The 55976-nt window shown below is 69.5% G+C and carries 52 protein-coding genes, 1 pseudogene and 1 riboswitch (2 of these 54 cut by a window edge); of the genes and pseudogenes, 32 read left to right on the forward strand and 21 right to left on the reverse strand.

Translation table 11 applies throughout. The annotated features are described in order from the left end of the window. On the forward strand, positions 1 to 435 hold the end of the coding sequence (locus tag V5F63_RS16850; protein WP_394100825.1) for a YncE family protein. 498 nt of this gene lie to the left of the window's left edge; the window shows 435 of its 933 coding nt (coding positions 499-933); its start codon lies beyond the left edge, outside the window; the stop codon is at positions 433 to 435. Between the two features lie 61 nt (positions 436 to 496). Beyond that, positions 497 to 1402, forward strand: a complete 906-nt coding sequence (locus V5F63_RS16855) for an AEC family transporter (protein WP_209484176.1) — start codon at positions 497 to 499, stop codon at positions 1400 to 1402. Here the strand turns inward: V5F63_RS16855 and V5F63_RS16860 are convergent. Together V5F63_RS16860 and V5F63_RS16865 are read right to left on the reverse strand one after the other, a co-directional pair. Beyond that, positions 1392 to 2801: an enolase-like domain-containing protein gene (locus tag V5F63_RS16860; protein ID WP_394100824.1), complete on the reverse strand. Its 1410-nt coding sequence runs from the start codon at positions 2799 to 2801 to the stop codon at positions 1392 to 1394. The two genes, V5F63_RS16855 and V5F63_RS16860, sit on opposite strands and share 11 nt — an antisense overlap. A gap of 25 nt (positions 2802 to 2826) precedes the next feature. After that, positions 2827 to 3681 carry an IclR family transcriptional regulator gene (locus tag V5F63_RS16865; RefSeq protein ID WP_209484180.1) on the reverse strand — a complete coding sequence of 285 codons (855 nt, stop codon included), beginning with the start codon at positions 3679 to 3681 and terminating at the stop codon, positions 2827 to 2829. Positions 3682 to 3973: 292 nt separating this feature from the next. Here V5F63_RS16865 and V5F63_RS16870 point away from each other — a divergent pair, with 292 nt between their 5' ends. The 6 genes from V5F63_RS16870 to V5F63_RS16895 all read left to right on the forward strand — a co-directional run bounded on the left by V5F63_RS16870 (position 3974) and on the right by V5F63_RS16895 (position 9461). Then, positions 3974 to 5017, forward strand: coding sequence for an NAD-dependent epimerase/dehydratase family protein (locus V5F63_RS16870; RefSeq protein WP_394100823.1), 1044 nt, complete (start codon positions 3974 to 3976; stop codon positions 5015 to 5017). Positions 5018 to 5028: 11 nt separating this feature from the next. Beyond that, positions 5029 to 5793 carry a hypothetical protein gene (locus V5F63_RS16875; protein ID WP_394100822.1) on the forward strand — a complete coding sequence of 255 codons (765 nt, stop codon included), beginning with the start codon at positions 5029 to 5031 and terminating at the stop codon, positions 5791 to 5793. Beyond that, positions 5790 to 6629: a fumarylacetoacetate hydrolase family protein gene (locus V5F63_RS16880; RefSeq protein WP_394100821.1), complete on the forward strand. Its 840-nt coding sequence runs from the start codon at positions 5790 to 5792 to the stop codon at positions 6627 to 6629. The genes V5F63_RS16875 and V5F63_RS16880 overlap by 4 nt, the downstream gene beginning before the upstream one ends. 11 nt (positions 6630 to 6640) lie before the next feature. Beyond that, positions 6641 to 7465, forward strand: coding sequence for an ABC transporter permease (locus V5F63_RS16885; RefSeq protein ID WP_209484189.1), 825 nt, complete (start codon positions 6641 to 6643; stop codon positions 7463 to 7465). A gap of 152 nt (positions 7466 to 7617) precedes the next feature. Then, a complete protein-coding gene (locus V5F63_RS16890; protein ID WP_394100820.1) occupies positions 7618 to 8634 on the forward strand; it encodes an ABC transporter substrate-binding protein in 1017 nt (338 codons plus the stop codon). Beyond that, entirely contained in the window at positions 8631 to 9461 is an 831-nt protein-coding gene (locus V5F63_RS16895) for an ABC transporter ATP-binding protein (RefSeq protein ID WP_394100819.1), read from the forward strand. Before V5F63_RS16890 ends, V5F63_RS16895 begins: the two co-directional genes overlap by 4 nt. A 167-nt stretch (positions 9462 to 9628) precedes the next feature. Here V5F63_RS16895 and V5F63_RS16900 read toward each other — a convergent pair whose 3' ends face one another. Continuing rightward, positions 9629 to 9928, reverse strand: a complete 300-nt coding sequence (locus V5F63_RS16900; RefSeq protein ID WP_394028075.1) for a putative quinol monooxygenase — start codon at positions 9926 to 9928, stop codon at positions 9629 to 9631. A gap of 129 nt (positions 9929 to 10057) precedes the next feature. Between V5F63_RS16900 and trxC the strand changes: the two genes are divergently transcribed. The 3 genes from trxC to V5F63_RS16915 all read left to right on the forward strand — a co-directional run bounded on the left by trxC (position 10058) and on the right by V5F63_RS16915 (position 12251). After that, entirely contained in the window at positions 10058 to 10540 is a 483-nt protein-coding gene (gene trxC, locus V5F63_RS16905; protein ID WP_394100818.1) for a thioredoxin TrxC, read from the forward strand. A gap of 93 nt (positions 10541 to 10633) precedes the next feature. Then, positions 10634 to 10972, forward strand: coding sequence for a Rieske 2Fe-2S domain-containing protein (locus V5F63_RS16910; protein ID WP_209484197.1), 339 nt, complete (start codon positions 10634 to 10636; stop codon positions 10970 to 10972). A 55-nt stretch (positions 10973 to 11027) separates the two neighbouring features. Next, a complete protein-coding gene (locus V5F63_RS16915; RefSeq protein ID WP_394100817.1) occupies positions 11028 to 12251 on the forward strand; it encodes an NAD(P)/FAD-dependent oxidoreductase in 1224 nt (407 codons plus the stop codon). 373 nt (positions 12252 to 12624) lie between these two features. Here the strand turns inward: V5F63_RS16915 and aroB are convergent, their stop codons facing one another. After that, positions 12625 to 14427, reverse strand: coding sequence for a 3-dehydroquinate synthase (gene aroB / locus V5F63_RS16920; RefSeq protein ID WP_394028072.1), 1803 nt, complete (start codon positions 14425 to 14427; stop codon positions 12625 to 12627). Between the two features lie 555 nt (positions 14428 to 14982). On the opposite strand from aroB, the gene V5F63_RS16925 reads away from it, so the two are divergent. The 4 genes from V5F63_RS16925 to V5F63_RS16940 all read left to right on the forward strand — a co-directional run bounded on the left by V5F63_RS16925 (position 14983) and on the right by V5F63_RS16940 (position 21084). Continuing rightward, positions 14983 to 17304, forward strand: coding sequence for a sensor histidine kinase (locus V5F63_RS16925; protein WP_394100816.1), 2322 nt, complete (start codon positions 14983 to 14985; stop codon positions 17302 to 17304). Positions 17305 to 17553: 249 nt separating this feature from the next. Beyond that, positions 17554 to 19152, forward strand: coding sequence for a serine hydrolase (locus V5F63_RS16930; protein ID WP_394100815.1), 1599 nt, complete (start codon positions 17554 to 17556; stop codon positions 19150 to 19152). Positions 19153 to 19205: 53 nt separating this feature from the next. Further along, complete coding sequence (locus V5F63_RS16935; RefSeq protein ID WP_394100814.1) at positions 19206 to 19703, forward strand: DUF6790 family protein; 498 nt, start codon at positions 19206 to 19208, stop codon at positions 19701 to 19703. Positions 19704 to 19734: 31 nt separating this feature from the next. Beyond that, a complete protein-coding gene (locus tag V5F63_RS16940; protein WP_394100813.1) occupies positions 19735 to 21084 on the forward strand; it encodes an ABC1 kinase family protein in 1350 nt (449 codons plus the stop codon). 135 nt (positions 21085 to 21219) lie between these two features. Here V5F63_RS16940 and V5F63_RS16945 read toward each other — a convergent pair whose 3' ends face one another. After that, the gene (locus tag V5F63_RS16945; protein WP_394100812.1) at positions 21220 to 22248 is read right to left on the reverse strand and encodes an AI-2E family transporter; all 1029 of its coding nucleotides are present in this window, start codon (positions 22246 to 22248) and stop codon (positions 21220 to 21222) included. Between the two features lie 275 nt (positions 22249 to 22523). Continuing rightward, positions 22524 to 22632: riboswitch (guanidine-I (ykkC/yxkD leader) on the forward strand. Between the two features lie 70 nt (positions 22633 to 22702). Here V5F63_RS16945 and V5F63_RS16950 point away from each other — a divergent pair. From V5F63_RS16950 to sciP, 8 genes and pseudogenes are all read left to right on the forward strand, one after another. Next, positions 22703 to 23806, forward strand: coding sequence for a putative urea ABC transporter substrate-binding protein (locus tag V5F63_RS16950; RefSeq protein WP_394100811.1), 1104 nt, complete (start codon positions 22703 to 22705; stop codon positions 23804 to 23806). Positions 23807 to 24053: 247 nt separating this feature from the next. After that, complete coding sequence (locus tag V5F63_RS16955; protein WP_394100810.1) at positions 24054 to 24866, forward strand: ABC transporter permease; 813 nt, start codon at positions 24054 to 24056, stop codon at positions 24864 to 24866. Next, complete coding sequence (locus V5F63_RS16960; protein WP_394100809.1) at positions 24863 to 25687, forward strand: ABC transporter ATP-binding protein; 825 nt, start codon at positions 24863 to 24865, stop codon at positions 25685 to 25687. The genes V5F63_RS16955 and V5F63_RS16960 overlap by 4 nt, the downstream gene beginning before the upstream one ends. Before the next feature lie 10 nt (positions 25688 to 25697). Beyond that, positions 25698 to 26510: an urea amidolyase associated protein UAAP1 gene (locus V5F63_RS16965; RefSeq protein WP_394100808.1), complete on the forward strand. Its 813-nt coding sequence runs from the start codon at positions 25698 to 25700 to the stop codon at positions 26508 to 26510. Positions 26511 to 26521: 11 nt separating this feature from the next. After that, on the forward strand, positions 26522 to 27169 hold the full coding sequence (locus V5F63_RS16970) for an urea amidolyase associated protein UAAP2 (protein WP_394100807.1): 648 nt from the start codon (positions 26522 to 26524) through the stop codon (positions 27167 to 27169). Positions 27170 to 27174: 5 nt separating this feature from the next. Beyond that, positions 27175 to 30717, forward strand: coding sequence for an urea carboxylase (gene uca, locus V5F63_RS16975; RefSeq protein ID WP_394100806.1), 3543 nt, complete (start codon positions 27175 to 27177; stop codon positions 30715 to 30717). Positions 30718 to 30779: 62 nt separating this feature from the next. Beyond that, positions 30780 to 31181: pseudogene (locus tag V5F63_RS16980) on the forward strand (allophanate hydrolase-related protein); the annotation flags it as partial. Positions 31182 to 31741: 560 nt separating this feature from the next. Continuing rightward, on the forward strand, positions 31742 to 32017 hold the full coding sequence (sciP, locus tag V5F63_RS16985; protein WP_012113328.1) for a CtrA inhibitor SciP: 276 nt from the start codon (positions 31742 to 31744) through the stop codon (positions 32015 to 32017). 139 nt (positions 32018 to 32156) lie between these two features. Here sciP and V5F63_RS16990 read toward each other — a convergent pair whose 3' ends face one another. The 3 genes from V5F63_RS16990 to V5F63_RS17000 form a co-directional block, all read right to left on the reverse strand. Then, complete coding sequence (locus tag V5F63_RS16990; RefSeq protein WP_394100805.1) at positions 32157 to 33086, reverse strand: histone deacetylase family protein; 930 nt, start codon at positions 33084 to 33086, stop codon at positions 32157 to 32159. Positions 33087 to 33247: 161 nt separating this feature from the next. Next, positions 33248 to 33715 carry a GNAT family acetyltransferase gene (locus V5F63_RS16995; protein WP_394100804.1) on the reverse strand — a complete coding sequence of 156 codons (468 nt, stop codon included), beginning with the start codon at positions 33713 to 33715 and terminating at the stop codon, positions 33248 to 33250. Next, on the reverse strand, positions 33712 to 34731 hold the full coding sequence (locus tag V5F63_RS17000; RefSeq protein ID WP_394100803.1) for an L-threonylcarbamoyladenylate synthase: 1020 nt from the start codon (positions 34729 to 34731) through the stop codon (positions 33712 to 33714). Before V5F63_RS17000 ends, V5F63_RS16995 begins: the two co-directional genes overlap by 4 nt. Before the next feature lie 152 nt (positions 34732 to 34883). Between V5F63_RS17000 and V5F63_RS17005 the strand changes: the two genes are divergently transcribed. Then, positions 34884 to 36674 (forward strand): acyl-CoA dehydrogenase family protein, encoded by a 1791-nt coding sequence (locus tag V5F63_RS17005; protein WP_394100802.1) that lies wholly within the window; start codon positions 34884 to 34886, stop codon positions 36672 to 36674. Positions 36675 to 36698: 24 nt separating this feature from the next. Here V5F63_RS17005 and V5F63_RS17010 read toward each other — a convergent pair whose 3' ends face one another. After that, positions 36699 to 38633, reverse strand: a complete 1935-nt coding sequence (locus tag V5F63_RS17010; RefSeq protein WP_209484233.1) for a diguanylate cyclase domain-containing protein — start codon at positions 38631 to 38633, stop codon at positions 36699 to 36701. Between the two features lie 400 nt (positions 38634 to 39033). Next, positions 39034 to 40086: a hypothetical protein gene (locus tag V5F63_RS17015; protein WP_394100801.1), complete on the reverse strand. Its 1053-nt coding sequence runs from the start codon at positions 40084 to 40086 to the stop codon at positions 39034 to 39036. A 288-nt stretch (positions 40087 to 40374) separates the two neighbouring features. On the opposite strand from V5F63_RS17015, the gene V5F63_RS17020 reads away from it, so the two are divergent. The 4 genes from V5F63_RS17020 (at position 40375) to V5F63_RS17035 (ending at position 43729) form a co-directional block, all read left to right on the forward strand. Continuing rightward, the gene (locus tag V5F63_RS17020; RefSeq protein WP_394100800.1) at positions 40375 to 41457 is read left to right on the forward strand and encodes a Tim44 domain-containing protein; all 1083 of its coding nucleotides are present in this window, start codon (positions 40375 to 40377) and stop codon (positions 41455 to 41457) included. A gap of 84 nt (positions 41458 to 41541) precedes the next feature. Then, positions 41542 to 42498: an ABC transporter ATP-binding protein gene (locus V5F63_RS17025; protein ID WP_394028054.1), complete on the forward strand. Its 957-nt coding sequence runs from the start codon at positions 41542 to 41544 to the stop codon at positions 42496 to 42498. After that, a complete protein-coding gene (locus tag V5F63_RS17030; protein ID WP_209484241.1) occupies positions 42495 to 43256 on the forward strand; it encodes an ABC transporter permease in 762 nt (253 codons plus the stop codon). The genes V5F63_RS17025 and V5F63_RS17030 overlap by 4 nt, the downstream gene beginning before the upstream one ends. A 20-nt stretch (positions 43257 to 43276) precedes the next feature. Then, positions 43277 to 43729 (forward strand): carboxymuconolactone decarboxylase family protein, encoded by a 453-nt coding sequence (locus V5F63_RS17035; protein ID WP_209484243.1) that lies wholly within the window; start codon positions 43277 to 43279, stop codon positions 43727 to 43729. Between the two features lie 149 nt (positions 43730 to 43878). On the opposite strand, the gene V5F63_RS17040 is transcribed toward V5F63_RS17035, so the two are convergent. Next, the gene (locus V5F63_RS17040) at positions 43879 to 45357 is read right to left on the reverse strand and encodes an NAD-dependent succinate-semialdehyde dehydrogenase (protein ID WP_394100799.1); all 1479 of its coding nucleotides are present in this window, start codon (positions 45355 to 45357) and stop codon (positions 43879 to 43881) included. Positions 45358 to 45478: 121 nt separating this feature from the next. Beyond that, entirely contained in the window at positions 45479 to 45700 is a 222-nt protein-coding gene (locus V5F63_RS17045) for a hypothetical protein (protein ID WP_209484245.1), read from the reverse strand. Between the two features lie 200 nt (positions 45701 to 45900). Here V5F63_RS17045 and V5F63_RS17050 point away from each other — a divergent pair, with 200 nt between their 5' ends. Both V5F63_RS17050 and V5F63_RS17055 read left to right on the forward strand, forming a co-directional pair. Further along, the gene (locus V5F63_RS17050) at positions 45901 to 46107 is read left to right on the forward strand and encodes a hypothetical protein (RefSeq protein WP_209484247.1); all 207 of its coding nucleotides are present in this window, start codon (positions 45901 to 45903) and stop codon (positions 46105 to 46107) included. A 96-nt stretch (positions 46108 to 46203) separates the two neighbouring features. Beyond that, positions 46204 to 46830 (forward strand): LysE family translocator, encoded by a 627-nt coding sequence (locus tag V5F63_RS17055; protein WP_394100965.1) that lies wholly within the window; start codon positions 46204 to 46206, stop codon positions 46828 to 46830. Positions 46831 to 46833: 3 nt separating this feature from the next. Here V5F63_RS17055 and V5F63_RS17060 read toward each other — a convergent pair whose 3' ends face one another. After that, positions 46834 to 48168 carry a cobyrinic acid a,c-diamide synthase CobB gene (locus V5F63_RS17060; protein WP_394100798.1) on the reverse strand — a complete coding sequence of 445 codons (1335 nt, stop codon included), beginning with the start codon at positions 48166 to 48168 and terminating at the stop codon, positions 46834 to 46836. A 47-nt stretch (positions 48169 to 48215) separates the two neighbouring features. Here V5F63_RS17060 and V5F63_RS17065 point away from each other — a divergent pair, with 47 nt between their 5' ends. Continuing rightward, entirely contained in the window at positions 48216 to 49337 is a 1122-nt protein-coding gene (locus tag V5F63_RS17065) for a cobalt-precorrin-5B (C(1))-methyltransferase (RefSeq protein ID WP_394100797.1), read from the forward strand. 8 nt (positions 49338 to 49345) lie between these two features. On the opposite strand, the gene cobM is transcribed toward V5F63_RS17065, so the two are convergent. Genes cobM through cbiE form a run of 3 tightly spaced genes read right to left on the reverse strand, consistent with a single transcriptional unit; the run spans position 49346 to position 51752 of the window. Then, complete coding sequence (gene cobM, locus V5F63_RS17070) at positions 49346 to 50107, reverse strand: precorrin-4 C(11)-methyltransferase (RefSeq protein WP_209484253.1); 762 nt, start codon at positions 50105 to 50107, stop codon at positions 49346 to 49348. Continuing rightward, complete coding sequence (locus V5F63_RS17075) at positions 50104 to 50490, reverse strand: cobalamin biosynthesis protein (protein WP_209484255.1); 387 nt, start codon at positions 50488 to 50490, stop codon at positions 50104 to 50106. The genes cobM and V5F63_RS17075 overlap by 4 nt, the downstream gene beginning before the upstream one ends. Continuing rightward, positions 50487 to 51752, reverse strand: coding sequence for a precorrin-6y C5,15-methyltransferase (decarboxylating) subunit CbiE (gene cbiE, locus V5F63_RS17080; RefSeq protein WP_394100796.1), 1266 nt, complete (start codon positions 51750 to 51752; stop codon positions 50487 to 50489). The genes V5F63_RS17075 and cbiE overlap by 4 nt, the downstream gene beginning before the upstream one ends. Between cbiE and V5F63_RS17085 the strand changes: the two genes are divergently transcribed. Next, positions 51751 to 52524, forward strand: a complete 774-nt coding sequence (locus V5F63_RS17085) for a cobalt-precorrin-6A reductase (RefSeq protein ID WP_394100795.1) — start codon at positions 51751 to 51753, stop codon at positions 52522 to 52524. The two genes, cbiE and V5F63_RS17085, sit on opposite strands and share 2 nt — an antisense overlap. Here V5F63_RS17085 and V5F63_RS17090 read toward each other — a convergent pair. The 5 genes in view from V5F63_RS17090 to cobN are tightly spaced (at most 14 nt apart) and all read right to left on the reverse strand, a layout consistent with a single transcriptional unit that may run on beyond the window. Continuing rightward, entirely contained in the window at positions 52494 to 53252 is a 759-nt protein-coding gene (locus V5F63_RS17090) for a precorrin-3B C(17)-methyltransferase (protein ID WP_394100964.1), read from the reverse strand. The two genes, V5F63_RS17085 and V5F63_RS17090, sit on opposite strands and share 31 nt — an antisense overlap. Positions 53253 to 53266: 14 nt before the next feature. Further along, entirely contained in the window at positions 53267 to 53992 is a 726-nt protein-coding gene (locus V5F63_RS17095; RefSeq protein ID WP_394100794.1) for a precorrin-2 C(20)-methyltransferase, read from the reverse strand. Further along, positions 53989 to 54624: a precorrin-8X methylmutase gene (locus V5F63_RS17100; protein ID WP_394100793.1), complete on the reverse strand. Its 636-nt coding sequence runs from the start codon at positions 54622 to 54624 to the stop codon at positions 53989 to 53991. Before V5F63_RS17100 ends, V5F63_RS17095 begins: the two co-directional genes overlap by 4 nt. Then, positions 54621 to 55919, reverse strand: coding sequence for a precorrin-3B synthase (gene cobG / locus V5F63_RS17105; protein ID WP_394100792.1), 1299 nt, complete (start codon positions 55917 to 55919; stop codon positions 54621 to 54623). Before cobG ends, V5F63_RS17100 begins: the two co-directional genes overlap by 4 nt. Further along, a protein-coding gene (gene cobN, locus V5F63_RS17110; RefSeq protein ID WP_394100791.1) for a cobaltochelatase subunit CobN crosses the window boundary here: on the reverse strand, positions 55916 to 55976 show its 3' portion. It continues 3275 nt past the right edge of the window; only the last 61 of its 3336 coding nucleotides appear in the window; the start codon falls outside the window, past its right edge; its stop codon occupies positions 55916 to 55918. The genes cobG and cobN overlap by 4 nt, the downstream gene beginning before the upstream one ends.

Raw genomic sequence — 55976 nt, forward strand, 5'->3', positions numbered from 1 at the left:
TTCACCCGAATGACCTCAATCCCCGTCGGCCGCGCTCCCTACGCCCTCGACGCCACCTCACCCACGCGGGTGGCGGCGGCGGATGTGCGCGGCGGGGATGTGGCGCTGATCACCAAGTCCAATCATGAGGTTACGCGTATCGGCGGCATGAAAATGCCCTATGGTGTCGCCTTCGTGCCCGGCCGCGATCTGCTGCTCGTCACGGACCAGCAGGGCGGAACGCTCGACTTGATCGATCTCTCGGCGGGCACCATCACCAAGCGCCTGCGCCTCGGCGGATCGCCGGAAAGCGTACTTGTGGATGGGACGACCGGCCGTGCCTATGTGGCCGAGTGGTTCGCCAACCGCGTCACCGTCGTGACCCTCGATGATTTCACCATCGCCGCCCGCATCCCGGTCTGCGACGGTCCACGGGTGATGGCATTGATTCCCTGAAATTCCGCTTGCGCCCAAGCTCCCGCCGCGTTCCGGTTGGACCGGAATGCGGAATGGGGCCATGCACGAGATTTCACTGATCTTCACCTGCCTCTTGATCGGCGTCGTATTGCGCTGGTCTGGCCGGCTGCCCGACACCGCCACCAAGGCTTTCGGCGGATGGGTGATCAATGTGGCGTTGCCGGCGACCGCGCTGCACAGCGTCCATGGCCTGAAGATGGATGACGGGTGGTGGCTCGCGGCGGCGACGCCGTGGATCGGCGCCATCCTTGCAATCCTTGTCATCGTGCCGCTGTGCAGGGCCTTCGGCTGGTCGCACCGGCGAGCCGGCGCGCTGCTGCTGGTGGGCGGCTGGGGCAACACATCCTTCGTGGGCCTGCCCATGATCGCGGCCTTTGCCGGCAGCCAGTGGCTGGGGCTCGGCATCGTCATCGACCTGTTCGGCTCCTACCTTGCTTTGTCCACACTGGGCCTGGCCATTGCGGCTGTTGCAAGCGCGGGGCATTTCGACTGGCGGGCCGTGGCGAAGCGGATCGCCACCTTCCCCCCCTTCTGGGCCATCCTGATCGCCTTCGCCACCAACGATCTGCCGCGCCCGGATTGGCTCGACCAACTGGTCGAAGCGCTGGCCCGGACGCTCACCCCCATCGCCCTCGCGGCCGTGGGCTATGCCCTTCGTTTTGATCGCATTTCCGGCCGCCTGGGGGCGCTGGCGGTGGGGCTCGGCTATCGCCTGCTGCTGGCGCCGCTGGCCATCTTCCTGATGTATGCGGCGCTTGGACGAACCAGTGATCCGGTGGCGCAGGTGGCGATGCTGGAGATGGCCATGCCGCCCATGCTCGGGGCCAGCATCATCGCGCTCGACCACGATCTGGAGCCGGACCTCGTGGCCCTCGTCATCGGCATCGGCGTGCCGCTTTCCATGCTCACCGCCTGGATGTGGTGGGGGCTCGTCATCAGTCCATGACGGGGGTGACACCGACCGCAAATCCCTGGCATTGAAGCGATTTCAGCCTCACCTCCCCATCCGCGACGGCGAGGCGAACCGGCCCTCCCGGGGGCCGGTGATAGAGGTCCGGATGGGCGGCGAGGAAGGCCGCCTGCTCCGCCTCAGGGGCAAACGACATGCCGTCGAGGTAATGGTGACCGTTGCGCTCGACATGGGTCAGGCCCAGGAGGGAGACGAGGGCGAGGTCCTGCTGGGTGCTGATGCCGGACCAGGTGCAAAGGTCTTCTGCGGAAAGGAAAAATCGGCTTTCGCCCAGCTCCGAATTGGCCTTGGCGATGCGGGCGGCGTTGAGGGTGGATTTGTAGAAGCCCTTGCAGGTCTTGCTGGAAACACCCTTATATCCCAAAGAGATAGCCTTGGGGAAGGCATCCAGGGTGGCGTCCGATTCGTCGATCATCACGGGCTTCAGGGATGCCAATGCCCCCACCTCCCGCTCCAGGGCGACGGCGCGGCGGATGGGCTGTTCGATGTAGAGGGTGGAGGCGCAAAGCCTTGAAAGCGCAGGCATTTCCGACATGCGCCGCCACAGTTCGACGATGACCTCCACGTCCGAATACTGCTCGTTGCCATCCAGAGTGACGTGATACTGGGCAGTCCCGGCATCCAGCACCGCGGCAATGCGGGTGAGGCGGTCCAGATCGGCGGCCATGTCGCCGCCAGCCTTCAGCTTGTAGAAGCGGCAGCCGTAAGTTTTGACAACATCCTCAAGGGTTTGTGGAAGGCCGTCCGGGGGGCCTTCGAGGGGATCGGCGGCGGTGAGAGCGTCCACCATGCCCACGGTGTGGCGCACGCCGATGGTATCCTGGGGCTGCAAATTGCCCAGGAATTGGGCGATGTCGAAGCCATCAAGGTCCCCGGTCAGGCCGGAGCTAACGGTGATACCTGCCAAATTGCCCCGCATCATCGCCGCGAAGGACAGCCCCAGCATCCGCCCGGTGGCATCCAGAATGGCCCGGTCCACCAGCGCCGGCCCGTAGGAAGCGACCAGCGGGTTGAGACCCAGCGCGGCGCAGCGGGCCTGCTGCTCCTTGTAAACGCTTGCGGAAAGGCCGAACGGCGTGTCCGCCGGGAGGGCGGCGTACAGCTCCAGCGCGATCGCCAGGGACGTGCGCAGTTGCTCCACATTGTCGTCGTCGGAGAGCGCGGGATTCTTATCGAACCATTTGGGCAGAAGGCATTCCGCGGCGATGCCCACTGCGCCCCCGCCGTCCGCCGCTTCGATCCGCACGGTCAATTCCGCCTGCCGCACCTCCCGCAGCGTCGCGACGCCGAAGCGGAAGGGCATGCGCAGCTTCGCCGCGCGCTCGCGCAGGTTCGCCTCGGCCAGCCGCACGCGCGGCGCCGCGTCCTCTCCCATGATTATATCCTTGTATTTGCGCTGGTTATTCGACCATGCGCGGGAAGGCGCCGCTGCGGGCGCGGGCCTCCAGCGGCCAGGTCTCGCCCAGCCGGCGGGTGGTCGCCATCACGAAGGAGCCGCAGCTTTCGAGGTCCGCCCGGCTCATGCGGTTGGTGGGGGCGGCAAGGCTCACCACGCCCACGCATTCCGGTGCGCCGCCCAGCGTCGAGGCGAGGATGGGGGCGGCGACGGCGCCCACGCCCAGCTCATTCTCCTCATAGCTCAGCGCGAAGCCGCGCCGCGCCACCTCCTCCAGCTCCGCGCGAATGTCGGAAATGGAGGTCTTGGAATGCGCGGTGGACGCCTCGATGCCCTGATGCATCAACAGCTTGAGGGCATCGGCGAACGGCAGCGTCGAGAGCCACGCCTTGCCGGTGGCGTGGGTGTGAAGACCGATCTCCAGCGTATAGTTGGGATCGATGCGCAGCGACCTCTTGCTGCCCGCAAAGGATTGCACCCACACGATTCTCTGCCCGCCGGGCTCGACGATGGCGAGGCGCACCAGCTCGCCCGTCTCTTCCGCCAGCTGCCGCAGCGCCGCCGAGCACTGGTCCAGCAGCCGACTGGTCTGCAGGTGGCGCAGGCCGAGGTTGCTGATGCGGTAGGTGAGGTAATAGCGCTGGGCCCGCTCGTCGCGCCACACCAGCATCTGGGACTCCAGCGTATTCAACAGCTTGGAGACGATGGCCTTGTTCAGGTCGAGGCGACGGGCAATCTCGGCCAGAGGGAAGCCGTCCACGGAATCGGCCAGCATCCCGATGATGTCGAAGGCGCGCTCCACCGAGACGATTGTCTCGTCGATCTTCTCGGGACGGACCCCGGCCGCAACTTTCGCCATCTCATCAACCCTTCGACGCACGCGCATCACTGATAACGATGTTATCTATCATTTCGAGCGTGACAAGGCCAGATCGGCGCACAAACTGCGAAGCTGAACCGAAAATACCCGCTTGACTCCGACTTTGGACGAATCTAGCCCTATAGATATGGGTAACGGCGTTACCCAATAAATGAGCAGGCCGGCACCCGAACCCACCAGGGTTCGAGACGGTTCAGGCCCCGGTTCGGGGCGGTTGAACCACCCGTTCGGGTGCCATTCGAGGCCTGTCAGGAAAAATGGGAGTGGATTCGTGAGTGAACGCCTGACCTTCGACACCGTGCCGGACCTGATCGAGACCGAGGAGCAGCTCGAGGAGCTGGTCTCCCGGCCTACCCAGGGGCTGGTGGACGACTTCGCCACTTTGGACGGGGACATCATCGTTCTGGGTGTCGCGGGCAAGGTCGGCCCCTCCCTCGCCCGCATGGCCAAGAGGGCTGCGCCGGAGAAGCGGGTGATCGGGGTGGCGCGCTTCTCTGAAGCCGGGTCCAAGGAGGAGCTGGAGGGTTTCGGCATCGAGACCATCCGCTGCGACCTCCTGGATGCGGACGCCGTCGCGCAGCTGCCCAAGGTGAAAAACGTCGTCTACATGGCCGGCAAGAAGTTCGGCACCAATGACGACCCCTCCTTCGCCTGGGCCATGAACACCATGGTGCCCGCGACTGTCGCCTCCCACTTCCGCGACAGCCGCATCGTCGCCTTCTCCACCCTGTGCGTCTATCCGTTCGGCGTCTTCGCCCATAACGGCTGGGACGAGCGGGTGCAGCCGCGCCCGGTGGGGGACTATGCGAACTCCTGCGTCGGCCGCGAGCGGGCGTTCGAATATGGCTCCCACGTGCATGGCACGCCGGGCCGCCTCGCCCGGCTGAACTATGCCATCGACCTGCGCTACGGCGTGCTGCACGACATCGCCAGCTGGGTGCATCGCGGCGAGCCGATCCCCATCCGCACCGGCCATGCCAGCGTGATCTGGCAAGGGGATTCCAACGCGCAGATCCTGCGCTGCCTGAAGCACTGCACGGTGCCCACAACCCCCATCAACATCGGCGGACCGGAGCAGGCGAGCGTGCGGGCCATCGCCCATGCGTTCGGCGAGAAGTTCGGCAAGGCGCCCATCTTCGAGGGCGAGGAAGAGCCCACCGGCTGGGCCAACAGCACGTTCCAGGCCCAGCGCCTGTTCGGCTATCCCAACGTGCCGCTCGCCCGGATGATCGACTGGGTGGCCCATTGGGTGGAGAAGGGCGGCGCCATCTATGGCAAGCCCACGCGGTACGAAGTCCGCGACGGCCTCTTCTGAGCGCCGCCGCCATGACCCGCGAAGAGCCCCATCCCGGCCCCGCCCTCGGCTTTATGGGCTTCTGGGCCGACATCGATGCGGAGTACGAACTCAGCTATCAGGAATGGCACAATTGCGAGCATATGCCGGAGCGGGTGGGGATTCCCGGCTTCATCGAGGGGCGGCGCTATCGCGCCGTCCACGGCAGCCCGCGCTTCTTCATGTGCTATGTCACGGAAGGCCCCGAGGTGCTGGGCAGCGCGGCCTATCTCGCCGCGCTGAACCGGCCAACGCCCTGGACCAGCGAGGCGCTCACCCACTTCCGCAATCCGGTGCGCTCGCTCTACCGCAACCATTGCCGGGTCGGCTTCGCGGGGGGCTATGCCCCCTACATCCTCCAGCGCCGGTTCGACCATAAGGCCGATGCCGCAACCCTGGCGGAGATGGTCCGCGCGGCGGTGGCGCAGGACACCTCAGGCGTTCTTTCGGGCGGCCTCTATGAGGTGGACGAGGCCATCTCCGGCATCATGACGGCCGAGCGCCGCATCTATTCCGGCGGGCCCGGGCGTCAGCAATATCTGTTCACCATCGAGGCCCTCGACCGCGACCAGGCGGAGGCGGCCGGGCGCCGGCTCGATGCCCTGGTGGGGGATGGCGCCTCCGAGATCAATCCCGGCCTCTACTGGCTGGAAAACCGCATCCAGTCCGCCCAGCTGCGCCGGCCCGCCGCCGCGCAGCAGGACGCGCAAGCCGCCACCCCGGCGGACACCCGCATTCCCGAAAGGCTCACCCCATGAAGCTCCTGCGCCATGGCGCGGCCGGTGCCGAGCGGCCCGGCCTCCTCGCCGCCGACGGCACGGTTCGCGACCTGTCCGACATCGTGCCGGACATCGACGCCGCCTTCATCGCCGATCCCGCCCGCCTTGCTGCGCTGAAGGCGGTGGACCCGCTCTCCCTGCCGGTGGTGGAGGGGGAGGTGCGCCTCGCCCCGCCCTTCACCGGCATCGGCAAGATCGTGGGGGTGGGCCTCAATTATCACGACCACGCCCGCGAATGCGGCCTGCCCATTCCCGAAGAGCCCATCCTCTTCATGAAGGCCACCACTTCTCTGTGCGGCCCCTATGACGCCATCCGCCTGCCGGAAGGCTCGGAAAAGACCGACTGGGAGGTGGAGCTGGGCGTCGTCATCGGCACCACCGCTCGCAAGGTGTCCGAGGCGGACGCCCTCGACCATGTGTTCGGCTACTGCATCGCCCACGACGTGTCCGAGCGCGCCCACCAATTGGAGCACGGCGGGCAGTGGACCAAGGGCAAGAGCCACGACACCTTCTGCCCCCTCGGCCCCTGGCTGGTGACGGCGGACGAGGTGGGCGACCCGCAGGCCCTCGATCTGTGGTGCTCGGTGGATGGCGAGATGCGCCAGAACAGTTCCACCGGCGACATGATCTTCAAGGTGGCGGAGATCGTCTCCTATGTCAGCCGCTTCATGACGCTGGAGCCCGGCGACCTCATCATCACCGGCACGCCGGCGGGGGTGGGGCTGGGGCTGAAGCCGCAGGTCTATCTCGCCCGCGGGCAGGAGGTGCGCCTCGGCATCGCCCGCCTCGGCGAGCAGCGCCAATCCGTGGTCTGAGGAGGCATGCCATGACCGACACCCTTCTCGTCCAGTCCACGCGCGCCAACGTGCTCTCCAAGCTCATGAGCATGGATGCCATCCGCCCGCTCATCCTCGTCGCGGTGATCCTGGTGGGGTGGGACCTCGCGGTGCGCCTGCTGCGCATCCCGCCCTATCTCATCCCGGCGCCGACGCTGGTGATCGAGCAGGTCATCGCCCAGTGGCCCATGCTGCTGCGGGAGACGATGCCCACCCTCTACGCCACGCTCGGCGGCTTCGCCCTGAGTGCGCTGGTGGGCATTCCGCTGGCGATGCTGATCGCCTCCTCGAAGACGGTGGAGAGCTATCTCTATCCCCTCCTCGTCTTCTCCCAGTCGGTGCCGAAGATCGCGGTGGCGCCGCTGTTCGTGGTGTGGTTCGGCTTCGGCGTATTGCCGAAGATCATCTCCGCCTTCCTGCTCGGGGTGTTCCCGGTGGTGGTCTCCACCGTGCTCGCCTTCAAGAGCGTGGACAAGGAGATGATCGACCTCGCCCGCTCCATGCGCGCCGGGGGCCTGCGCACCTTCATCCGCATCCGCCTGCCCCACGCCCTGCCCGGCATCTTCTCGGGGCTGAAGGTGGCCATCACGCTCGCCGTGGTGGGCGCGGTGGTGGGCGAGTTCGTCGGCTCCAACTCAGGCATCGGCTACGTGCTGCAGGTGGCGAACGGCAATTTCGATTTGCCGCTCATGTTCGCCGCGCTGTTCGTGCTCTCCATGATGGGGGTGATCCTGTTCATGGCGCTGGACGCCATCGAGCACTTCCTCATCCCCTGGCACGCCTCGCGCCGGCCGGACCCCAACAGCGGGGCGTGAGGGCTCCCGCCGTCATGCCCCGGCGCGTCCGTCGCCCCCCGCACAAGGCGGGGGGATGACGCGGCAGAGAAGGAAGTTCCGAACCAGGACGTCCCGATCAGAGCAGAGCAACAAGAACCAAAGCAAAACCAGAAAAACCGGTGGAGGAAACCATGATCTCTCGAAGGACACTCGCCACGCACCTGTTATCCGGCGCCATCGCCCTCGGCCTTGCGGCCGCATCCGCGCTGCCGGCGGCCGCGCAGGCGGCAAAGACGCCGGACAAGGCGGTGCTGATGCTCAACTGGTACGTCTATGGCGAGCACGCGCCCTTCATCCTCGGCCTCAAGAAGGGCTATTACGCGGAAGAAGGCATCGACCTCGAAATCCAGGAAGGCCGCGGCTCGGCGGTGACCATCCAGGCGGTGGGCGCCGGCACGGCCACCTTCGGCCTCGCCGACATCGGCGTGATGATCAAGGCGGTGGCCAAGGGCGCACCGGTGAAGACCATCGGCGTCCTGCTCCAGCGCACCCCCGGCGCGGTGGTCGCTCCCGAGGGCAAGATCAACGGCCCCAAGGACCTGCCCGGCAAGACCATCATGTTCACGCCCGGCGATGCCGTGACGCCCATCTGGCCGCTGTATCTCAAGAAGCTCGGCATCCCCGAAGGTGCGGTGAAGATGGTGGCGGCGGATGCGCAGGCCAAGCTGAACGCCGTGGTGAACAACCAGGCCGACGGCCTCATCGGCTTCACCACCGAGCAGGGCGCGCGCCTGCCGGACATCATGAACAAGCCGGTGACCATGCTGCGCTACACCGATGCGGGGGTGAACCTCGTGTCGCTGGGCATCGTCGCCAACACCGACACCCTCGCCAAGCGCGCCGACATGGTGAAGCGCTTCATGCGCGCCACCACCCGCGCGGTGGAAGAGGCGGAGAAGAACCCCAAGGCCGCCATCGACATCCTGATGGAGGCCTATCCCAAGATCGGCCTGCCGGACGCGCAGCTGCGCAGCCTGCAATACTCGCAGGCGCTCTACCGCGCCTCCGACGACAAGAGCACGCGCCCCTTCCGCATGAACCCGGCGCTGATGGACGAGAGCCTCGAGATCCTCACCCAGTACGGCGGCCTCGACCCCTCCGCGCGCAGCAAGGCGCAGGATTACTTCACGCTGGAGTTCCTTCCGTGAGCGCTGTTCTGCACAGGATCGAAACGCACCCTCCCGCCCCCCGCGCCGAGGCCGCCGGCACGCATATCGCCATCGCCGGCCTCACCAAGACCTACAAGACGCGCGGCGGCGCGGTGCCCTCGCTCAAGCCCATCGATCTCGACATCTCGAAGGGCGAGTTCGTGGCCATCGTCGGCCCCTCGGGCTGCGGGAAGAGCACACTCTTGAAGCTGGTCGCCGGGCTGTTGCCGGCCACCAGCGGCAGCATCACCATCGGCGGCGTGAAGGTGACGCAGCCGCCAGATGGCGTGGGCATGGTGTTCCAGAGCCCCGTCCTGCTGCCCTGGCGCACGGTGCGCGACAACGTGCTGCTGCAGGTGGAGATGCGGGGGCGACCCGTCAGCGCCTATCGCGAGGCGGCCGCGCGCCTCCTCCATACCGCCGGCCTCGACGGCTTCGAGGAGCGCTTCCCGTGGGAGCTGTCCGGCGGCATGCAGCAGCGCGCCGCCATCTGCCGGGCGCTGGTGCATGACCCCGACGTGCTTCTCATGGACGAGCCCTTCGGTGCGCTCGACGCCATGACGCGGGAGAAGATGAACGCCGAGTTGCAGCGCATCTGGTACGAGACGCGCAAGACCGTGCTGCTCATCACCCACTCCATCCCGGAGGCGGTGTTCCTGGCCGACCGGGTGGTGGTCATGTCCAGCCGGCCGGGCAGCATCGAGGCCATCTACGACATCGATTTGCCCCGCCCGCGCGACCTCACCGTGATGGGCGAGCCCCGGTTCGTCCGCTACACGCAGGAGATCCGCAAGCACTTCTTCGCGCAGGGCGATCTCGACCACTGAGCCGTCCGCGCAACACCAGACGGCGCCCGCCCAGAGCGCGATCCGATCAAGTTGAATCAACTTGATCGGTGAATCGCCCTCTGACTCCAGGAAAGAGAACGCGTTATCCGATCTGATTGCGATGCAATCAGATCGGCGCGTGCTCTCGCCCCGGCGGGCGCTTTTTGTTACGCGACCAGAGCCATGCGGTGGATCACCCGCTCCGCGATCAGCTCCCGCCCGCCGGCGGCGGCGAAATTGGCAAGGGCGCCGCCGTCGATGTGCGCACGCCACTTCTCCTCCGTCTCCCAGCTCTCGACAAAGATCAGGATGCGCCCGTCGTCCAGCGACTGGTTCAGCTCGTAGCGCAGGCAGCCGTCCTCCGCGCGCGTCTCGACCACCAGCTTTTCCTGAAGCGCGCGCAGGGCCGCCTCCTGCCCTTCCTTCGCGGTGATGATGGCGATGACGGTGAGGGGCGCTGCGCTCATTCTTCTGCTCCCGGAACGGCCGCCCGGCGCGGCCGGGGCCACCATAGCGCAAGGGCGGCGCGACGCATCCCCACTCCGGCCCCGTTCTTGCTCCGCTCGTCCCGCACGCCCGCGCCCCGAGGAGCCGTGATGACAAAAGCCGACACCACTGCGACCGCCGCCCGTGCGCGCACCATTGCCTGCCCCGCCTGCCATGCCGTGACCTCCGTTCCGGATGGCGCGGACGCCCGCGCGCTTTCCTGCCCGGCCTGCGGCGGGGCACTCTTCACCGGCAAGCCCATGACGCTCACCGCCGAGAGCTTCACCGCCCACACGTCGCAGAGCGACCTGCCCCTCGTCATCGACTTCTGGGCGGACTGGTGCGGCCCCTGCAAGAGCATGGCGCCGGTGTTCGAGGCCCTTGCGGCGGAGTTCGAGCCCCATGTCCGCTTCGCCAAGGTGGACACGGACAAGGAGCGCGAACTCGCCGACTATTTCCGCATCAGCTCCATTCCCACCCTGAGCTTCATCGCCAACCGCAATGAGGTGGCGCGGGTGGCGGGCGCCATGTTCGCGGGCGACCTCCGTCGCTGGCTCTATGATGCCCTCTCCCGCGCCGACGAGGCGAAATAGAGCGTCGGATTTCCGACAATTGGGAGGGTTCCAGGCTGGCCCTGATCTTGCGAAGCGCCCTGCCGGAGCCTCACCGGACAGGACGCGCGCGCCATGGCCTTCACCGTCATCTGCAACAAGGACGCCCTCGCCGAGGGCGCCATGGGCCTCTTTCAGGTGGGCAAGAAGAGCGTGCTGCTGGTGTGGCCCACGGGCGGGGAGATCAAGGCCTATCGCGGCCGATGCCCCCACGCCGACATGCCGCTGACCGAGTCCACCTTCGACGGCAAGACCCTCATGTGCACGCACCACATGTGGGGCTTCGACTGCAACACCGGAAAATGCTCCACCCACCTCGTGCGCAATGCGCTGCACCCCTATGAGATCAAGATCGAGGGCGACGAGATCCAGGTGGATGTCGGCCCGGTGAAGCCCGCCCGCGCGCCCGCCTGATCCTCATCGCCGGCTCGCGCCGCCTGCCCTATGCTGGCGTCGGGAGGCGCCGGCAATGACACAAGACGCGGGCAAACGACGTATCATCGTGGTGGGCGGCGGGTTCGCCGGGCTCTGGGGAGCAGCGGCGGCGGCGCGGGCGCGGGAGCTGTTCGGCATCGATCCCGCCGCGCTGGAGATCGCGCTCGTGGCGCCGGAGGCGTTCCACACCATCCGCGTGCGCTGCTATGAGGACGACCTCGCGGCCATCCGCCTGCCGCTGGACGATCTGCTCGCCCCCATCGGCGTGGGGCGCATCGCGGCGGCGGTGAGCGCCATCGATCCCGCCGGCCGCTCCCTTGCCACCGATGCCGGGCCGATCTCCTATGATCGTCTGATCCTCGCCGCCGGCAGCGCGCTGACGATGCCGGCCGTGCCCTGCGCGCAGCCCACCTTCGACGTGGACAGCTATGCCGGAGCCGAGCGCCTCGCCGCGCATCTTGCCGCGCTGGCCTCCGGCCCGCGCGACGGCGCCGCCGAAACCGCCGTGGTCATCGGCGGCGGGCTGGCGGGCGTGGAGATCGCCTGCGAGTTGCCGGGCCGGCTGCGCGCGCTGTTGGGCGAGGGCGCTCCTGTGCGCGTCGTGCTGGTGGATCGCCACGAGATCGGTGCCGCCATGCGGGCCGGCGCGGCCACCGTGCGCGCCGCCCTCGCGGCGGCCGGCGTGGAGGTCCGCGATCATTCCGGCATCGCGGCCGTGGAAGCGGATGGCGTGCAGTTGACCGACGGCACGCACATCCCGTCCCGTACCGTCATCTTCACCACCGGCGCCCATGCGAGCCCGCTTGCCGGCCAGCTCGGGGTCCCGCTCGACCACCTGGGCCGGGTGGCGGTGGATGCCTTTATGAAGGTGGAGGGCGTCAGCGATGTCTATGCGGCGGGCGATTGCGCGGTGGCGGCGGCGGACGATCTCGGCCACGTCACCGTCATGTCCTGCCAGCACGCCCGGCCCATGGGCCGCCTCGCCGGCCACAATGCGGTGTGCGACCTCGCCGGCCGGCGTCAGGACCGGGTGGCCTTCTCCGCGCCGGACTATGTGACGGTGATGGACCTGGGGCCGGAGGGCGCCGTCTACACCTCCGGCTGGGATCGCGGCACGCTGGTGGCGTCGGGCGCGGAAGCCAAGACGGTGAAGCAGACCATCAATTGCAGCCGCATCTACCCGCCCGTGCCCGCGACGAAAGAGGCGATGTTCGCCGCCGCCGCGCCGGTGCTGCAGGCGCGGCCTGCGGCGAAGTGAGCGCTCCTTCGCGCCCCGGACGCATGCAGCGATAGCGGAATGCGAGCCGGCGCCCAGCGCAACATTTCGCCGAAGGCGCTGCTTCAGCTCCCTCTCCCCCTGCGGGAGAGGGAGAGGGGAGAGGGAAGAACGGCCCGCTGCGCGGGAGTCTTGCGCTGGCCCCCGGATCGGCGCTCCACCTGCGGTGTCGCTTGTCCGGGGAACCGGGTCCGCTCTTGCGCCACCGACAGCGAACGATCCATACGGCTTGTCATCGCCCGGCTCGTCCGGGCGATCCACGGTTGGGCCGGATCGGGTGCCGGAGTATCTCGCTAACGGATGGGTGGATTGCCCGGACGAGCCGGGCAATGACGGCACTGGGGTGTTCGTCCCCTCACCGCATCTCGGCGAGGAAGGCGCGCACCTCTTGCGGGTTCACGTCCCTGGCGATGAAGGCTTCGCCGATGCCGCGCACGAGGATGAAGGTGAGCGCGCCGCGGCTCACCTTCTTGTCCTGGGCGATGAGGTCCATCAGCCCGTCCGTGTCGGGCAGCTCGCCGGGCACGTCGGAGATCTTTGTGGGCAGGCCCACGGCCTCCAGATGCCGCACCACCCGCGTCACGTCCTGCCCCGGGCACAGGCCGAGCTTCGCGGAAAACGCAAAGGCCAAGGCCATGCCGATGGCGACGCCCTCGCCGTGGAGGAGGCGCTGGGAATAGCCGGCGCCGGCCTCCAGCGCATGGCCGAAGGTGTGGCCGAGATTGAGCAGCGCCCGGTCGCCGGTTTCCTTCTCGTCGCGGGCGACGATGGCGGCCTTGGCCATGCAGCTCGCGGCCACGGCGGTGATCCGCTCCGGCCCGCCACCGATCACGCCCGGCCAGTCGCGCTCCAGCGTGTCGAACAGGTCGCGGTCGCCGAGGAGGCCGTATTTCACCACCTCGGCATAGCCGGCCTTCACCTCGCGCACGGGCAGGGTGTTGAGCGCGGCCGTGTCGGCCAGCACCAGAACCGGCTGGTGGAAGGCGCCGATGAGATTCTTCCCCTGGGGCGAGTTGATGCCGGTCTTGCCGCCCACGGAAGAATCGACCTGAGAAAGCAGCGTCGTCGGCGCCTGCACCACGTCCACGCCCCGGCGCAGCACGGAAGCCGCGAAGCCGGCGAGGTCGCCCACCACACCGCCGCCGAGCGCCAGCACGAGGTCGCGGCGCTCGATGCGGGCGGCGATCAGCCCTTCCACCACCTGCTCCAGCCCCGGCCAGCCCTTGGTCTTCTCCCCGGGCGGCACGACGATCGCGGTGTGGGGGATGCCGGCGGCGTCCAGCGAGGCGGCAACCGTGGCGAGATGGCCGGCGGCCACCACGTTCTCGTCGGTGACGATGGCGACGCGCGCGCCCTTGCGCAGCGCCGTCACATGGGTGCCGGCCTCCGCCAGCAGGCCGGGGCCGATATAGATGTCATAGGGCTTGCCGGCCACGTCCACGCGCACGGTGCTGCGGGTGATCTCGCCCAGCGGGAGGCTCTCGGCCTCGGCGGAGATGGCGGTGGCGGAGGAGAGGGGCGCCATGGCGATGCCTTCGGGATGCGCGACGAGACGGGCCAAAAGATGGGCATGGACGGCGCCGATCACCTCTTCCACCACCAGCTCATGGACCACGTCGCGGCTGTCCACGGTCACGTCGGCGAGGGCATAGGTGTCGGCCCGCTGGGCGTGCAGCGCGGCGAGCTTCTGCGCCGGGTCGCCCTGGGCGAGGAGGGGGCGGTCGGTGCGCTTCTTCACGCGCCGCAGGAGGGTGTTGAGATCAGCGCGCAGCCAGACGGAGACGCCGTGGCGCGCGACCGCGGCCCGCGTCTCCGCATTCATGAAGGCGCCGCCGCCGGTGGCGAGCACGCAGGGGCCGGATTGCAGCAGGCGCGCGACCACGCGCTTCTCGCCCTCGCGGAACTCGGCCTCGCCATGGCGGGCGAAGATCTCGGGAATGCTCATGCAGGCGGCGCGCTCGATCTCCTCGTCGGCATCGACGAAGGTGAGCCCCAGCCGCTTCGCCAGCCGCCGCCCCACGGAGGACTTGCCCGCGCCGGGCATGCCCACCAGCACGATGGAGCGCCGTCCGAGCCTTTTCAGCACCTCGGCGGACGAGAGCGGCCCCGCCGTCTCGGTCTCGCCGGTGCGGGGCTCGGGGAACTTCTGCGTGTGCACCGGCTGGTCCTCGTTCACAGATCTCGGGTGATGGGGCGGGCCACGGGAGTTCCGCCGCTGGCCGAGCCCTGCGGCTCTAGCATCCGCCGCGCGAGCGGGCAATGAGGGGGCGCGGGCCTCCCCTCTCCCCTTGCGGGAGAGGGGTCGGGAGTGAGGGGTGTGCATCCCCGAGGCCGCTTCGGGCTGGAGGCGCCCCGCCCCCTGACCCCAGCCCTCTCCCGCAAGGGGAGAGGGAGATGGCCGGCGGCCAGCGGACAAGCGGCGCCATGGGTCCTCCGATCAAGTCGGAGGACGACAGCGAGGGAGGATGTCGGCGCGACAAGTCCCGCGAGAAAACCCCGCCGCCCTACAGCCGCACCGCTTTCCACACATCACAAACCAAGGCGTGGCCGCAGTTTTGTGCCTCTTGACTCACGCGGACTCTAGACAACAGCCCTCCGATTCGATTCCAATGGCCATGATTCGGAGAGATGCGGCACGTCCCTCCAGATCGAGGACGTGGGGGCGTGGGACTTAGGCCGTCCGGTGCCCCCGGAGACCCGGAGGAGACCGGCGATGGCACGCGCCAACGCTGCGAGCGTAGGCGCGCGCGACCAAGCCATGCGAGGCCTGGCAAGGTCGATCGCGCGCCCAGCGTACCAGCGCCTGCTGGATGCGGAGCCGGTCCTGCGCCGGATCGTCCCGGCCCTCATCGTGACCTTTCTCGGCGTCATCGGCGTCGGCGCGGTCGTGCAGGTGCATGCGCACCGCGTGGCCGAGCTGAACAACGCCAAGGACGACATCGCCCTCCTCGCCCTCGCCACCGCCGATGCGCTGACGCTGCATGCGGGCAATGCCCTCGCCAAGGTGCCCGGCGCGCTCACCGAGAGCCTGCCGCCCCGCGCCACCGAGGGCGGACGGCGGGTGTTCGTCACCGACGGGCAGGGCCACGTCATCGCCGCCGCTCCCCAATCCGCACCTGGCGAGGCGCCGGCCAACCTCTCCGACATCCTCGATCCCTCCCAGCCGCTGGTGATCTTCGCCGAGCGGGCGGGCGTGCTCGAAGTGCCCTACGGCACCGGCACGGCCCTCGCCACCGTGCGCAACCTCCAGGCGCCGCTGGGCCAGATCGTCTATCTCCAGCCCACCGAGAAGGCGCTCGCCTCCTGGTCGGACACCACCACGCTCACGGTGACGCTGTTCACCACCACCGGCGCGGTCCTCCTCATCCTCGGCTTCTCCTTCCACTGGCAGGCGAGCCGGGCGCGCGAGGCGGACGTGATCTACGAGACGGTGCGCCGGCGCATCGACACCGCCCTCAACCGCGGCCGCTGCGGCATGTGGGACTGGGACATGGCGCGCGGGCGCATGTACTGGTCCGACACCATGTTCGAGATCCTCGGGCTGGAGCATCGGGACGAACTGGTCTCCTTCGGCGAGATCTCCCGCCTCGTGCACCCCGACGACGGCGACCTCTACGAGCTGGCGCAGGAACTGGCCGAGCGGCCCGGCACGCCGGTAGACCGGGTGTTCCGCATGCGCACCGCCAAGGGCGACTTCGTGTGGTTGCGCATGCGCGCCGAAGTGGTGCAGCAGGCGGGCGAGGACGGACCCCACCTCATCGGCATCGCCATGGACGTGACCGAGGCGCAGCGCATGGCGGAACGCACCGTCACCGCCGACATGCGCCTGCGCGACGCCATCGAGAGCATCTCCGAGGCGTTCGTGCTGTGGGACAGCCAGAACCGCCTCGTGCTCTGCAATTCCAAGTTCCAGTCGCTGCACGAGCTGCCCGACGAGACCATCGTCGCCGGCACCCCCTTCGACACCATCGCCTCCGTCGGCCGCCACCCGGTGACCCGCACCCCGCTGAAGCCCGAGGACAAGCCGGAGGAAGGCTCCCGCGCGTTCGAGGCGCAGCTTTCCAACGGCCGCTGGCTCAAGATCGCCGAGCGCCGCACCAAGGATGGCGGCTACGTCTCGGTCGGCACCGACATCACCACCATGAAGCGCCACGAAGAGCGCCTCATGGACAATGAGAAGCGTCTGATGGCGCTGGTCGCCGACCTCAGGAAATCCCAGCAGACGCTGGAGCATCAGGCCCAGCAGCTCGCCGAACTCGCCGAGAAATATTCGGAAGAGCGCAACAAGGCCGAGGACGCCAACCGCGCCAAGAGCGAATTCCTCGCCAACATGTCCCACGAGCTGCGCACGCCGCTCAACGCCATCATCGGCTTCTCGGAGATCATGGAGAGCGGCATGTTCGGCCCGCTCGGCTCGGAGAAGTACGCGGAATACTGCTCCGACATCAAAGGCTCCGGCACCTATCTCCTCGACGTCATCAACGACATCCTCGACATGTCGAAGATCGAGGCGGGGCGCATGCAGCTGGAGGCTGAGGACGTGGCCCTCGGCGACATCATCGCGGACGCCATGCGCGTCACGGCGGTGAACGGCGACGAGAAGGGCGTGGCCATGACCATGGAGGCCGCGGACAACCTCGTCATCAAGGGCGACCGCCGCGCGCTGAAGCAGATTTTGCTCAACCTCCTCTCCAACGCCGTGAAGTTCACCCCCGAGGGCGGCCGCATCGCGGTGAAGGCGCGGGTGAACGGGGCGGCGGCGGTGATCGCCATCGAGGACACCGGCATCGGCATCGCCAAGGGGGCGCTTGCCCGCATCGGCCGGCCGTTCGAGCAGGTGGAAAGCCAGTTCACCAAGACCCACAAGGGCTCCGGCCTCGGCCTCGCCATCGCCAAGTCGCTTGTGGAGCTGCACGGCGGCGCCATGCGCATCCGCTCCATCGAAGGCTCCGGCACCACCGTCTTCGTCCGCCTCCCGCTGGACGGCCGGGCGGCGAACTCCAACGAGACGCCGAGGCTGCTGGCGGTGATGTGAGGGGGGCGGGGGAGGACCCCTGCCTCAGACTCCTCCCTCGCGCCGGCTCTTTCTCCCCCCAATTCGCCGTCATCGCCCGCCTTGTGCGGGCGATCCACTTCGGGGCCAGAGGGCTGCCCGGATTGGTGGCTAGCGCCCCGCCCGGTGCTGCCGCAATGGCACCCTGCCCTTGCGCGCGACCGCGCCCAGCCATTAAGCCTGTCGGCTGCGGGTGCACGGCACGATGCCCGCCACCGGAGGCCGCCCACGATGACGCCGCACCGCCTCGCCCGCCCTCTCCTCCGCCCGCTCCTCGGCCTCGCCGCCCTCCTCGCCGCGACCCCGCTCCCCGCCCTCGCCCACGACCCCATCGACGGCTCGAAGCCGCCGCCGCAGACCTCCGGCGTGTCCATCGCGCCCGGCCAGATCGGGCGGGCGGTGAAGGAGATCGACGCTCTGGCGCAGGAGATGATGGCGCGCTCCGGCGTGCCCGGCCTCGCCGTGGTGGTGGTTCAGGACGGCAAGGTGCTGGCGCTCAAGGGCTACGGCGTGCGCAAGGCGGGCGAGAGCGCGCCCATCGATGCGGACACGGTGTTCCAGCTCGCCTCCCTCTCCAAGGCGGTGGGGGCGGGCGTCGTGGCGCATGAGGTGGGCCAAGGCCAAGCGGGGAAGGGCCGGGTGCAGTGGGACGCGCCGGTGCGCACCCTGCTGCCCTGGTTCGCCCTCAAGGACCCGTGGGTGTCGGAGCACGTCACCCTCGGCGATCTCTACAGCCACCGCTCCGGCCTGCCGGACCATGCGGGCGACGAGCTGGAGAGCATCGGCTTCGACCGCCGGCAGGTGCTGGAGCGCATCAGGCTGCTGCCACTGGCGCCGTTCCGCGCGAGCTATGCCTATACCAATTTCGGCCTCACCGCCGCCGCCGAGGCCGTGGCGACGGCCGCCGGCAAGGAGTGGGCGGACCTCTCGCAGGAGGTGCTCTACAAGCCCCTCGGCATGGCGGCGACGTCCTCCCGCTTCGCCGATTTCATGGCCCGTCCCAACCGCGCCATCCCTCATGTGAAGGAGAACGGCCACTTCGTCGCGAAATACCAGCGCGACCCGGATGCGCAGGCGCCGGCGGGCGGGGTGTCCTCGTCCGCGCGGGACATGGGGAAATGGCTCGCCTTCGTGCTCGGCAACGGCTCCGTTGAGGGCCGCGAGATCGTGCCCGCCGCCGCGCTGCTGCCGGCCATGCGGGGCGAGACCATCTCCTCCCCCGCTTATGCGGTGGATGCCCGCCCCGGCACCTATGGCTATGGCTTCGGCGTCGGCGTCTCGCCGGCCGGACGGGTGACGCTCGACCATTCCGGCGCGTTCATCCTCGGCGCGGCAACGAATTTCGTGCTGCTGCCCTCGGAGAAGCTCGGCATCGTGGTGCTCACCAATGCCCAGCCCACCGGCGCCCCCGAGGCGCTCGCCATGAGCTTCATGGACATCGTGCAGTTCGGCGGGCTGACGCGCGACTGGTACGCCGCCTATCAGCCGCTCATCATGCCCATGTACAAGCCGGCCGGGGCGCTGGCCGGCAAGGCGCGGCCGACAAAGCCGGAGCCGGCCAAGCCGCTGGCGAATTATACCGGCACCTATGCCAACGCCTATTTCGGCGACGCCACGGTGGCGGAGGAGACCGGCGGCCTCGTGCTCATCATCGGCCCCCTGCCCCGCCGCTACACCCTCGCCCACTGGAGCGGCGACACCTTCACCTTCCGCCCGGAGGGCGAGGAGACGTTCCCGCCGGGCACCGTCTCGCAGGTGACATTCGCCGACGGGCGGATGACGGTGGAGATCTTCAACGACAACGGGCTCGGCACGTTTGCGCGCAAATGAGCGTGCGCGCAAATGAGTGCGCCCACAAGTGACGGGCTGACAGGGAGAGCGCCATGGTCTTCTGGGTTCCGCTCATCGCCTATGCGGCGGCCGTCCTGCTGGCCGCGCTCTCCTTCGCGCGAAAGCCGGCGCCGCGCCGGCCGCTCGATCTGGCGCGGGCGCTGCTGCGCTACCTGAACCTCTTCCCCGTGGGCCTTATGGGCCTGTGGGGCGCGCTGGGGCATCTCGTATTCCCGGCGCAGGCCGCCGCTTCCATCGGCTGGGCGACCAGCCCGTTCCAGACCGAAGTGGGCCTCGCCAATCTCGGCATCGGCCTTGCGGGCGTCATCGCCGCCTTCTGGCGCGACTGGGGTTTCCGCGCCGCGGTGGCGGTGATGACGGCTGGCTTCCTCGGCGGGGCGGGCCTCAACCACATCATCGAGATCGAAAAGACCGGCAATTTGGCCGCAGGCAATGCCGGCCCCATTCTCTACACGGACCTCCTCACGCCGCTTTTGCTCGTCATCCTCCTGGCCCTGACCTACCGATCCGACCGGGCCGCGCGCCCGTAGGACTGGAGATAGCTGGAGCGCCTGGACGGGCATGGTGGACGAGGAAAGAAACCGCTTCTCCGCGCGCGCCGCGCGCTATGCCCGGGTGGGCGCCAATGTGGGCGGGGTCGCCGCGCGCATCGCCGGTGCCCGCCTCATGGGGCTCGACCGCGACGGCAACAACGCGGCCGCCCTCGCCTCTGCCTTGGGTGGGCTGAAAGGGCCTCTGATGAAGGTGGCCCAACTCATGGCCACCATTCCGGACGTGCTGCCCCCCGAATATGCCGCCGAGCTTCAGAAGCTGCAGAGCGATGCCCCGCCCATGGGCTGGGCCTTCGTGCGCCGGCGCATGATGGCGGAGCTGGGCCGCGACTGGGAGCAGAAGTTCGCGAGCTTCGAGCACGCCCCCTCCGCCGCCGCCTCCCTCGGGCAGGTCCACAAGGCGGTGACGCTGGCGGGCGCGCGCGTCGCCTGCAAGCTCCAGTATCCGGACATGCAGGCGGCGGTGGAGGCGGACCTCTCCCAGCTCGACGTGCTCTTCTCCATCCATCGCCGCATGGACGGCGCCATCGACACCCGCGAGATCGCCCGCGAGATCGGCGAGCGGGTGCGCGAGGAGCTGGATTATCGCCGCGAGGCCAAGCATGCCGCGCTCTATGCCCATATCCTGAAGGACGAGCCCAAGGTCCGCGTGCCCGGCACCCATGCCGACCTCTCCACCGGCCGGCTCCTCACCATGGACTGGCTGGACGGCGAGAAGATCCTCGGCTTCACCGAGCATCCGCTGGCCGAGCGCAACGCGCTGGCCGAAGCCATGTTCGCCGCCTGGTGGCAGCCCTTCTCGCGGTTCGGGGTGATCCATGGCGATCCCCACCTCGGCAACTACACAGTCTTCTCGGTGGACGGGCGGCCGGCAGGCATCAACCTCCTGGACTATGGCTGCATCCGCATCTTCCCGCCGGCCTTCGTGGCGGGCGTGGTGGACCTCTATCGCGGGCTGATGGCCGGGGACGACGCGCGCGTGGTCCATGCCTACGAGACGTGGGGCTTCAAGGGCCTGAAGCGCGAGCTGATCGATGTCCTGAACATCTGGGCGCGCTTCATCTACGGCCCGCTGATGGACGATCGGGTGCGCACCATCGCGGATGGCGTGTCGCCCGCAGCCTATGGCCGCAAGGAAGCGTTCACCGTCCACACGGCGTTGAAGCAGCTCGGCCCCGTCACCGTGCCGCGCGAGTTCGTGTTCATGGACCGCGCCGCCATCGGCCTCGGCGGCGTGTTCCTCCATCTCAAGGCGGAACTCAACTTCCACCGCCTGTTCGAGGAGGCCATCGCCGACTTCTCCGAAGAGGGCGTGGCAGCCCGGCAGGCGGAGGGGCTCAAGGTGGCGGGGCTCGCTTAAGCCCGGCCTCTCCATGCCGTCGTCCTCCGACTTGATCGGAGGACCCATGGCGCCGTTTGTCCCCCGCGCGACCACCTGCTCAATCGCAGCGATGGGCTCTCCGGTCAGGCCGGAGGGCGAGGGTGGCTTAAGCGTTCACGCCTTTTCCCCCTCCTCCGCCGCCACCCGGCCGGAAAACAGCTCCGCCACGAAGCGCGTGTCGGGGTGGTGGGCGCACAAAGTGAGTGCGGCGATCAGGATCGGCACGCCGATGAAGGCGCCGGCGATGCCCCACAGGAAGGCGAAGAAGAACACCGCGAACAGCACCAGCACCGGCGAGACCGAGAGCGCCTTGCCGGCGAGGCGCGGCTCCAGATAGCTGCCCGACAGGAACTGGATGATGTTCAGGCTCACGAACACGAACAGCGCCATCTCCCAGCTCTCGAACTGGGCCAAAGCGAAGAGCGTCGGCAGCAGCGTCGCCACGAACGGGCCGATGAAGGGGATGTAGTTCAGCGCGAAGGCGATGGCGCCCCAGGCGAGCGCCAGCTCCAGCCCGGCGGTGAGGGTGAAGGCCCACACCACCGCGCCGGTGGCGATGCTCATGAGCGTGCGCACCGCCATGTAGGTCTGCATCTTGCGGGCGATGTCGGCGAGCGCGGGGGCGAGAAAGGGCGCGCGGCCGGAGCGGGAGAGGCGCATGACCTGGCTCTTCATCGCATCCACTTCCAGCAATCCCAGCAGCACATAGATGAAGGTGAAGACGAGGAAGCTCGCCATGCCCTGCAGCCGGCCGGAGAGATCCTGAAACAGGCGCAGCAGCCAGCGCACGTCGAAATGCTCGGCCCACAGGCCGGCGAGCACGAAGCCATGACCCTCCAGCCAGATCGCCGCCTCGCCATAGAGGCGCTGGAAGCGGGAGGCGTTCTGGAACACCCAAGTGGCCACATGGCTGAAGCCCCACACCACCACCGAGGACACCGCCCCCACCACCGCCAGCGTGATGAGGAGCGTGCCGAGCACGGCGACCATCTTCGGCAGCTTCGCCTCCAGCCGTGCGAGCAGCGGATGCACCACGGCGATCACGAACAGCGCGAACACCACCGGCGCCAGCAGCGCGTCCGTCACGTAGAGCGCCGCGAACACGACCACCGCCGCCGCCAGCCCCACCAATCCCCGCATCATCCCGCCTCCGGTTTCCCGATGGCGATACCTGAGCCGGAGAAGATTGGCGAGCGCTGTCGCCGTCCGCCCGGGCCAGCCTCCCGAACCCGACGCGCCGCCCGATCCAGGCCGGCTCAACCGCGCGAATGTATGCAATGCGCACGCAATTCTTCGCTTTTGCACAATTAATAACCTACCATTGCCCAGCCGAAGCGCAGCCGCGGTGCCAGCGGATCCGCCAAGTCATTGAAAAACAACAGCCAGACTCTTGGCACGCCGGTTGCTTTTAACGATGTCGAGTTGGTGGCTAGGGTTCCGGCATCGAACGATGCGCTGGTCCGAGAGCTGCCACCGCGACGGGAGACATCCGGCGCGGGTGCACGGCGGGATAAAAGCCCGGGAGACCTCAGTGGCCAAGGAATTGGCGGCACTGGTCTCGCCAATTCCCAATTCGTTGAAGCGAAGGGGAATTTGAATGCGCACTCCGGTTTCGTCCAAACTTCACCGTCTGAAATCCGCGCTCGCGGGGGCCTTCGGCCTTGCCGCCGTGGCCGGCCTCGCGCTCGGCGCCGGCCCGGCGCAAGCCGCGCCGAAGAAGGAATTCAAGGTCGCCTGGTCGATCTATGTGGGCTGGATGCCCTGGGGCTACGCCAACGACACCGGCATCGTGAAGAAGTGGGCCGACAAGTACGGCATCAAGATCGATGTGGTGCAGTTCAACGATTATGTGGAGAGCATCAACCAGTACACGGCCGGCGCCTTCGACGCCCTGACCGTGACCAATATGGATGCCCTCTCCGTGCCCGCCGCCGGCGGCGTGGACACCACCGCCGTCATCGTCGGCGACTTCTCCAACGGCAACGACGCCGTGATCCTGAAGGGCAAGAAGGACCTCGCCGCCATCAAGGGCCAGAAGGTGAACCTGGTCGAGTTCTCCGTCTCCCACTATCTGCTCGCCCGCGCGCTTGAGAGCATCAAGCTCAAGGAGCGCGACGTGAAGGTGGTGAACACCTCGGACGCCGACATGGTCGCCGCCTACAAGACCAAGGCTGTGACTGCCGTCGTCACCTGGAACCCGCTGGTGTCGGAAATCCTCACCGACAAGAACGCCCACGCGGTGTTCGACAGCTCCAAGATCCCCGGCGAGATCATGGACCTTCTCGTCGCCAACACCGCCGTGGTGAAGGACAACCCGGACTTCGCCAAGGCGCTGGTGGGCATCTGGTACGACACGACCACCCTCTTCACCGCCGACACGCCGGAAGGCAAGGCGGCGCGCGAGGCCATGGGCAAGGCCTCCGGTACCGATCTCGCCGGCTTCGACAGCCAGCTCGCCGCCACCAAGCTGTTCGCCAAGGCGCCCGACGCGGTGGCCTTCGTCCGCTCGCCGGATGTGGGCACCACCATGGACCGCGTGCGCAAGTTCCTGTTCGAGAAGGAGCTGCTCGGCTCCGGCGCCAAGTCCGCCGACGCCATCGGCATCGAGCTGCCCGGCGGCAAGGTGCTGGGCGACGCCAAGAACGTGAAGCTGCGCTTCACCGACACCTGGATGGCGATGGTCGCCGACGGGAAGCTGTGAGGGGGTAGTTCCTCCCCCCTCTCCCCTTGAAGTCGGCTTTTGCCGACTTCAAACAGCCCGCCGGGGCGCAGTTCTCAGGATTGTCATCCCCCGGCTTGTCCGGGGGATCCACGGTCCCGCAAGTCCGCTCGTCGGCACAGTAGAGCCATCCAGCGGAGAAGTGGATGCCCCGGACAAGCCGGGGCATGACGGCGCGGTCGGATGACGACCCGCTCCACGCCCTTCCCACCCTTCAGGAGCAGCGCTGATGCGCCTCATCAATGTCAGGCCGGATCGGGGAACGGCGCTGTTCCTTGCCGTCCTCCCGTTCGCACTGGTCGTTCTCGCCTACATCCTCGGCTCGGCGGAGCGCCTTGCGGAGAACCCGGACGACAAGCTGCTGCCGAGCCTGCCCTCCCTCGGCAACGCCATCGTCAAGATGGCCTTCACCGCCGATGCACGCACCGGCGACTATCTCCTGTGGACCGACACGATCGCCAGCATGGAGCGGCTGCTGGCGTCTCTGGCGATCGCCACACTCATCGCCCTCGTCATCGGCGTGCTGGTGGGGATGCTGCCCGTCGTGCGGGCGCTGCTGGCGCCGTTTGTCGCCATGGTCTCCATGGTGCCGCCGCTGGCGCTCCTGCCCATCCTGTTCATCGTCATGGGGCTGGGCGAGGAATCCAAGATCGCCCTCATCACCATCGGCATCACGCCCTATCTGGTGCGCGACCTCGCCATGCGGGTGGAGGAATTGCCGCGCGAGCAGATGATCAAGGCGCAGACGCTGGGCGCCTCCACCTGGCAGATGGGCCTGCGCGTGGTGCTGCCGCAGATATTGCCGCGCCTGATGGACGGGCTGCGCCTCTCCCTTGGCCCGGCCTTCCTCTTCCTCATCGCGGCGGAGGCGATCGCCTCGGATTCCGGCCTCGGCTATCGCATCTTCCTGGTGCGGCGCTATCTCGCCATGGATGTGATCCTGCCCTACGTGGCCTGGATCACGCTCATCGCGGTGGCCATGGATTTCGGCCTCGCCCGCGCCCGCCGCGCCCTCTTCCCCTGGTTCGGAGCCGCGAAATGACCGCCATTTCCGTGCGACATCTCTGGAAGGAATATGGCGAGCAGATCGTGCTCGAGGACATCAACCTCGACTTCGCGCCACGCTCCTTCATCGCCCTTGTCGGCCCCTCCGGCTGCGGCAAGACCACCTTCCTGCGCATCCTCCTCTCCGAGGAAACCACGACGCGGGGCGAGGTGCTCATCGAGGGCCAGCCCATCGCCCGCGAGCCGGGCGCCGACCGGGGCGTCGTCTTCCAGCGCTATTCGGTGTTTCCGCATCTCACCGTGCTCGGCAACGTGCTGCTCTCCGCCGAGATGGCGGAGGCGCCCCTGACCGGCCGGCTGTTCGGCACCCGCCGCCGGCAGGCACAGGACGAGGCCCGCGCGCTCATCGAGGAAGTCGGCCTCAAGGGGGCGGAGGACAAGTATCCCGCCGCTTTGTCCGGCGGCATGCAGCAGCGCCTCGCGCTCGCCCAGGCCATCATGAGGAAGCCGAAGATCCTGCTCTTGGACGAGCCGTTCGGTGCGCTCGATCCCGGCATCCGCGCCGACATCCACCAGCTCATGCTGAAGCTGTGGAACGAGTGCGAGATGACCGTGGTGATGGTGACCCACGACCTCAAGGAGGCCTTCACGCTGGCCACCCGCATCATCGCCTTCGAGCGCCGCCGCAACCGGCCGGAGGAAAAGGCGCGCTACGGCGCCACCATCGCCAAGGACATCGAGGTCTGGCCCAAGAGAATCGCCGGCCAGCTCAAGTTGAAATCCACCGCCCCCGGCCGGGACGACCCGGCCATTCCCTCGGGCACCGGCCGGGACGACCCGGCGCTGAAGACGGCTTGAGGAGACAGCCATGACCATCAGCGTCGAAACCCAGACCTTCATCGAAGAGAACAAGCGCCGCTACGAGGAATTGAAGGCGGCCGGCCAGCAGCATGCGCCCAAGGCCCTGCCCGGCCCCACCCTGCGCGGCTCGGCTTCCATCATGCCCGGCGCGGTGCTGCACACCGAGACCATTCCCGGCGGCTGGTACTGGTCCACGCCGCTGAAGGCGGGCGAGGCCCTGCGCATCCATCTGGCGCACGGGCCGGCCGCCGTCTCCATGATCGCGTGGTCGGCCACCGACGCCTCCGAGCGGCTGAACTATGCCGACACGGTGAAGGTGCAGTGGACATCCGCGCTCGGAAAGGGCCGCGTGCTGTTCTCCGACATGGGGCGGGTGATGTTCTCCATGGTCGAGGACACCACCGGCATGCACGACGCGCTGGTCGGCGGCTCGACCCCCGCCTCCAACCGCGCCCGCTATGGCGACAAGGTGCTGCGCAACACGCGCGACAACTTCATTCTTGAGGCGCTGAAGCGCGGCCTCGACAAGCGGGACATCCCCCCCGCCTTGACCTTCTTCGCCCCCGTGCGCACGGACGCGGACGGCAATTTCCGCTGGATCGAGGACGCCCGCCAGACCGGCGATTTCGTGGACCTGCGCGCGGAGATGGACCTCGTCGTCGCCCTCTCCAACTGCCCGCACCCCATGGACCCGGCCCCGGACTACGCCCCGCCCCCGGTGGAGGCCATCCGCCACCAGCCGCCCGCTCCCGCCGCAGACGATCTCTGCCGCACCGCCACCATCGAGGCCGTCCGCGGCTTCGAGAACAATGCGCGCTGAGGGAGGACGACATGACCCAGTTCTTCGCCACCCCCGTCCGCGATGCGTCCTCCGCGCTGCGCGATTACTTCGTGCCCGCCAACGCCCCCTTCTCCTGCCTCGTGAAGAAGGGCGAGAGCGTCCGCATCGTCGATCTCGAAGGCCAGCAGGCCGTCGATACGCTCTTCTACAAGGCCGACGACTTCACCGAGCGCTATTCCTCGCAGGATACCCTGCGCGTGCAGGGCTCGGCCTATGTCTCCACGGGCACCAGGCTGATCTCCAGCGAAGGCAATGTGATGGCGACCGTGACGGCCGACACCTGCGGCCGGCACGACACCTCGGCGGGCGCCTGCTCGTGCGAGGCGAATACGGTGCGCTTCGGCCATCAGGTGAAGTATCTGCACGCCTGCCGCGAGAATTTCGTCATCGAGGTGTCGAAGCACGGCATGACGAAGCGGGACATCGTGCCCAACATCAACTTCTTCATGAACGTGCCGGTGGAGCCCACGGGCGAACTCGCCATCGTGGACGGCATTTCCGGCCCCGGCGACTATGTGGAGCTGCGCGCGGAGATGGATGTGCTCCTCGTCATCTCCAACTGCCCGCAGATCAACAATCCCTGCAACGGCTTCAACCCGACGCCCATCCAGGTGCTCGTGTTCGGCGCGGAGGATTGAGGGCGATGTTCTCGAAAATCCTCATCGCCAACCGCGGCGAGATCGCGCGGCGGGTCATCCGCGCCGCGCGGGCCATGGGCATCAAGTCCGTGGCCGTGCATTCGGACGCCGACCGCTTCACCCGCGGCGTGCTGGAGGCGGACGAGGCCGTGCGCCTCGGCCCGGCCCCGGCCGCCGAGAGCTATCTCAATGTCGATGCCGTCATCGCCGCCTGCAAGGCGACGGGGGCTGAGGCCGTGCATCCCGGCTATGGCTTCCTGTCCGAGAACGTGCGCTTCGCGCGGCGCCTCGCGGAGGAAGGCATCGCCTTCGTCGGCCCGAAGCCGGAGCATCTGGAAGCCTTCGGCCTGAAGCACACCGCGCGTGAGCTGGCCAAGGCATCGGGCGTGCCCCTGCTGCCCGGCACCGACCTCCTCGACAGCGCCGAAGAGGCGCTGAAGGCGGCGGAAGCCATCACCTATCCGGTGATGCTGAAATCCACGGCCGGCGGCGGCGGCATCGGCATGCAGCTCTGCCACACGCCGGAGGAATTGCGCGACGTGTTCGAGCGCGTCCAGCGCACGGCCCGCGCCTCCTTCGGCGATGCCCGCGTCTATCTGGAGCGCTTCGTCTCGGAAGCGCGCCATGTGGAGGTGCAGATCTTCGGCGACGGCAAGGGCCGCGTGGTGGCGCTGGGCGAGCGCGACTGCTCGCTCCAGCGGCGGAACCAGAAGGTGGTGGAGGAGACCCCCGCCCCGCTCCTCTCCGACACTGTGCGCGCCCGCCTCCACGCCGCCGCCGTCCAGCTCGGCGAGAGCGTGAAATACGAGAGCGCCGGCACGGTGGAATTCATCTACGACCCGGCGCGGCAGGAATTCTATTTCCTTGAGGTGAACACCCGCCTTCAGGTGGAACATCCCGTCACCGAGGCGGTGTTCGGCATCGATCTCGTGGAATGGATGATCCGGCAGGCGGCGGGCGAAGACCCCATCGCCTCCGCCGGCCCGCTCACCCCCAAGGGTGCGGCCATGGAGGTGCGGGTCTATGCGGAAATCCCCCACGCCAATTTCCAGCCCTCCGCCGGCCTGCTCACCGAGGTGAAATTCCCCGCGTGGGCGCGCATCGACGGCTGGATCGAGACCGGCACGGAGGTGACGCCTTATTACGATCCCATGCTCGCCAAGGTGATCGTCACGGCGGACGACCGCCCCGGCGCCATCGCGGCGCTGCAGAAGGCGCTCAGCGAGACCTCCATCTGCGGCATCGAGACGAACCTGCAATATCTCTCCGCCATCGCCGCGTCCGACCTCCTCGCCTCCGGCAAGGTGGCGACGACCGCGCTGAGGGATTTCGCCTTCCGGCCCACGAGCGTGGAAGTGGTCGTGCCCGGCGCCCAGTCCAGCCTTCAGGAGCTACCGGGGCGGCTGAACCTGTGGCACGTGGGCGTGCCGCCGTCCGGCCCCATGGACGAACACTCCTTCCGCCGCGCCAACGCCCTGGTGGGCAATGCCGGGACCGCCTGCGCGCTGGAGATGACCGTCAACGGCCCCACCCTGCGCTTCCATGACGATGCGGTGGTCGCGCTCTCCGGCGCGCATATGCCGGCGAAGCTCGACGGCGCCTTGGTGCCGCACGATGCGGCCTTCCCGGTGAAGGCCGGGCAGATGCTCGCCATCGGCACAATCGAGGGTGCGGGCCAGCGCGCCTATCTGGCGGTGTCCGGGGCCTTCCAGGCGCCGGAGGTGCTGGGCTCGCGGGCGACCTTCGCGCTCGGCCAGTTCGGCGGCCATGCCACCGGCACGCTGAAGGCGGGCGATGCCCTCCACCTCGCTCCCGCGCCCGCGCGCCCGACCGGGCCGGCGGCGCAGGTGCCCGCCCCCGCCCCGCTCACGCGGGACTGGCAGATCGGCGTGCTCTACGGCCCCCACGGCGCGCCGGACTTCTTCCAGCCGGAGGATATCGCCGACCTGTTCTCGGCCACCTACGAGGTGCATTTCAACAGCGCCCGCACCGGCGTGCGCCTGATGGGGCCGACGCCCCGCTGGGCGCGCACGGACGGCGGGGAGGCGGGGCTCCACCCCTCCAATTTGCACGACAACGCCTATGCCATCGGCGCCATCGACTTCACCGGCGACATGCCCATCATCCTCGGCCCGGATGGCCCCTCGCTGGGCGGCTTCGTCTGCCCGGCGGTGATCGCCCGCGACGAGCAGTGGAAGATGGGGCAATTGAAGCCCGGCGACCGGGTGCGCTTCGTGCCCTTGCCCCGGCCGGAAGACCCCATCGCCGGCCCCGCCCTCATCGGCGCGCCGGAGGAGACCTCCTCCCCCATCCTCGCCATCCATGAGGATGGGCCGGTGCGCGTGGTCTACCGCCGGCAGGGGGACGACAATCTCCTCGTCGAGTTCGGCGACATGCATCTCGACGTCGCCCTGCGCCTGCGCGCGCACCTGATGGCGGAGGCCGTGCAACAGGCGAAGCTGCCGGGCCTCATCGACCTCACCCCCGGCATCCGCTCGCTCCAGATTCATTATGACGGCGCGAGCCTGCCCCGCGTGAAGCTGCTCGATGCCCTCGCGGAGATCGAGAAGGGCCTGCCGGCGGCCGAGGACGTGGTGGTGCCGAGCCGCATCGTCCATCTGCCGCTTTCCTGGAACGACCCGCAGGCGGAGCTCGCCATGCGCAAGTATCAGGAGCTGGTGCGGGCCAACGCGCCGTGGTGCCCCGACAACATCGAGTTCATCCGCCGCATCAACGGGCTCGAAGACGAGCAGGCGGTGAAGGACATCATCTTCGGCGCCAGCTATCAGGTGCTCGGTCTGGGCGATGTCTATCTCGGCGCGCCTGTGGCCACCCCCATCGATCCGCGCCACCGCCTCGTCACCACCAAGTACAACCCGGCCCGCACCTGGACGCCGGAAAACGCCGTGGGCATCGGCGGCGCCTACATGTGCATCTATGGCATGGAGGGGCCGGGCGGCTACCAGCTCTTCGGCCGCACCATCCAGATGTGGAACACGTGGCGGCGGACGCCCGCCTTCCGCGACAATCCGTGGCTGCTGCGCTTCTTCGACGAGATCCGCTTCTTCCCGGTCTCCCATCAGGAGCTGATGGAGGCGCGCGCCGCCTTCCCGCACGGCGCCTATCCCGTGCGCATCGAGGAGAGCCGCTTCTCCTATGCGGACTATGCGGCGAACCTTGCCGCCAATTCCCGCGCCATCACGGCCGGCAAGGCGCGCCAGCAGGCGGCCTTCGAGGCGGAACGCGCGCGCTGGAAGGCGGAGGGGCTGGACTCTTTCGTCGTCGAGGACGGCGCTGGCCCCTTCAGCGATGGCGAGATGCCGGACGGCTGCTTCGGCGTCGCCGCCAACGTGCCGGGCAATGTCTGGAAGGTGTTGGTGGAGGCGGAAGCGATGGTCGCCGCAGGCGACACCATCGCCATCATCGAGAGCATGAAGATGGAGATTTCCATCATTGCCCATGCCGCCGGCCGCGTCCGCGAGATCCGCGCCGCGCCGGGCCGCACCGTCCGCTCGGGCGATGTGGTGGCCGTGCTCGAAACCGTGTGAGGACAAAGATGACCAACGAGACCCCGCTCAGCGGCCCTCGCGCCTCTCTCCCGCCGGATGCCGTGCCCATCGCCGTGGTGGGCGCCCATCTCACGGGCATGCCCCTCAACGGCGAATTGACCGGCGCCGGTGGCGTGCTGGTGAAAAGCTGCCGCACGGCGCCGGACTATCGCCTGTTCGTGCTGCCGGACACCACGCCGCGCAAGCCCGGCGTGGTGCGCGCCCCCGGCTTTTCCGGGCCGGGGCTGGAGGTGGAGGTGTGGGCGCTCGCGCCCGCCGCCTTCGGCCGCTTCGTCGCCGCCATCCCCGCGCCGCTGGGAGTGGGCAAGCTCAAGCTGGAGGACGGCTCGGAAGTCTCCGGCTTCCTCTGCGAGGCCCATGCGGTCGCGCAGGCGGAGGAAATCACCGCGCTGGGCGGCTGGCGCGCTTATGTGAGCGGTGGGACCGGCGTGTCGCAGGCATAGACGGAAAGGGCGGCCTATCCTGCCCTCGCGCCCCGGACGCATGCAGCGACAGCGGAATGCGAGCCGGGGCCCAGCGCAAGGGGGCGCCGAAGGCGCTTCCGAACCACAACGCTCTCAGGCATTGCCCACTTGCGCGGGAGTCTTGCGCTGGCCCCCGGCTCGGCGCTCCACCTGCGGTGTCGCTTGTCCGGGGCGCCTACGGCCCGTTCCCCGTGAAGGTGAGAAAATCCGTGCTGCGGCGCACGCAGCACCCTTCCCCGCCCTCAATCATTACTTCGTGATCCATTAAGACAGCTGAACAAGTGCTGAATCCCCGGCCGCTCCGCGCGCCCGCGCAGCACCACGGCGCCGCCCAAGCCGCCTTTCTTTTCAACATCATGCGCCGAAAACTTGGCCCCTTCGCAAAATGCGAAAGCGTGGCCGCATGTTTACGCTTCGGGAAGAACCTGTTCAGCCCCCATTAAGACAAGTAAAAATCCTTTTATTTCCGTGCTTTAGCAAAGTCTTCATCGCCACCTGCCATCTTCATCGGAGTTGGTTTGAGTAGCAGGTGCGTAGACATGACCGATGCCTATCGGCCGAGGGTCAAATATGTGATCGGGCCGGACGGGGGACCCCTGACCATCGCCGACCTGCCGCCGCCGGATACGCGGCGCTGGGTCATCCGCCGCAAGGCGGAGGTGGTGGCCGCCGTGCGCGGCGGGCTTCTCTCGCTCGAGGAAGCCTGCAAGCGCTACACCCTCACCGTGGACGAATTCCTCTCGTGGCAGGCCTCCATCGACCGCCACGGCCTGCCGGGCCTGCGCACCACGCGCATTCAGCACTACAGGCAGTAGAACCAACGGCGCCGGTCAATGACAGGCGCCGTGTGGGTTTTGCGTTGCTTTCGCTCAGGCGCCGCGCGGGATTTTTGCGTTGCTTTCGCTCAGGCGCCGCGCGGGCTTGGTGGCGCGCCCGCGAGAAGAATCCCCCGCCTCAGCCGTGCATCAGCGCGGTGACGTGGGCGGCGGCGGAGGTGGCGAGGCCTTCCAGGTCGTAGCCGCCTTCCAGCAGCGAGACCACGCGGCCCTCGCACTTCTTGTCGGCGATCTCCATCAGCCTGCGCGTGATCCAGCCGAAATCCGTGTCCACGAGGCGCAGCGAGGCGAGCGGATCGCGCACGTGCGCGTCGAAGCCGGCCGAGATCAGGATCAGGTCGGGCGCGAACGAGGTGATGCGCGGCAGGATGCGCGTCTCCATCGCCTCCTTGAACACCGCGCCGTCGTCGCCCGATCGCAGCGGGGCGTTGACGATGGTGTTCACCGCCCCCGTCTCGCCCTGCGCCCCGGTGCCGGGATAGAGCGGCATCTCGTGGGTGGAGCAATAGAGCACGCTGTCGTCGGCCCAGAAGATCTCCTGCGTGCCGTTGCCGTGGTGGACGTCGAAATCCACGATGGCCACGCGCTGGAGGCCGTATTTCGCCTGCGCGTGGCGCGCCGCGATGGCCACCTGGTTCATCAGGCAGAAGCCCATGGGCTTGCGCGTCTCGCAATGGTGGCCCGGCGGGCGCATGGCGACGAAGGCGTTGGTGACCTTGCCTTCCATCACCTCGTCCACCGCGAAGCAGGCGCCGCCCACCGCGCGCAGCGCGGCCTCCCAGCTGCCGGGCGAGAGGATGGTGTCGGAATCGATGCGGACCAGCCCCTCCTGCGGCACGGCCTCGCCCATGGCGTCCACGAAATCCCCCGGATGCACCCGGATGATGTCCTCCCGCTCGCCGCGCGGCGCGAGATCGCGCACCAGATGGGCGAACTTCTCCTGCTCGAAGATGCGATCCAGCACGCGGAGCCGGTCGGCGCGCTCGGGGTGACCGGCAGGCGTTGCGTGGCTGAGACCAGCGGGATGGGTGACGAGCAGCGTGGACATGGACCGGAACGCCCTCCCTTGGCGCAATCTTTCCGTTCTTTCTTGTGCCATACCATATTCCAGCGACACCGGGAGGATGTTGCGCCGGATCAAGACTATTGCCGCGGGAGGCCCAAATGGCCTCATCCCTTTGGGTGCGGCAGCCTCAAAAACACCTTCCCTCAATTCCCGTCGAGGCGGCGGGAAAAGACGATGCGCGGCTCCTCCACATAGCCCTCGGAGGCATAGAAGCCGCGCACCTTCTCGTTGTCCGGGCGCACGAGCAGCATGAGCTTGGGGATGGCGCGGGCGCGCAGCCAGTCCTCCACCGCCCGCAGCAGCGCCCGGCCGAGGCCCCGGCCCTGCAGGTCCGGCTCCACGGCGAGGTAATAGACCCAGCCCCGGTGCCCGTCGTGCCCCACCATGGCCGAACCCAAGATACCCTCCCCCTCCGTCCGTCCGCCGTCCCGCGCCACGAGGATGGTGGAATGCGGCCCGCGCCGGGCCAGCGCGATGTCGGCGTGGGGATCGTTCCACGGCCGGGTCAGGCCCGCCCGCTCCCAGAGCGCGGCCAGAGCCTCGATGTCGGCGTCGGTGGCATGGCCGATGGCGATCTGGAGGCCGTCGACATCAATCGTCTGGCTGGTCATTGCGGCATCTCGGGATCAGAGGGACGGGGGGCGGCGGCGCGGGCGAGGCGGTCGGCGATGGCTTCGCCGAGCCCTTCCCGTGGCAGGGGAACGATTGCGATGGCGGAAACGCCGGACGCATCGAGGCTTCGCAGGGCGCCATAGAGGCGGGCGGCGGCTTCGGTGAGGCTGCCGGTGGGGCTGAGGTCGAGCACGGTCGCCGCCACCTCGATGCCAGGGGGACGGGCGCCGGCGAAGGTCACAAGCGCCTCGCCGGGCTCCACCGCGTCCACATCGAGCCGGAGCGCAGCGCGCGGCGCGTAGTGGGAGGCGAGGCGGCCGGGCGACAGCGGCGCGGCATCGCTCTCGGACATGGGGAGCCGCAAAGGCCGGCCCAGCGCCGCCTCGATGTCCTCGCGCGCGAGCCCACCGGGACGCAGCAGCACGGGATCGGCGCCGATGCAGTCCACGATGGTCGATTCGACGCCCACAGGGGTCGGCCCGCCATCCAGCACCGCATGGATGCGGCCGGAGAGGTCGTCCATCACATGGCCGGCCTCAGTGGGCGAGACATGGCCCGAGCGGTTGGCGCTGGGCGCCACCACCGCCCCGCCGAACGCCGCGAGCAGCGCCCGCGCGTCGGGATGGAACGGCACGCGCAGGCCCACCGTGTCGAGCCCCGCGCGGGCGAGGTCGCAGACGCCTTCGCCGCCGGTGAACGGCACGATCAGCGTCAGCGGCCCCGGCCAGAAGCGTTCGGCAAGCCGCGCCGCGTCCGCGTTGAAGGCGCCGAGGCGGCGGGCGGCGGCGGCATCGGCGGTGTGGGCGATGAGCGGGTTGAAGGCCGGGCGGCCCTTGGCGGCATAAAGGGCGGCGACCGCATCCGGGTTCGCGGCATCGGCGCCGAGGCCGTAGACCGTCTCGGTCGGAAAGGCCACCAGCCCGCCCGCCGCCAGCAGCCGCGCGGCCTCCTCCACCGCGCCCGGCGCGTGGGCGGCGAGGAGCCGGGTGGAGCGTTCGGGAGCGGACACGGCCATGGCTTGGAACCCGCCCCCCGACCAAAGGGTCAGGGCGCGCCTCTTGACGTCAGCGGCCGGCACCGCGATGTGGGAGACCGGCAATCGCCGTGCTTAGAGCGCGCCCGCCGGGAGCGGTCAAGCCGGCGCCCATAACCGTGAGGGAGGGTTCCGTGAGCTATCGCGCGCCGGTGGAAGAGATTTCCTATTTCCTGAAGACCTCCACCTCGCTCCCCGAGCTGATGGCCCAGGGCCTCGTGGACCTGTCCTTCGACGTGGTGGACGCCGTTTTGGATGAGGCCGGCAAATTCGCCGGCTCCGTCGTCGGCCCCTTCGACCGCGTGGCGGACAAGCAGGGCTGCACCATCAAGGACGGCGCCGTGACGACGCCGGATGGCATGCGCGCCACCTATGAGGCGTGGAGCGAGGCCGGCTGGAGCGGGGTCGCGGCGGAGGAGGAGTTCGGCGGCCAGAACCTGCCCACCTCCGTCACCTCGGCGCTGACCGAATTCTGGAATTCCGCCTCCCCCGCCTTCGGCATCTGCGGGGTGCTCACCCTCGGCGCCGTCGAGGCGCTCACCGCCCACGGCACGGCCGAGCTGCAGCACACCTTCCTGCCGAAGATGGTGGCCGGCACCTGGACGGGCACCATGAACCTCACCGAGCCGCAGGCCGGCTCGGACCTCGCCGCCCTGCGCTCCAAGGCGGTGAAGCAGGCGGACGGCACCTACCGCATCTTCGGCACCAAGATCTTCATCACCTACGGCGAGCACGACATCGCCGACAACATCATCCACCTCGTGCTCGCCCGCCTGCCGGACGCGCCGGCCGGCACCAGGGGCATCTCCCTGTTTGTGGTGCCGAAGTTCCTCGTGAACGAGGACGGCAGCCTCGGCGCCCGCAATGACGTGGTCTGCGCCGGCATCGAGCACAAGCTGGGCCTGCACGGCTCGCCCACCTGCACCATGGTGTTCGGCGAAAAGGGCGAGGGCGCCATCGGCTACCTCGTCGGAGAGGAGAACCGGGGCCTCGCCTGCATGTTCACCATGATGAACAACGCCCGCCTCGCCGTGGGCGTGCAGGGCGTGGCGGTGGCCGAGCGCGCCACCCAGCGCGCTTTCGCCTTTGCAAGGGATCGCAAGCAGGGCAAGGCGCCGGGGGTGGAGGGCTCCGCCCCCATCATCGCCCATCCGGACGTGAAGCGCATGCTGCTCACCATGCGCGCCGAAACCGACGCCGCCCGCGCGCTGTGCCTGAAGACCGCCGACGCGCTCGACCGCTCGCGCCTGCTGCCCGACCCCATCGCCCGCGCGGCGGCGCTGGCCGAGGCCAGCCTGCTGACGCCGGTGGCGAAGGCCTTCTCCTCCGACGCCGGCATCGAGGTGTCGTCCATCGGCGTGCAGGTCCACGGCGGCATGGGCTATGTGGAGGAGACGGGCGCCGCCCAGCACCTGCGCGATGCCCGCATCTTTGCCATCTATGAAGGCACCAACGGCATCCAGGCCATCGATCTCGTCACCCGCAAGCTGCCGCAGGAGGGCGGCGACGTGGTGACCGCGCTGATCGCCGACTATCGCGAGACGGCGGAGGAAGTCTCCGCGCTCAACGCACCGGACTTCGGCCATGCCGGCGCACGCCTTGCGGAGGCGGTGGACGCCCTCGCCCGGGCGACCCGCGTGATGCTGGATCGCGTCGCCGACGAACCGGCCAAGGCGCTCGCCACGGCCACCCCCTATCTGCGTCTCTACGCCCGCGCGGCCGGCGGCGCCTTCCTCGCCCGCACCGCGCTCGCCGCTTATGCCGAGCGCGCGGGCGGGGCCACGGACCCCCGGCTTGCCGCCCGTATCGCGGTGGCCCGCTTTTTCGCGGAGAATATCGCGGTGGAGGCGAAGGGGCTGGAAGAGGCCGTCACCGGCGGCGCTGGCGGCGTGCTGGATGCCGAGGCGGTGATGGCGATCGGGTGAGGCGAACCCGGCTGGCCGGCCCGGCTAGGCCGAGGCCGGCGGCCGGCCTTCGGGGCGCAGGCCGGCGCGCGGAAGCGATTGCCGGCGCGGGGTCTCGTGGGCGGCCTCCTCGGCGGTGCGGGCGGCGATGCCCACCGCGCGCCAGGTGCCGCGCCCGGCATCCTTGGCCGCGTAGAGGGCCGCGTCGGCCTCGGCGATGAGGGCGGCGGCATCCAGCGTGCGGTCGTCCGCCACCGCCATGCCGAGGGAGAAGGAGGCGGGCAGCACCAGCCCCTCCACCTCCACCGGCCGCGACAGGTGCCGGTGGAGGCGCTCGGCCATGGCGGCGAACTCCTCCCGGTGCTTGCCGGCGGCGATGATGGCGAACTCGTCGCCGCCATACCGGGCCACGAGGTCGCCGGCGCGGATGGCCGATTGCAGCCGCCGCGCGGCGGTGGTCAGCAGCAGATCGCCGGCGATATGGCCGTGCTGGTCATTGACCGACTTGAAATAATCGATGTCGATGAGCACCACGGCGAATAGCGCGCCGTCGCGCACGAGGCGGCGGCGCGCCAGCTCCAGCGCGCGATCGAAGCCGCCGCGGTTGGCGAGGCCGGTGAGCGGATCATGCGAGGCGGCGTGCTCCAGCGCGGCCTCCAGATGCTTGCGCTGGGAAATGTCGGTGATGGTGCCCACCGCGCGGGTGGGCCGGCCCACGGGATCGCGCTCGACGATCTTGCCGCGCACCAGCACCCACACCCAGTTGTCGCCGCCCTGGCGCGCGCGCATCTCCGCCTGGAACAGCAGGCGACGGCCGCCCGCATGGTCCTTCAGCGCCTTGGCCACGTCCGGCAGATCGTCGGGATGGATCAGCTGGCCATAATCGGAGAGGCGCCGGTTCGCCTCGTCGGGCTCCATGCCGAGCATCCTGAGCGCGCGGACGCTGAAGAACACCGCGTCGGATGGCAAATGCCAGTCCCAGATGCCATCGTTGGCGCCTTCCAGCGCATAGGCGAGGCGGCGGCGGTCTTCCTGCACCTCGCGCTGCTGGCGACCGCGCTGGGACATGATGGCGGCGATGAGCAGCGCCGGCAGCATGATGAGGACAAGGCGCGCCTCCAGGCGCAGCATGACGTCCACGAGATCGGTCTTGACCGGGGTTGACCAGGTCAGGTGGGGCCACACGCTCGCCATGCCCAGCCCCAGCACCGCCAGCGCATAGAGGCTGGCGGCCACGGCCGTGGCGAACAGGCCGAGGCGGAAGGCGAACCACAGCAGGATGACGCCGCCAAGGTCGCGCAGCAGCGGCTCGCCGTAATAGGCGCTCGCGACCAGCGCGGTGGCGAGCGTGAGGCTGGCGAAGGCCAGTTCCTCCTCGCGGGACAGCTTGGGGCGCGTGCCCCCCTGCCCGCGCAGGCCCACGTCATCCTCGCGTCCGTGCCACAGCAGGAACGGCGGCAACAGCAGCACCACGGCCGCCATCTCGGGAATCCACCACCGCAGCAGCAGGGGGGCAAACGCGGCGTCCGTCGAAAGGTACTGGACGAAGGCGGTGATGACCGCCCCCGGTAGCGTTCCGGCCACCGCCACCACGCCCAGGCTCACCACCATGGGCACGCTGCGCAGCGCGCCATGCTCCATACCCGCGCGCACGCAGCCCCAGCCCACCAATGCGAAGGTGAGACCGTTGGCGCAGCCGACGGCGAGCGCCGAGCCGAGGTCGTGCCCCAGCACCGTGAGGTGGACGCCGATGGAGACAAGGGTGACCGCGGCGGCAAGCCGCCCCAGCGCATCCCGGAACATGAGGAAATAGGCGCCCACCGCCAGCGCATCGGTAGGCCAGACCGCCGGATAGATCTCGAGGCGGCGCCCCACCTCGGTGAAGGCAATCACCAGCCCGCCGTAGAACACCGCGAACAGCACGAGGTCGGTGAGAAAGGCGATGACGGAGCTGCCCGGCGCGTCCCGTTTCGGCGGCACTGGATTTTGCTGCGCCCCGTCCGTCGCTTGCCCCGCATCCGTCTTTTGCCCCGCCTCCGTCTTTTGCCCCGCATCCGTCCCGCGCGGCGCAGCCATGCCCTGCGGCGCCGGAACGGCGGCGGCCGCTTCGGCGGAGTTCTGTGGCTGTGGCACCGGCGGGCTCACCGTCGGCGGCCCTACGGGCTGCATCGTGTGCGGGCGCATTGAACCTGCATGAGGGACAGCCGGCCTCCCGGGACCAGCGCTCTGGATCGCGGCAAGACCCCTCCCGTCCCACCGCGAACAACAAAGACACGCGAGCCTCAATGCAGTTCCATTGCATCGCGGCTCGTATTTCTCGCACGAATCGCAAAATGCAACAAATCGCGGTATTATAGGGTAGATATAGCGCCTGAAGAAATCAGCGCCCCGCGAAGCCGTCGAAGATGAAATCCGGTGCGCTGGTGTTGTGGCGGGAGGGCACGAGCCGCCCGGCCCACAGCATGGCGACGTTCTGGGCATCGGCGAAGGTCAGCACCGGGGCCTCGCCCATGATGCCCCCTGCCCCGCCCTTGCCGCTGCCGAGGCTGCGCCATGTGACGCGGGCGACATCGGCATTGCCTTCCGTCACATACATGGAGCGCAGAGCGGCGAACGTGCCGGGCGGCGTGCCGTCCAGCTGGACCTCGAGGCGCACTTCATCGGACGCGGCCTTCACCACTTGCATGCGCGCCTTGCCGCCGGCCGCGAAATGCAGGGTGAAGGTGCGGGTCTGCGGTGCGAAATCCAGTTCCTTCAGCCGCACGATGGGGCGTTCCGCCTGCTCCACCGGGCCGACGAGGAAGGAGGAGCCGTAGGCGGTATCGCGCAGGTGCGCCGGCGACATGGGGCGGGCGCGCCAGTAGCCGTCCGGCGGGTAGACCACCAGCACCTCCTCGGCCTTGCCGTCCACGCGCATCCACAGCTGGATCATGTGCAGCCCCTGCGTCACCTCCCCGCCGATGCGGACAGGCACGGTCGCCGCCCGCCAGAAGCTGGGGAAGACGAAGCCGGTGAGCCACATGTCCGGCGTCTCGAAGATGGTGACGCGCTTGGCAGTCGTCGCGGCGGCGGGCGTGGCGGCCGGCGGGGTCCCGGCGGGCGGAGTCGCGGCGGCGGGCTGGAGCGCCTTGGGATCGGCCGGCACCACTGGGTCGCCGGACATGTCGCAGGTTTCCCAATCGGGCGCGGTGTTGTCCATCATCAGCATGCCGAGATAGGCCGGGTGGCGGACGGAGATGTTGAACTTCCGCACCTGGTCGGACACCAGCTTGAGCGTCACATTGTCTGTCTCGGCGCAGGTTGCGTTGACACTCTCGTTGCGCACCGTGACGCCGACCGGCTCCGCCCCGGCGGCGGTGATGGCGAGAACCGCGCCGGCGAGGCCGGCAAGCAGGGCTTTGACGCGCGGGGCGCGCGAATCGAAGGCAGGCATCACGATCTCCGGTCGGCCGGGGGCGCCGGACCTTAGCAGCGCGATACACGGCGGGGAATGCGCGAACGCACCTCCGGCACTGTCACGTCTCAGGTTCCTCCGCAGGACATGACGTTAGGGAAATTATCATGCGCCTGCCCCTCGCAAATCGCAGGGCACACCCCCATATGACCTTCGGAAAACGCAGCGGTGCGGCAGTCGCCGCGCGGAGGATCGAGGGAACAGATGTCCAGATTTGGCCAAGGGTCGAGCAAGGGGTCGAGCAAGGGGTCGAGCAAGGGGTCCAGCATGGGTTCGCGCAAGGTTTCGGGGATTGCGGCAGTGGCCGTGGCGATGGCGCTGAGCCTCGTCGTCGCCGATCAGGCTGACGCGCGCCAGGGCGGCTCCTTCGGCAGCCGGGGCACCCGCACCTATACGACGCCGGCCCCCACCCAGACCGCGCCCAGCACGGCGGCGCCCATCCAGCGCTCCACCACGCCGCAGCCCGGCCCGCAGGCCGCCAATCCCAGCGCCGGCGCGCAGGCGGCGGCGCGCCCCTCCATGTTCGGCAACGGCTTCGGCGGCGCGCTGATGCGTGGCCTGCTCATCGGCGGCCTCGTGGGCATGCTGTTCGGCGGCGGCCTCGGCGGCATGGCCGGTATTCTGGGGCTGCTGCTGCAGGTGGCCCTCGTCGGTGGCGTCATCTATCTGGTGATGCGCCTGCTGCGCGGCCGCAGCACCACCCCCGCCGCCGCCGGCTATGGCCGCTCCATGATGGGCGGCCCGGTTCCCGGCGGCCCCAATGGCGGCCCGGCGAACAACGGGTCCATGTCGGGGGGTCCGATGTCCGGCCGCCCGATGTCCGGCGGCCCCCTGTCCGGCCTCGGGTTGGGTGGAGGATTGGGTGGCGGAATGGCCGGCGGCCCGGTGCCGCCCCAGCCCTCGCCCGCATCCCCGGCCCGGGGCGGCAAGACCGACGAGATTGGCATCCTGCCCGCTGACCTCGACACGTTCGAGCGCCTGCTTGCCACCGTCCAGACCGCCTTCTCCCGCGAGGACCAGGGCGAGCTGAAGGCCAACACCACGCCGGAGATGTTCGGCTTCCTCGCCGACGAGCTGCGCGACAATGCGGAGAAGGGCCTGCGCAACCAGGTCTCCGATGTCCAGTTGCTGCAGGGCGACGTGGCCGAAGCCTGGCGCGAGGGCTCGCGCGACTACGCCACCGTGGCCATCCGCTACGCCATCAAGGACCAGATGGTGGACCGCGCCACCGGCCGCGTCGTCTCCGGCAACACCGGCGTGGGCGAGACCACGGAGCTATGGACCTTCGTGCGCGAGCGCGGCCCCTTCGGCACCGGGCCGTGGCTGCTCAGCGCCATTCAGGAAACCTGAGGGGCGCGGTTCCGTCCTCCCGACGAATTCAGAATTTCCATCCGCCCGGGTCCACCCCCGGGCGGAACGCGTTATAAGGCGCGCATGCCGAACGCCATCACCGTCTCAGACGTCATCAGCGTCTCAGGGCTGAGCAAGACCTACGCCACCGGCCACACGGCCCTGAACAATGTCTCGCTGGACATCCGGCGGGGCGAGATCTTCGCCCTTCTTGGTCCCAACGGGGCGGGCAAGACCACGCTCATCTCCATCATCTGCGGCCTCGTGAAGCCCACGGCGGGCACGGTCACGGTGTCCGGCTTCGATATCGTCTCCCAATATCGCGAGACCCGCTCGCGCATCGGCCTCGTGCCGCAGGAGCTGACCGCCGAGGCCTTCGAGAGCGTGTTCGCCACGGTGAGCTTCTCGCGCGGCCTGTTCGGCAAGAAGCCCGATCCCGCCTATGTGGAGAAGGTCATCCGCAGCCTCTCCCTGTGGGAGAAGCGCGATTCGCGCATCATGACGCTGTCCGGCGGCATGAAGCGGCGCGTGCTCATCGCCAAGGCGCTGGCCCACGAGCCGGAGGTGCTGTTCCTGGACGAGCCTTCCGCGGGCGTGGACGTGGAGCTGCGCCGCGACATGTGGCGCCTGGTGCGCGAGCTGCGCGATTCCGGCGTCACCATCATCCTCACCACCCATTATCTGGAAGAGGCCGAGGAGATGGCCGACCGGGTGGGCGTCATCAGCCGGGGCGAGCTGATCCTCGTGGAGGAGAAGGCCGCGCTGATGAAGACGCTGGGAAAGAAGAAGCTCTCCGTGGAGCTCAACGCGCCGCTGGCCACCATTCCCGCGCGCCTTGCCCCGTTCGACCTCACCCTCTCCGACGGCGGCGCCTGCCTGACCTACAGCTATGCGGCGACCGTCGAGGGGACCGAGGGTCGCGACCACGGCATCGCCGACCTCCTGGAGGCGCTGGCCGCCGAGGGCATCGCCTTCCGCGACCTGCACACGGAGCAAAGCTCGCTCGAGGACATCTTCGTCAGCCTGGTGAGGCGCTCGTGAATTTCCAAGCCATCCGCGCCATCTACACCTACGAGATGAACCGCACGCGCCGCACCATCGGCCAGAGCATCGTCTCGCCCGTGCTGTCCACCTCGCTCTATTTTGTCGTGTTCGGCTCGGCCATCGGCTCGCGCATGTCGGAGGTGGGAGGCGTGCCCTACGGCGCCTTCATCGTGCCCGGCCTGATGATGCTGACGCTGCTGACCCAATCCATCAGCAACGCGGCCTTCGCCATCTACTTCCCGCGCTTCACCGGCACCATCTACGAGCTGCTCTCGGCGCCGGTCTCCCCGTTCGAGATCGTCGCCGGCTATGTGGGGGCGGCGGCGACGAAATCGGTGCTGCTCGGCCTCATCATCCTCGCCACGGCGGCATTGTTCGTGCCCATGGAGGTGCGGCACCCGTTCTGGATGCTCACCTTCCTGGTGCTCACCGCCGTCACCTTCTCGCTGTTCGGCTTCATCATCGGCATCTGGGCGGACGGGTTCGAGCGGTTGCAGCTCATCCCCATGCTGGTGATCACGCCCCTCACCTTCCTCGGCGGCACCTTCTATTCGCTGGATATGCTGCCGCCGGTGTGGCGCACCATCACCTTGTTCAACCCGGTCGTCTATCTCGTCGCCGGCTTCCGCTGGAGCTTCTTCGGCACCTCGGACGTGCGGGTGGAGGTGAGCGCGGCGATGACGCTGGCCTTCCTCATCGCCTGCCTCCTCATCGTGCGCTGGATGTTCCGCACCGGCTACCGGCTGAAGAGCTGAACCGCCCCGAAAGGCCCATCATGTCCGAAGACTTTTCCCGCCCCACCTACAAGGCGTTCACCGAGCGCGCGCCCGATATCTATGCCGGCCTTGCCGCGCTCACCAAGGGCGTGGACGCCACCGGCCTCGACAAGGGGCTGACCGAGCTGGTGAAGGTGCGCGCCTCGCAGCTCAATGGCTGCGCCTTCTGCCTGAAGTTCCATCTCGGCGTCGCCCGCAAGGCCGGCGTCGCGCAGGAGAAGCTGGACCTGCTGGCGGCCTGGGAAGAGGCCTCCGCCTTCTCCGAACGGGAAAAGGCGGCGCTGGCCTGGACCGAGGAGCTGACGCTGCTCGGCACCGGCGCGGCCTCACAGGACGCCTGGGAGGCGGTGCTGGAGGAATTCTCGGCGGACGAGGCGCTGTTCCTCACCGTCGCCATCGCCACCATCAACGCCTGGAACCGGATCGGCATCGCCTTCAATTTCGAGGCGTGAGGGCTCTTAAGGGTCGTCATGCCCCGGCTTGTCCGGGGCATCCACCCCGCCGAACGAGGTGCGTTGGAGCACCGACACCGACCCGGCCGCACCGTGGATCCCCCGGACAAGCCGGGGGATGACGGTTTCTAGCTTCCGGCTCTACCGCCTCACATCCCGCCCATGCAGACGTACTTGATGTTCAGATAGTCGTCGCAGCCGTACTTGGAGCCCTCGCGGCCGACGCCGCTCTCCTTCACGCCGCCGAAGGGCGCCACCTCGGTGGTGATGACGCCGGCATTCACGCCCACCTGCCCGTACTGCAGCTGCTCGGAGACGCGGAAGGCGCGGCCGAGGTCCTTGGTGAAGAAGTAGCAGGCGAGGCCGTATTCGGTGTCGTTGGCGTAGGAGATGGCCTCCTCCTCCGTCTCGAACTTGAACAGCGGCGCCAGCGGGCCGAAGATCTCGTCGCGGGCGAAGGCCATGTCCTGCGTGGCGTTGGCGAGCACGGTGGGCTCGAAGAAGGTGCCGCCCAGCGCCGGCTGCTTGCCGCCGGTGAGCACCGTGGCGCCCTTGTCCAGCGCGTCCTGCAGCAGTCGCTCCACCTTGGCCAGCGCCCGCGTGTCGATGAGGGGACCGGCGACCACGCCCGCGTCCACGCCATTGCCCACCTTCAGCGTCTTGGAGGCCTCGGCGAACTTGGCGGCGAAAGCGTCATAGATGCCCGCCTGCACATAGAAGCGGTTGGCGCAGACGCAGGTCTGGCCCACGTTGCGATACTTGGAGGCGATGGCCTGCTCCACGGCGAGGTCGAGGTCGGCGTCGTCGAACACGAGGAAGGGCGCGTTGCCGCCCAGCTCCAGCGACACCTTCTTCATCGTGTCGGCGGACTGCTTCATCAGCAGCTTGCCGACCGGGGTCGAGCCGGTGAACGTCACCTTCTTGACCGCCGGGTTTGAGGTCATCTCCCCCCCGATGGCCGGCGCGTCGCCCACCACGATGTTGACGACGCCGGCCGGAATGCCGGCCATCTCCGCCAGCACGCCCCAGGCGAGGCCGGAATAGGGGGTCAGTTCCGAGGGCTTGCACACCACGGTGCAGCCCGCCGCCAGCGCCGCGCCGATCTTGCGCGAGAGCATGGAGGAGGGGAAATTCCACGGCGTCACCGCCGCGCACACGCCCACCGGCTCCTTGGTGACGAGGATGCGGCGGTTGGGCCACGGCGAGGGGATCACGTCGCCATAGAGCCGGCGGGCTTCCTCGGCGAACCAGCGCACATAGGCGGCCGAGGCGCCGACCTCGCCCTTCGCCTCGGCCAGCGGCTTGCCCTGCTCGGTGGTGAGGATGAGGGCCAGCTCGTCGGCATTCTGGGTGATGAGGTCGGCGAGCTTGTGCAGCTTGCCCGCGCGCTCGGCGGCGGTGGTGGCGCGCCAGGTCTTGAAGGCGGCGGCGGCGGCCTCGATGGCGCGACGCGTCTCGGCGGCACCGGCCTTGGGGATGGTGCCGATGATCTCGCCCGTGGCCGGATTGTTGACCGCGATGGTCTCGCCGCCGTCGGCATCCACCCAGGCGCCGCCGATGAGCATCTTGTCGCGCAGCAGGGTGAAGCGGTGGGGCTCGGAGGTGAAGGCGGGCTGGGTGGCGGCCATGGACGTGCTCCTTGGATCTTGCTTCCTCCAGCCGTGGGCTGCCGGAGGGCGCGCGCTCGTGCCGGGCGCGGCGGCGTCCGTGGGATATACGATCAGCCCGGCCCGGACCAGTGGGTCGGTATCAGCGCACGCAGGTGATGGAGTGGAAGGGCACGATCTGCTCCTTCTGCCCGGCCCCCGCCGCCACCTGGCAGCGCAGATAGTCCTTGCCGATGCTCAGGGGCGCAAAGCCGGTGATGGTGTTGCCGCCCACCACCTGGATGATGATGGCCTGGCCTTCCTTGTGGCCGACGATGTCGAGGACGGCCTGGCGGAAATCGTCTTCCTTGTTCTGGCACTGCATCGCGTCCCTCCCGCGGGAAGCCGGGCGCGCTTGCGGCCCGGCGGGCCGGCGCGTCTGCAGCAACTATAACGCCGAAGGGGCGCCTATGGTCATGCGTAGAACACATGCGACATCGGGCAGCCATCTCCTGTTGATCGGCATCAAAAGGCGCCGTTGGGGAAAGGCGTATTTAGAACAGGTCTGCCTGCGGGAGCCTTGTCATGCTCAAAATCGCGATTCTCGTCTGGATCGTTCTCGGCACTACCCTTGCGGGCGTAGCGGTGATGACCGTGCTGTCCATCCCCTCGCTGTCCGGTCAGGACATGCGCCTTATTCCCATCGCTGCCGGCATCGGCGCGGTGGTCGCCATTCCGTTTGCGCTCTACATCGCCAAGCGCATCATGACGATTACCGGCAAGAATGCCTGATGGCGAAGGAAGCCTGAGGCGCGGTTGACGGCGCCGGAGGACGGCGAGCATCCTCGGTCCACGTCGTGGATGGAGGGGTGCTTCATGGGCCTTGAAATGGGGCTGCAGACCTGGGCCGCATTCGCGGCGGCCTCCGCCGTTCTCCTCGTCATCCCCGGCCCCACCGTGCTCTTGGTGGTGTCCTACGCCCTCGGGCAGGGATGGCGGACGGCTCTGCCCATGGCGGTCGGCGTCGCGCTCGGCGATTTCACGGCCATGACCCTCTCCATGCTGGGGGTGGGTGCGCTGCTGTCCGCCTCCGCGAGCCTGTTCCTTGCGGTCAAATGGGCCGGCGCGGCCTATCTCGTCTATCTCGGCATCAAGCTGTGGCGCGCCGGCGGGACGATGGATGCGGCCCCGCGCACCGAACGCTCCGCACCCGTGAAGATGATGGCCCATGCCTGGCTGGTGACGGCGCTGAACCCCAAGAGCATCACCTTCTTCGTGGCCTTCCTGCCCCAGTTTCTCGATCCGAAGGCGGACTTCCTGCCGCAATTGCTGGTGTTCCAGGCGACCTTCCTCACCCTCGCCTTCATGAACGCGCTCGGCTATGCGCTCGCCGCCGCCCGCGCCCGCCGGGCCGTGCGCAGCCCCCGCGTCATCGGCGTCATCAACAAGGCGGGCGGCTCGCTGCTCATCGGGGCGGGCATCGCCACGGTCGCGGTGCGCACGGGCAATTCCTGATCCTCACCCCCGCGCGATGGCGTGGAAGAAGCTGCCGGTGACGCTGCCCCGGCGGCTGCCGGCCGGGCCGAGGGGGCGGCCTTCGGCATCCGAAAGATCGGCCAGCGGCTGGTCGGCCCCGCGCGAAAGCACGGTCGCGTAATGGAATTCGTGGCCGCGCACCCACGCCCCCTCCGGCCCCAGCGGAGAAGGGGCCATGAGGCGCGCCTGGCGGTAGCCGAGATTCATGCGGCGCTTCGCGAAGCTGGTTTCCAGCTCGATGAGGCCGAGCATGGCATGGCGCACGCCCTCGGCATCCACGAGGCCGGCGCCCAGCGCCATGTAGCCCCCGCATTCCCCATGCACCGGCTTCCCCGCCGCGGCGAAGGCATGCACGCCGGCGCGGAAGCGTTCCGCCGCCGCAAGCCGACCTGCGTGCAGTTCGGGATAGCCGCCGGGCAGCCAGAGCGCGTCGCAGGACGCGTCCGGCGCCTCGTCCGCCAGCGGCGAGAAGGGCACGATCTCCGCCCCCTGCCCGCGCCAGCCGGCGAGCATGTGGGCATAGACGAAGCCGAAGGCGGCATCCTGCGCCAGCGCGATCCGCTGGCCCGGCGGCGGCAGCAGCGCCGTGTTGTTTCCTTGCCCCGCCCCTTCAACCGCCCGAAATGGCGCGGCGGCGGCGAGGATGCCGTCGAGGTCCAGATGGGCCTCGGCGAGGTCGGCCAGCGCCGCGAGGCGGGCCGGAAGATCGTCCGTCTCCCCCGCCTGCACGAGGCCGAGATGGCGCTCCGGCAGCACGATGTCGGCCGCGCGCGGCAGCGTGCCGAGCACCGGCACGCCCAGCGGCGCGACGGCCTCGCGGATCATCCGCTCGTGCCGCTCGCTGCCCAATTTGTTCAGCACAACCCCGGCGATGCGCACCGCCGGATCATGTCCGATGAAGCCGCGCAGCACCGCCGCCGCCGTCTGCGACTGGCCGGAGACATCCAGCACCAGCAGCACCGGCAGGCCGAGCCGGGCCGCCACATCCGCCCCCGCGCCGGTGCGGCCCTTTTCCACCGCCACGCCGTCGAACAGGCCCATGGCCCCCTCGCCGATGACGATCTGTGCCCCCTCCCCCGCCAGCGCGGCGAGATAATCCAGCAGCGCCGGGGGCATGGCCCAGCTGTCGAGGTTCAGCCCCGGCCGGCCCGTGGCGGCGGCATGGAAGGCGGGGTCGATATAGTCCGGCCCGGACTTGATGGCCCGCACCGCCGTGCCGCGCCGCTTGAGCGCGGCGAGGAGGGCGAGCGTCACCGTCGTCTTGCCCGAGCCCGAGCGCGGGGCGGCGACGAGGAGGCCGCGGGGCGTATCGCTCATGACGCGCACCCTTCCTTGCCCGCGTCCGGCCCGCTATCACCAACATCATGAGCACGGGCGACACCGCCGACGACGCACCCGACAGGCCGCTGAAACGCGGCTGGACCACCGGCACTTGCGCGGCCGGCGCGGCCAAGGCGGCGTTCGCGGCGCTGGTCACTGGCGACTTTCCCGATCCGGTCGAGGTGGAGCTGCCCTCCGGCGCCCGCCCGGCCTTCGCGCTCGCCATGCACGAGCGCGCGGCGGAGATGGCCACCGCCGGCATTGTGAAGGATGCGGGCGATGATCCGGACGTGACCCACGGCGCCCTCGTCCGCGCCACCGTGCGGCGCGGCGCGGCGGGCGCGGGCATCACCTTCAAGGCCGGCGCGGGCGTCGGCACCGTGACGCGGCCGGGCCTGCCCATTCCGCCCGGCGAGCCGGCCATCAATCCCGTGCCCCGCCGCATGATCGCCGCCGGCATCGCGGAGGTGGCCGCCGCTTATGGCGTCGCGCCCGACGCGGAGGTGGAGATTTCCATCGATGACGGCGCGGCGCTGGCGCTGAAGACGCTCAACCCGCGCCTCGGCATCGTCGGCGGCCTGTCGGTGCTGGGGACGACGGGCATCGTCGTGCCCTATTCCTGCGCGGCGTGGATCCACTCCATCCATCGCGGCATCGACGTCGCGCGCGCCATGGGGCTCGACCACGTGGCCGGCGCCACCGGCTCCGCCTCGGAGGCGGCGGTGCAGAAGCTGCATGGGCTCGACGAGGTGGCCCTCATCGACATGGGCGATTTCGTCGGCGGCATGCTGAAATATCTTCACGCCCACCCCGTGCCCAAGGTGACGGTGGCCGGCGGCGTCGCCAAGATGACCAAGCTCGCGCAGGGCTTCCTGGACCTGCACTCCAAGCGCGGCAGCGCCGATCTTCCCGCCCTCGCCCGCCTCGCCGCCGAAGCGGGCGCGGAGGCCGATCTCTGCACGCGCATCGCCGGGGCCAACATGGTGGCGGAGGCCTTCCAGATCGCGGCCGCCGCTGGCGTCCCGCTGGGCGATTGCGTAGCGCGCGCCGCCTGGGCCACCGCCGCCCGCGCCCTCGACCGGGCGGATGTGCTGCTGGAAATCACCGTGTTCGACCGCGACGGCACCCTCATGGGCCGCGCGCCGCTGTCTGCCGCGAAGCGCTGAACCGCGCTTCATTCGCCGCCCCCGCGGAAGCGGCGGACATAGGCCGTGTCGTAAAGCGCGCTCTCGCGGAAATCCTCCGCCGCGAGCGCCCGCCCCACGAGGATCAGCGCCGTTCGCGGGATGGGATCTGCGGCGAGCTTGCCGGCGATATCGCCGAGCGTGCCCCTCACCACCCGCTCGTTCGGCCACGTCGCCCGCGCCACCACCGCCACCGGGCAGTCGGCGCCCAGCACGGGCACCAGTTCCGCCACCACCTGATCCAGCGCATGGATGGCGAGATGGATGGCGAGCGTCGCCCCCGTCTGGGCGAAGGCCGCCAGCTTTTCCGCCTCCGGCATGGCCGAGGCGCGGCCGGAGACGCGGGTGATGACGAGGCTCTGCGCCACCTCCGGCACGGTCAGCTCCCGCCCGAGCACGGAGGCCGCAGCGGCAAAGGCCGGCACGCCGGGCGTGAGCGTATAGGGAATGCCCCGCCGCTCGAGGCGCCGCATCTGCTCGGCTACCGCGCTGTAGACCGAGAGGTCGCCCGAATGGAGACGCGCCACGTCCTCCCCGGCCTCGAAGGCGCGGACATATTCCGCTTCGATCCGGTCAAGGTCCAGCGGCGCCGTATCGACGATACGCGCGCCCGGCGGGCACCAGCCCAGCATCTCCGCCGGCACGATGGAGCCGGCATAGAGGCACACTGGGCAGCGGGCGATGAGATCGCGTCCGCGCACGGTGATGAGGTCTGCCGCGCCGGGGCCGGCGCCAATGAAATGGACGGTCACACCACGCCCTCCCGCCGCGCCAGCGCGCAGGTGACGGGGCCGAGCGCGAGGCGCGGACCGATGAGGCGGCCGTGCGCCCCCGCCGCCGCCAGCGCGGCCGTCTCGGCGGCGGAAGGCACGCGCAGCAGCGCCACCACCCGCTCGGAATGGGTCTTGGCCCGGCTGGACGCGGCCTCGAGCTGGCTCTGCGGCACCAGCACCAAGGGCAGGCCGAGCAGCGCCGCCGCCTCGCTGATGCCCGCCTCCCCGCCTTTGATCGCCGGGGTGGCGACGAGGGACACGTCGTCCCTCTCCAGTTCGGCGCGCGCGAGGGCAGCGTCGAAGGCGGCGATCACCTCCTCCACCGACACGCCCCGCTTCGAGCCGATCCCGGCGACGATCATGCGCCCTCTCCCATCGCGCCGGGCTTCACCCAGCGCCATTGCGTCACCGGCATGGCCGGCCGCCAGCCGGTCATGCCCTTCACCGCCACCGACCGCGCCAGCGAAATGCGCGTGAGCGTGCCGCCGAGGCCGGCGTGGGCGGCGATCAGCAGCGCCTCGGTCTCCAGCGTCACCGCATTGGCCACCATCCGCCCGCCCGGCTTCAGCGCCTTGAGTGCCGTGTCGAACACGCCGGGCTCGCTGGCGCCGCCGCCGATGAAGATCACATCCGGCGTGGGCAATCCGGCAAGGGCGCCCGGTGCCGCACCCTCCACCACCTTCAGGTGGGGCACGCCGAGCCGCGACGCATTGCGGCCGATGCGGGCGGCGCGCTCCCCATGCCCCTCGATGGCGATGGCGGAAAGCGAGGGATGCGCCAGCAGCCATTCGATGGCGATGGAGCCCGCCCCCGCGCCAATGTCCCACAGCAATTCGCCCCGTCGCGGCGCGAGGGAGGAGAGGGTCAGCGCGCGCACCTCGCGCTTGGTGATCTGGCCGTCATGCTCGAACAGGTCGTCCGCAAGGCCTGCGGCGAGCGGGAGGACAGGCGCGCCCGGCGCGGCCTTGACCTCCAGCGCCACCAAATTGAGGGCGGCCACGTCTTTCAGATCGAACGCTTCGGCCGTGGCGCTGCGGATGCACTCCGCCGGCCCGCCCAGCGCCTCCAGCACCGTGAGGCGCGAGGCGCCGCAGCCGTGGGCGGTGGCAAAAGCCGCCACCTGCGCCGGTCCCTCCCCGTCCGAGGTCAGCAGCAGCAGCTTTGCGCCGTCCTGCAGGAAGGGTCGCAGCCGCGCCAGCGGGCGGCCATGGAGGGAGACCATGTCCACCTCCTGCTGCGCCCAGCCCAGCCGCGCAGCAGCCAGCGCGAAGGCGGAGGGGGCGGGAAAGGCCGCCATCTCGGCCGCCGGCACATGGCGGGCAAGGCTCGCGCCGACGCCGTAGAGGAACGGATCGCCCGAGGCCAGCACGCATACGCTGCGCCCGCGCGCGGCCAGCACGCCGTCCAGGCTAAAGGGGCTCGGCCACACCCGCCCCTCACCCGTCACCAGGTCGCCGGCCAGCGCCAGATGCCGCGCCCCGCCGAACACGATCTCGGCGGCGGAAATAGCGGCGCGGGCGGCGGGGGAGAGTCCATCCGCCCCATCCTCGCCGATGCCGACGATGGACAGCCAGCGCCCAGCCGGGGCAGTGTCGGCGGCGATGATCCCCTCTGCGTCAGCCATGAAACCCCACATTCTCCTCCTCGGCGGAACCGGCGATGCCCGCGCGCTCGCGACCCGGCTTGCGCCGCGAACGGACATCCGCGTCACGCTCTCGCTCGCCGGCCGCACGGAAAATCCCGCGCCGCAGCCGGTGCCGGTGCGCGTCGGCGGCTTCGGCGGGCCGTCCGGGCTGGAAGACTATCTCAAGGCGGAGGGCATCGCCGCCGTCATCGATGCGACGCACCCTTACGCCGCGCGCATGTCCTTCAACGCGGCGCTGGCCTGCGCGGCGGCGAGCGTGCCGCTCCTCGCGCTGCGCCGCGCGCCGTGGCAGGCGCAAGAGGGCGACCGCTGGCGCGAAGTGGCGGACGTGCCGGCCGCCGTGGCGGCGCTGGGGGAGCAACCCCGCCGCGTCTTCCTCGCCCTCGGCCGCAATGAGGTGCGCGCCTTCGAGGCGGCGCCCCAGCACACCTATCTCGTCCGCAGCGTCGATCCCGTCGCGCCCCCGCTCGCCGTGCCGCAGGCGGATTATGTGCTCGGGCGCGGGCCGTTCGGCGAGGCAGAGGATCATGCGCTGCTCAAGGCCCATGGCATCGACGCCATCGTGGCCAAGAACAGCGGCGGCAGCGCCACCTATGGCAAGATGGCGGCGGCGCGGGCGCTCGCCATCGAGGTACTCCTGATCGCCCGCCCCCCGACGCCGGACGTCACCGCCGTGGAGCGCCCGGCCGAGGCCGAGGCGTGGCTCGACGGCATCCTCGCTCACGGCGCGGGCGCCGAGCGCGGCGCATAGACGAGGGGGGATTTCCCCTCGCGCGGCACGACGCGTGTTTCGGCGGTGCCGATGAGGACGCAGGTGGCCATGTCCGCTTGCGCGGGGTCAGCCTCCGCCAGCGTCGAAAGCGCGATGCGCTCGTCCGCCCGCCCCGCCGCCCGGCCGAACACCACCGGCACGGAGCCCGGCAGCTTCTCCCGCAGCAGCTCGAACGCGCGGCCGAGCTGCCAGGGCCGCGCCTTGCTGATGGGATTATAGAGGGCGATCACGAAGCCGGCCTCGGCGGCGAGCGCGAGGCGCTTTTCCACCAGCGGCCACGGCTTCAGATTGTCCGAAAGGGAGATGGCGCAGAAATCGTGCCCCAAGGGCGCGCCGCAGCGGGCGGCCACCGCCAGCATCGCGGTGACGCCGGGCACGATCTCGACATCCAGCCCCCGCCATTCCGCCGGGCCATGCTCGATGGCCTCGCACACCGCCGCCGCCATGGCGAACACGCCGGGATCACCGCCGGAGACCATGACGACTTTCGCGCCGGCCACGGCGGCTTCCAGCGCGGCGGAGGCGCGGGCGATTTCCTCGCGATTGTCCGAGGCGCGCCGCTCCTGCCCCGGCCGCTCCGGCAGGCGGGCGAGATAGGGCATATAGCCGAAGAGGACATCCGCCGCCGCCACCGCCTCGGCCGCCTCCGGCGTCATCTGCCGCGCCGAACCCGGGCCGAGGCCGACCACCGTAAGACGACCCGCCACCGTCAGCCGCCCGTTCACGCCGCGCGCTCCCAGCCGGGCACCAGCACGATGGCGAAATAGGGCGCCGGCCCCTCCGCCCGTTCGGCGAGCGGAATGAGCGCGCAATCGGCCATGGTGCCGCGCTCCACATAGACCGCCTTCTCCAGCCGGCCGGCAGCGGCCAGCGCCCGGCGGATCTTCGGCAGGTTGCGCCCCACCTTCATGATGACAGCCGCGTCCGCCTCCGCGAGGCGCCGCGCCAGCTCGTCTTCGTCCAGCGTGCCGGGCAGCACCATCAGCACGTCGTCGCCCTGTGCGATGGGCGCGCCGGCCTCCGACCAGCAGCCGGACATGCCGGTGACGCCGGGGATCACCTGCGTCTGGAACCGCCCCGCGAGGCGCACATGGATGTGCATGTAGGAGCCGTAGAAGAGCGGGTCGCCCTCGCTCAGCACCGCCACCGTGCGCCCGGCCATGAGATGCTCGGCCACCGCGGCCGCGGAGGCGTCGTAGAAGGCGGCGATGGCCGTGCGGTAGGCGTCGTCATGCCGGTGGATCTCGGTGGTGACGGGATAGAGCAGCGGCAGCTCCACCGCACCCGGCGGGAAGTGGGCGGCGGCCACCGTGCGCGCGTGGCTGACATTGCCGGCCTTGGCGAAATAGCCCACCACGTCCGCGCTTTGCAGCGCCTTCACCGCCTTGAGGGTGAGAAGGTCGGGATCGCCCGGGCCGACGCCCACGCCGATGAGATGCCCCTTCACAGCCCGGCCCTCGCAAGCGCGTTGACAGCGGCGGAGGTGATGCCGCTGCCGCCGAGCCGCCCGCGCACGATGGCGAAGGGCACGCCGCGCGGATCGTCCGCCAGCGCATCCTTCGATTCCGCCGCGCCCACGAAGCCCACCGGCATGCCGAGGATGGCCGCCGGCTTGGGCGCGCCGCGATCCAGCATTTCCAGCAGGTGAAAGAGCGCGGTGGGCGCATTGCCGATGGCCACCACCGCGCCGGCGAGGCGATCGCCCCACAATTCCAGCGCGGCGGCGGAGCGGGTGGTGCCGAGCTTTTCCGCCAGCGCCGGCACCGCCGGATCGCGCAGGGTGCAGATCACCTCATTGCCGGCGGGCAGGCGGGCGCGGGTGATGCCGTGGGCCACCATCTGCGCATCGCACAGGATCGGCGCGCCGGCTTGAAGCGCCGCGCGCGCGGCGGCGACCGCGCCGGGGCCGAACACGAAGTCCCGCGCCGCCTCCACGAGGCCGCAGGCGTGGATCATGCGCACCGCCACGTCCTCCTCGTCCGCCGAAAAGCGGGAGAGGTCGGCTTCCGCGCGGATGATGGCGAAGGATCGCTCGTAGATGGCCGTGCCGTCGCGCACGTAATCAAGAGGAAGGGTCATTCTGCGCGGCTCGTCACGTCGTCTGTTCTGTTCATGGCCGCGCCCGCCCACAGGCCCACCGGATCGAGGCGGGCGAGGAGCGCGCGGGTGGTTTCGCCCGGCGCGCGCCGGGCCGCCAGCGTCGCGGCGAGGGATGCGACGGCGGCGGGAAAGTCTGCCTCAGGCCGCACCGGGCGCGCCGCGCCGGAGGCCGGGCCGTCATGCACCAGCGCGACGCCGCCGTCCATGCCCACGAAGGCGAGGGTGGCGGGCGCCGGATGGGCGCAGCCCTTGGTGCAGGCCGAGAGGTGCAGCGAAACCGTTCCATCCAGCAGCGGCGCGAAGGCCTCCGCCAGAACCGGGCCCAGCGCGCGGGCGGGGACATGCGCGGAGGCGCAGGCCGGCGCCCCGGCGCAGGCGGCGATGGAGGCACGCGGATCGCCCGGGGCGGTGACGCAGCCGAGCGCGGCGAGGCGCGCGGCGAAGGTGTCGGCGGCGCCTTCCGACAGCCCGGTGGCGATGAGCGTGCGTTCGGGCGCGGGGCGAAGATCCCGCGCGCCGGCCGCTTCCGCCGCATCGGCGATGGCCGCGAACTGCCCGGCATCGCCGGCCCCGAACGGCAGGCCGAAGCCGAACGCCAGCGTCCCGTCCGCAAGAGGCATGAGCCCCAGCGGCGGCCCGACCTCGGCAAGGCGCGCCCGGCCGTCGCAGCCGGGCAGATCGGTGGCGCGGGCGGCGCGGCCCAAGGCGGCGATGGCGGAGAGCGCGGCCAGCGCCTCGGCCGCCGCTTCCGCCTCGGGCAGCACGCGGGCCGGTCCATTGCCGACGGTCAGCGCCCATTGCCCCGGCCCGGTGGCCACCAGCCGCACATCGGCCTTCTGCCCCGCGAGGCTGACGCCGCCGCCCTCCACCACCACGGACACCTTCGGCCCCAGTTGCCCCGCCAAATGCTCCGCCCCGGCGAGGATGGCGGCGGCGAGCGGATGGCCATCCGACACCTCGCTGGGGTCGAGCCCCCCCAATGGCGAGACATCCACCGCCAGCCCGATGCGTGGGGTGATGCCGAGGGCGGCCACTGCCACCTGCAAGGGTCCGACCGTCTCCGGTGCGAGCCCACGCACCTGAAGGCTGCCGCGCGCCGTCACCTCCATCATCCCGTTGCCGAAGCGGCGGGCGGCGTCCGCCAGCCCGCGCAATTGCGCCGGGGAGAGCCGGCCATCGGACGGTACGAGGCGCAGGATGAGGCCGTCCCCGGTCTCCATGGGCGCGAGAAAGGCAGGGCAGGCGCCGCGGCGGGTAGGTGGGATGGGCGTCATTCCGCGGCCTCCCGGCCCGCGTCGCGGAGCGCTTCGAGATCGGCGTCGAGATCGTTG

It is taken from the genome of Xanthobacter wiegelii (assembly GCF_043193855.2).
Classification (GTDB): domain Bacteria; phylum Pseudomonadota; class Alphaproteobacteria; order Rhizobiales; family Xanthobacteraceae; genus Xanthobacter; species Xanthobacter flavus_A.

Excerpts from the sequence above, each read along its gene's own strand:
- V5F63_RS16855 (WP_209484176.1), top strand. The coding sequence starts at position 497 with ATGCACGAGATTTCACTGATCTTCACCTGCCTCTTGATCGGCGTCGTA.
- V5F63_RS16860 (WP_394100824.1), bottom strand. The coding sequence starts at position 2,801 with ATGGGAGAGGACGCGGCGCCGCGCGTGCGGCTGGCCGAGGCGAACCTG.
- V5F63_RS16865 (WP_209484180.1), bottom strand. The coding sequence starts at position 3,681 with ATGGCGAAAGTTGCGGCCGGGGTCCGTCCCGAGAAGATCGACGAGACA.
- V5F63_RS16875 (WP_394100822.1), top strand. The coding sequence starts at position 5,029 with ATGACCCGCGAAGAGCCCCATCCCGGCCCCGCCCTCGGCTTTATGGGC.
- V5F63_RS16880 (WP_394100821.1), top strand. The coding sequence starts at position 5,790 with ATGAAGCTCCTGCGCCATGGCGCGGCCGGTGCCGAGCGGCCCGGCCTC.
- V5F63_RS16885 (WP_209484189.1), top strand. The coding sequence starts at position 6,641 with ATGACCGACACCCTTCTCGTCCAGTCCACGCGCGCCAACGTGCTCTCC.
- V5F63_RS16890 (WP_394100820.1), top strand. The coding sequence starts at position 7,618 with ATGATCTCTCGAAGGACACTCGCCACGCACCTGTTATCCGGCGCCATC.
- V5F63_RS16900 (WP_394028075.1), bottom strand. The coding sequence starts at position 9,928 with ATGAGCGCAGCGCCCCTCACCGTCATCGCCATCATCACCGCGAAGGAA.
- trxC (WP_394100818.1), top strand. The coding sequence starts at position 10,058 with ATGACAAAAGCCGACACCACTGCGACCGCCGCCCGTGCGCGCACCATT.
- V5F63_RS16910 (WP_209484197.1), top strand. The coding sequence starts at position 10,634 with ATGGCCTTCACCGTCATCTGCAACAAGGACGCCCTCGCCGAGGGCGCC.
- V5F63_RS16915 (WP_394100817.1), top strand. The coding sequence starts at position 11,028 with ATGACACAAGACGCGGGCAAACGACGTATCATCGTGGTGGGCGGCGGG.
- V5F63_RS16925 (WP_394100816.1), top strand. The coding sequence starts at position 14,983 with ATGGCACGCGCCAACGCTGCGAGCGTAGGCGCGCGCGACCAAGCCATG.
- V5F63_RS16930 (WP_394100815.1), top strand. The coding sequence starts at position 17,554 with ATGACGCCGCACCGCCTCGCCCGCCCTCTCCTCCGCCCGCTCCTCGGC.
- V5F63_RS16935 (WP_394100814.1), top strand. The coding sequence starts at position 19,206 with ATGGTCTTCTGGGTTCCGCTCATCGCCTATGCGGCGGCCGTCCTGCTG.
- V5F63_RS16940 (WP_394100813.1), top strand. The coding sequence starts at position 19,735 with ATGGTGGACGAGGAAAGAAACCGCTTCTCCGCGCGCGCCGCGCGCTAT.
- V5F63_RS16945 (WP_394100812.1), bottom strand. The coding sequence starts at position 22,248 with ATGATGCGGGGATTGGTGGGGCTGGCGGCGGCGGTGGTCGTGTTCGCG.
- V5F63_RS16950 (WP_394100811.1), top strand. The coding sequence starts at position 22,703 with ATGCGCACTCCGGTTTCGTCCAAACTTCACCGTCTGAAATCCGCGCTC.
- V5F63_RS16955 (WP_394100810.1), top strand. The coding sequence starts at position 24,054 with ATGCGCCTCATCAATGTCAGGCCGGATCGGGGAACGGCGCTGTTCCTT.
- V5F63_RS16960 (WP_394100809.1), top strand. The coding sequence starts at position 24,863 with ATGACCGCCATTTCCGTGCGACATCTCTGGAAGGAATATGGCGAGCAG.
- V5F63_RS16965 (WP_394100808.1), top strand. The coding sequence starts at position 25,698 with ATGACCATCAGCGTCGAAACCCAGACCTTCATCGAAGAGAACAAGCGC.
- V5F63_RS16970 (WP_394100807.1), top strand. The coding sequence starts at position 26,522 with ATGACCCAGTTCTTCGCCACCCCCGTCCGCGATGCGTCCTCCGCGCTG.
- uca (WP_394100806.1), top strand. The coding sequence starts at position 27,175 with ATGTTCTCGAAAATCCTCATCGCCAACCGCGGCGAGATCGCGCGGCGG.
- sciP (WP_012113328.1), top strand. The coding sequence starts at position 31,742 with ATGACCGATGCCTATCGGCCGAGGGTCAAATATGTGATCGGGCCGGAC.
- V5F63_RS16990 (WP_394100805.1), bottom strand. The coding sequence starts at position 33,086 with ATGTCCACGCTGCTCGTCACCCATCCCGCTGGTCTCAGCCACGCAACG.
- V5F63_RS16995 (WP_394100804.1), bottom strand. The coding sequence starts at position 33,715 with ATGACCAGCCAGACGATTGATGTCGACGGCCTCCAGATCGCCATCGGC.
- V5F63_RS17000 (WP_394100803.1), bottom strand. The coding sequence starts at position 34,731 with ATGGCCGTGTCCGCTCCCGAACGCTCCACCCGGCTCCTCGCCGCCCAC.
- V5F63_RS17015 (WP_394100801.1), bottom strand. The coding sequence starts at position 40,086 with ATGCCTGCCTTCGATTCGCGCGCCCCGCGCGTCAAAGCCCTGCTTGCC.
- V5F63_RS17020 (WP_394100800.1), top strand. The coding sequence starts at position 40,375 with ATGGGTTCGCGCAAGGTTTCGGGGATTGCGGCAGTGGCCGTGGCGATG.
- V5F63_RS17025 (WP_394028054.1), top strand. The coding sequence starts at position 41,542 with ATGCCGAACGCCATCACCGTCTCAGACGTCATCAGCGTCTCAGGGCTG.
- V5F63_RS17035 (WP_209484243.1), top strand. The coding sequence starts at position 43,277 with ATGTCCGAAGACTTTTCCCGCCCCACCTACAAGGCGTTCACCGAGCGC.
- V5F63_RS17040 (WP_394100799.1), bottom strand. The coding sequence starts at position 45,357 with ATGGCCGCCACCCAGCCCGCCTTCACCTCCGAGCCCCACCGCTTCACC.
- V5F63_RS17045 (WP_209484245.1), bottom strand. The coding sequence starts at position 45,700 with ATGCAGTGCCAGAACAAGGAAGACGATTTCCGCCAGGCCGTCCTCGAC.
- V5F63_RS17050 (WP_209484247.1), top strand. The coding sequence starts at position 45,901 with ATGCTCAAAATCGCGATTCTCGTCTGGATCGTTCTCGGCACTACCCTT.
- V5F63_RS17055 (WP_394100965.1), top strand. The coding sequence starts at position 46,204 with ATGGGGCTGCAGACCTGGGCCGCATTCGCGGCGGCCTCCGCCGTTCTC.
- V5F63_RS17060 (WP_394100798.1), bottom strand. The coding sequence starts at position 48,168 with ATGAGCGATACGCCCCGCGGCCTCCTCGTCGCCGCCCCGCGCTCGGGC.
- V5F63_RS17065 (WP_394100797.1), top strand. The coding sequence starts at position 48,216 with ATGAGCACGGGCGACACCGCCGACGACGCACCCGACAGGCCGCTGAAA.
- V5F63_RS17075 (WP_209484255.1), bottom strand. The coding sequence starts at position 50,490 with ATGATCGTCGCCGGGATCGGCTCGAAGCGGGGCGTGTCGGTGGAGGAG.
- V5F63_RS17085 (WP_394100795.1), top strand. The coding sequence starts at position 51,751 with ATGAAACCCCACATTCTCCTCCTCGGCGGAACCGGCGATGCCCGCGCG.
- cbiE (WP_394100796.1), bottom strand. The coding sequence starts at position 51,752 with ATGGCTGACGCAGAGGGGATCATCGCCGCCGACACTGCCCCGGCTGGG.
- V5F63_RS17100 (WP_394100793.1), bottom strand. The coding sequence starts at position 54,624 with ATGACCCTTCCTCTTGATTACGTGCGCGACGGCACGGCCATCTACGAG.
- cobG (WP_394100792.1), bottom strand. The coding sequence starts at position 55,919 with ATGACGCCCATCCCACCTACCCGCCGCGGCGCCTGCCCTGCCTTTCTC.